Annotated in this window: 36 protein-coding genes and 4 pseudogenes (1 of these 40 cut by a window edge); 22 read left to right on the forward strand and 18 right to left on the reverse strand. The window is 45.2% G+C overall.

Annotation, left to right across the window (positions count from 1 at the left end; translation table 11 throughout):
• Positions 1–293 carry the 3' portion of a magnesium transporter gene (gene mgtE, locus D791_RS07620; protein ID WP_036509814.1) on the forward strand. 1051 nt of this gene lie to the left of the window's left edge, so the window shows 293 of its 1344 coding nt (coding positions 1052–1344); the start codon falls outside the window, past its left edge; the stop codon is at positions 291–293.
• Positions 294–529: 236 nt separating this feature from the next.
• Here mgtE and D791_RS07625 read toward each other — a convergent pair whose 3' ends face one another.
• Complete coding sequence (locus tag D791_RS07625; protein WP_036509816.1) at positions 530–1396, reverse strand: prephenate dehydratase; 867 nt, start codon at positions 1394–1396, stop codon at positions 530–532.
• Positions 1397–1534: 138 nt separating this feature from the next.
• Here D791_RS07625 and rapA point away from each other — a divergent pair, with 138 nt between their 5' ends.
• The gene (rapA, locus tag D791_RS07630) at positions 1535–4075 is read left to right on the forward strand and encodes an RNA polymerase-associated protein RapA (RefSeq protein WP_272944818.1); all 2541 of its coding nucleotides are present in this window, start codon (positions 1535–1537) and stop codon (positions 4073–4075) included.
• Positions 4076–4116: 41 nt separating this feature from the next.
• Entirely contained in the window at positions 4117–4395 is a 279-nt protein-coding gene (locus D791_RS21385) for a hypothetical protein (protein ID WP_272944819.1), read from the forward strand.
• A gap of 18 nt (positions 4396–4413) precedes the next feature.
• Here D791_RS21385 and D791_RS07635 read toward each other — a convergent pair whose 3' ends face one another.
• Entirely contained in the window at positions 4414–5580 is a 1167-nt protein-coding gene (locus D791_RS07635; RefSeq protein WP_036509818.1) for an MFS transporter, read from the reverse strand.
• A 78-nt stretch (positions 5581–5658) separates the two neighbouring features.
• Here D791_RS07635 and D791_RS07640 point away from each other — a divergent pair, with 78 nt between their 5' ends.
• From D791_RS07640 to ybaK, 5 genes and pseudogenes are all read left to right on the forward strand, one after another.
• Positions 5659–7587 (forward strand): DNA topoisomerase III, encoded by a 1929-nt coding sequence (locus tag D791_RS07640; protein WP_036509820.1) that lies wholly within the window; start codon positions 5659–5661, stop codon positions 7585–7587.
• A 111-nt stretch (positions 7588–7698) separates the two neighbouring features.
• Positions 7699–8586: a DMT family transporter gene (locus D791_RS07645; RefSeq protein WP_036509822.1), complete on the forward strand. Its 888-nt coding sequence runs from the start codon at positions 7699–7701 to the stop codon at positions 8584–8586.
• 97 nt (positions 8587–8683) lie between these two features.
• Positions 8684–9247 carry a DJ-1/PfpI family protein gene (locus D791_RS07650; protein WP_036509824.1) on the forward strand — a complete coding sequence of 188 codons (564 nt, stop codon included), beginning with the start codon at positions 8684–8686 and terminating at the stop codon, positions 9245–9247.
• 21 nt (positions 9248–9268) lie between these two features.
• Complete coding sequence (locus D791_RS07655) at positions 9269–9622, forward strand: ribbon-helix-helix domain-containing protein (protein WP_036509826.1); 354 nt, start codon at positions 9269–9271, stop codon at positions 9620–9622.
• Between the two features lie 100 nt (positions 9623–9722).
• A pseudogene (ybaK, locus tag D791_RS07660) lies at positions 9723–10192 on the forward strand (Cys-tRNA(Pro) deacylase).
• Here ybaK and D791_RS07665 read toward each other — a convergent pair.
• Positions 10189–10509, reverse strand: a complete 321-nt coding sequence (locus D791_RS07665; RefSeq protein WP_036509828.1) for a DUF3301 domain-containing protein — start codon at positions 10507–10509, stop codon at positions 10189–10191. The pseudogene ybaK and the gene D791_RS07665 sit on opposite strands and share 4 nt — an antisense overlap.
• 136 nt (positions 10510–10645) lie before the next feature.
• Between D791_RS07665 and D791_RS07670 the strand changes: the two genes are divergently transcribed.
• The 5 genes and pseudogenes from D791_RS07670 (at position 10646) to D791_RS07690 (ending at position 16523) form a co-directional block, all read left to right on the forward strand.
• Positions 10646–12124 carry a protein adenylyltransferase SelO gene (locus tag D791_RS07670; RefSeq protein ID WP_036509830.1) on the forward strand — a complete coding sequence of 493 codons (1479 nt, stop codon included), beginning with the start codon at positions 10646–10648 and terminating at the stop codon, positions 12122–12124.
• A 126-nt stretch (positions 12125–12250) separates the two neighbouring features.
• On the forward strand, positions 12251–13003 hold the full coding sequence (locus D791_RS07675) for a DUF599 domain-containing protein (RefSeq protein WP_036509832.1): 753 nt from the start codon (positions 12251–12253) through the stop codon (positions 13001–13003).
• A gap of 155 nt (positions 13004–13158) precedes the next feature.
• Positions 13159–15086 (forward strand): annotated as a pseudogene (gene htpG / locus D791_RS07680) (molecular chaperone HtpG).
• Positions 15087–15242: 156 nt separating this feature from the next.
• On the forward strand, positions 15243–15551 hold the full coding sequence (locus D791_RS07685) for a c-type cytochrome (RefSeq protein ID WP_036509834.1): 309 nt from the start codon (positions 15243–15245) through the stop codon (positions 15549–15551).
• Positions 15552–15626: 75 nt separating this feature from the next.
• Positions 15627–16523 carry a GGDEF domain-containing protein gene (locus tag D791_RS07690; protein WP_051514329.1) on the forward strand — a complete coding sequence of 299 codons (897 nt, stop codon included), beginning with the start codon at positions 15627–15629 and terminating at the stop codon, positions 16521–16523.
• 62 nt (positions 16524–16585) lie between these two features.
• Here D791_RS07690 and hisC read toward each other — a convergent pair whose 3' ends face one another.
• Positions 16586–17644: a histidinol-phosphate transaminase gene (gene hisC / locus D791_RS07695; protein WP_036509836.1), complete on the reverse strand. Its 1059-nt coding sequence runs from the start codon at positions 17642–17644 to the stop codon at positions 16586–16588.
• 108 nt (positions 17645–17752) lie between these two features.
• On the reverse strand, positions 17753–18238 hold the full coding sequence (locus D791_RS07700) for a MarR family winged helix-turn-helix transcriptional regulator (RefSeq protein ID WP_036509901.1): 486 nt from the start codon (positions 18236–18238) through the stop codon (positions 17753–17755).
• Positions 18239–18502: 264 nt separating this feature from the next.
• Between D791_RS07700 and ectA the strand changes: the two genes are divergently transcribed.
• From ectA to D791_RS07720, 4 genes and pseudogenes are all read left to right on the forward strand, one after another.
• Positions 18503–19045, forward strand: a complete 543-nt coding sequence (ectA, locus tag D791_RS07705; protein WP_051514330.1) for a diaminobutyrate acetyltransferase — start codon at positions 18503–18505, stop codon at positions 19043–19045.
• A gap of 20 nt (positions 19046–19065) precedes the next feature.
• Positions 19066–20339, forward strand: a pseudogene (gene ectB, locus D791_RS07710) (diaminobutyrate--2-oxoglutarate transaminase).
• A gap of 21 nt (positions 20340–20360) precedes the next feature.
• Entirely contained in the window at positions 20361–20750 is a 390-nt protein-coding gene (locus D791_RS07715) for an ectoine synthase (protein WP_036509838.1), read from the forward strand.
• A gap of 14 nt (positions 20751–20764) precedes the next feature.
• The gene (locus D791_RS07720; RefSeq protein WP_036509840.1) at positions 20765–22195 is read left to right on the forward strand and encodes an aspartate kinase; all 1431 of its coding nucleotides are present in this window, start codon (positions 20765–20767) and stop codon (positions 22193–22195) included.
• A gap of 113 nt (positions 22196–22308) precedes the next feature.
• Here D791_RS07720 and D791_RS07725 read toward each other — a convergent pair whose 3' ends face one another.
• The 5 genes from D791_RS07725 to D791_RS07740 form a co-directional block, all read right to left on the reverse strand.
• Positions 22309–22464: a hypothetical protein gene (locus D791_RS07725; protein WP_237748555.1), complete on the reverse strand. Its 156-nt coding sequence runs from the start codon at positions 22462–22464 to the stop codon at positions 22309–22311.
• 267 nt (positions 22465–22731) lie between these two features.
• Positions 22732–24231, reverse strand: a complete 1500-nt coding sequence (locus D791_RS07730) for a calcium-binding protein (protein WP_036509843.1) — start codon at positions 24229–24231, stop codon at positions 22732–22734.
• A 111-nt stretch (positions 24232–24342) separates the two neighbouring features.
• Positions 24343–24966 carry a beta-barrel domain-containing protein gene (locus D791_RS20320; protein WP_202806831.1) on the reverse strand — a complete coding sequence of 208 codons (624 nt, stop codon included), beginning with the start codon at positions 24964–24966 and terminating at the stop codon, positions 24343–24345.
• Positions 24963–25688, reverse strand: coding sequence for a putative HlyD family type I secretion protein (locus D791_RS20325; protein ID WP_202806832.1), 726 nt, complete (start codon positions 25686–25688; stop codon positions 24963–24965). Before D791_RS20325 ends, D791_RS20320 begins: the two co-directional genes overlap by 4 nt.
• A 2-nt stretch (positions 25689–25690) precedes the next feature.
• The gene (locus D791_RS07740) at positions 25691–27427 is read right to left on the reverse strand and encodes a type I secretion system permease/ATPase (protein WP_036509846.1); all 1737 of its coding nucleotides are present in this window, start codon (positions 27425–27427) and stop codon (positions 25691–25693) included.
• A 288-nt stretch (positions 27428–27715) separates the two neighbouring features.
• Between D791_RS07740 and D791_RS20810 the strand changes: the two genes are divergently transcribed.
• Both D791_RS20810 and D791_RS07745 read left to right on the forward strand, forming a co-directional pair.
• Entirely contained in the window at positions 27716–28219 is a 504-nt protein-coding gene (locus tag D791_RS20810; RefSeq protein ID WP_237748556.1) for a CoA-binding protein, read from the forward strand.
• A gap of 11 nt (positions 28220–28230) precedes the next feature.
• Positions 28231–30450, forward strand: a complete 2220-nt coding sequence (locus D791_RS07745) for a bifunctional acetate--CoA ligase family protein/GNAT family N-acetyltransferase (protein ID WP_237748557.1) — start codon at positions 28231–28233, stop codon at positions 30448–30450.
• Between the two features lie 19 nt (positions 30451–30469).
• Here D791_RS07745 and D791_RS19590 read toward each other — a convergent pair.
• Positions 30470–30756 (reverse strand): annotated as a pseudogene (locus tag D791_RS19590) (ArsR/SmtB family transcription factor).
• Between the two features lie 266 nt (positions 30757–31022).
• On the opposite strand from D791_RS19590, the gene D791_RS07750 reads away from it, so the two are divergent.
• Both D791_RS07750 and D791_RS07755 read left to right on the forward strand, forming a co-directional pair.
• Entirely contained in the window at positions 31023–31715 is a 693-nt protein-coding gene (locus D791_RS07750; RefSeq protein WP_036509907.1) for a transglutaminase-like cysteine peptidase, read from the forward strand.
• 36 nt (positions 31716–31751) lie between these two features.
• The gene (locus D791_RS07755; protein WP_036509849.1) at positions 31752–33680 is read left to right on the forward strand and encodes a bifunctional diguanylate cyclase/phosphodiesterase; all 1929 of its coding nucleotides are present in this window, start codon (positions 31752–31754) and stop codon (positions 33678–33680) included.
• A gap of 32 nt (positions 33681–33712) precedes the next feature.
• Here the strand turns inward: D791_RS07755 and D791_RS07760 are convergent, their stop codons facing one another.
• The 7 genes from D791_RS07760 to D791_RS07790 form a co-directional block, all read right to left on the reverse strand.
• Positions 33713–34189 carry a YiaD family glycine zipper/OmpA-like lipoprotein gene (locus D791_RS07760; RefSeq protein ID WP_051514331.1) on the reverse strand — a complete coding sequence of 159 codons (477 nt, stop codon included), beginning with the start codon at positions 34187–34189 and terminating at the stop codon, positions 33713–33715.
• Between the two features lie 26 nt (positions 34190–34215).
• A complete protein-coding gene (locus D791_RS07765; RefSeq protein WP_157682266.1) occupies positions 34216–35532 on the reverse strand; it encodes a TolC family outer membrane protein in 1317 nt (438 codons plus the stop codon).
• 139 nt (positions 35533–35671) lie between these two features.
• On the reverse strand, positions 35672–36016 hold the full coding sequence (locus tag D791_RS07770; RefSeq protein WP_036509852.1) for a hypothetical protein: 345 nt from the start codon (positions 36014–36016) through the stop codon (positions 35672–35674).
• Positions 36017–36053: 37 nt separating this feature from the next.
• On the reverse strand, positions 36054–36659 hold the full coding sequence (locus tag D791_RS07775; protein WP_051514333.1) for a response regulator transcription factor: 606 nt from the start codon (positions 36657–36659) through the stop codon (positions 36054–36056).
• Complete coding sequence (locus D791_RS07780) at positions 36656–38083, reverse strand: HlyD family type I secretion periplasmic adaptor subunit (RefSeq protein WP_036509855.1); 1428 nt, start codon at positions 38081–38083, stop codon at positions 36656–36658. Before D791_RS07780 ends, D791_RS07775 begins: the two co-directional genes overlap by 4 nt.
• The gene (locus D791_RS07785; RefSeq protein WP_036509858.1) at positions 38083–40227 is read right to left on the reverse strand and encodes a type I secretion system permease/ATPase; all 2145 of its coding nucleotides are present in this window, start codon (positions 40225–40227) and stop codon (positions 38083–38085) included. Before D791_RS07785 ends, D791_RS07780 begins: the two co-directional genes overlap by 1 nt.
• Before the next feature lie 83 nt (positions 40228–40310).
• Complete coding sequence (locus D791_RS07790; protein WP_051514334.1) at positions 40311–41717, reverse strand: TolC family outer membrane protein; 1407 nt, start codon at positions 41715–41717, stop codon at positions 40311–40313.
• A 458-nt stretch (positions 41718–42175) separates the two neighbouring features.
• Between D791_RS07790 and D791_RS07795 the strand changes: the two genes are divergently transcribed.
• Positions 42176–42986 (forward strand): retention module-containing protein (locus D791_RS07795; protein ID WP_036509861.1); only part of this gene is annotated, 811 nt, incomplete at its 3' end.

Here is a 42986-nt window from a genome sequence, read left to right on the forward strand (position 1 = left end):
TCAAGCTTTTTAGTCGTGAACTGGCAATTGCACTGGCGCTTGGTTGCACAATGGCGCTCGCTGTTTCGATGATAGGTGCCTTTAGAGGAGGGCCGGATATTGCTCTCATTGTTGCGTTGAGTATGGTGGCTGTGGTGATGATGGGTAGTTTGCTAGGCTTAAGTTTACCTTTTGTGCTCAAAAAGGTGGGATTGGACCCTGCGACAGCAAGTGCTCCTTTAGTGGCAACAATTGCCGATGCTGCTGGTATTCTAGTCTATTTCGCTATAGCGACCGCCATTCTGGGGTTGTAAAAAAAAGCCCCTCAATAAGAGGGGCAAGCAAAGTGCATACAACTCAGGAAGAGTTGAGAGATGGGATGCGAAAGCTGCCTCTAGAGGAGAGTCAGCTTTCTATGCCCTGTAGAACAGGACACCTTAAAGATAGTTTAAATTTGTGCGGTGCACAATAGGGTAAACCCTAATTTTTTAATATTGATTGTGTATAAGTACCCATTTTTTTGTCTCTATTCCTGCTAAAAAAATCAAAACTAAATCTCGATGCTTAGAGATGATGTTCTGAAAGGGTGGGCGGGGTAGGTTCCCATCACTCTGACTTCACTGGCAAAAAAGTTTAGCTCTTGCAAAGCATGTTGCATTGAAGGTTGATGTGGATGGCCTTCAACATCCAAATGAAAGCTGGACACTTGCATTGTGTCTGATGACATGTAGCTTTCGAGTTTGACCATGTTAAGTCCATTCGTCGCAAATCCCCCTAAGGCTTTGTAAAGCGCTGCAGGTATGTTGCGAACTCTAAACATCAAGGTGGTTAAATAGCGCTTATCTGCTTCAAAAGCAGGCATGCGGCTTTCTTTTGCCAAGATCATGAAGCGAGTGGTGTTGCCATTTACGTCTTGAAAGTTGTCTTTGATGATTTCAAGGTTGTAGAGCTCGGCAGCTAAACTCGACGCAATCGCGGCGTGCGTTGGGTTTCGTGAAAGGGAAAGTTCCTCAGCCGCACCAGCGGTATCCAGAGCAGCTGTCTGCTCAAGCTTAAGGGACTTGATATTGCCATCACACTGAGCGAGTGCCTGTGGGTGTGATGAAACGGTGCGAAGGTCCTGAAGCTTAGTGCCTGGCAGAGCGAGCAAGCAGTGGTTAACTGGCTCAAAATGCTCATCAATAATATGAAGTCGGGTTTTAGGCATTAAGCGGTAGATCTCTTCAACTCTTCCTGCTGTGGAGTTTTCCAGCGGAATCATGGCCAAACGTGCTTCGCCACGTTCCACCATAAACATGGCTTCGGCAAAACTTGCACAGGCATGTGCTCTTAATTCTGGATGAACTCTGCAGCAGGCTAAATGTGAATACGCGCCCTTATGCCCTTGGTAGGCAATAATGTCATTGGATTGATTCATAATCGTTCGTCGTCATGCCGATTTAAAAACGCAATTATTGCACAGACATAACGGTTAAGCACGATCAGGCTTTGAACTCAGCTTCAATCACGCCTATCATTGCACTCATTATTCAAAGTGTTGTAGAGGATTTGCAGATTGGCTCATACAGAGTTTGTTCCAGGGCAGCGTTGGATCAGTAATACAGAAGCTGAGCTGGGGTTAGGTATCGTGGTTGAATGTGCCAACCGACGTGTGGAAATTAGTTTTCCGGCAGCTGGAGATAGCCGGACATATGCGACGGATAACGCTCCTTTGAGTCGAGTCTGTTACGAGCCCGACGAGCAAATACGAAATGATGATGGGGTTCTCATTACCATACGTGAACGCATTGAACATAATGGCTGCTTTATTTACTTAGGTGTAGATGAGTCGAGCACAGAAATGATTGTGCCAGAGATACACTTAGACAGTGCAGTACACTTCAGTAAACCGCAAGAACGGTTATTTGCCGGTCAGATTGATCGCCATAGTTTGTTCAAATTGCGTGTTGATACTCTAGAACATCAGTATCGGCTACAAAAGTCATCAGCGTATGGGCTCATGGGGGCTCGTGTTCAGTTGTTGCCACACCAAATGTACATTGCATCGGAGCTTAGCTCGCGTGCGGTGCCAAGGGCGTTGTTGGCTGACGAAGTTGGACTTGGAAAAACGATTGAAGCTGGATTGATTTTGCATCAGCACTGGATATCAGGGCGTGCTAAACGCGTATTGGTGTTATTGCCTGATTCGCTGTTGCACCAGTGGTTGGTTGAAATGCTAAGACGCTTCAACTTGGTGTTTACGTTATTGGATGAAGAGCGTTGTTTGGCGATAAGCGAGTCTGGACACGAGAACCCCTTTGATTCTGCACAGCTTATTTTGGCGCCTGTTTCGTTACTTTCCAGGAGTGAGCTGCGGCTTGAGCAAGCCTCGTCAGTGCACTGGGATATTCTTGTCGTAGATGAGGCTCACCATCTGGGTTGGAGCCGAGAAGTCGTCAGTCATGCTTATCAATGCGTTGAGCAAGTTGCCAGTGTTGCCGATGGCTTACTGCTTTTAACTGCTACGCCTGAGCAGTTAGGGCCAGAGGGTCATTTTGCCCGTTTGAGGTTGTTGGATCCTGCTCGTTACCCTGATTTAGAGCTGTTCTTAGATGAAGAGTCGGACTATCGACATCTAAACGTTTTGATTGAAGCCTTGATGAGCGAGGGGGCTCCGCTACTAAAACGGGATGCACATTTGCAAGCTGTTTTAGCTGAACGCTTGGGTGCAGATACACTTGAACACTGGAAAGGGCTTTCCGAAATTGAGCAGTCTGCTAACCTCCATAAAATGATTGCGGATTTAGTGGATCGTCAAGGAACGGGGCGGGTACTGTTCCGTAATACTCGAAAAAATATCGATGGCTTCCCTGAGCGAGTGCTTCATACCTATCCGCTCATTGCCCCGACCCTGTTTTCATCCGAAGGTGAAGAAGAGCCTGCCTTAGAGCCACTTTTACATCCGGAAAAGCGCTTAGGGGAGACATGGATTAGCAGTGATCCTCGTGTTGCTTGGTTGCTCGAATGGCTCAAAACCAATAAAAAGGAAAAGGCGCTCGTCATCTGTGCGCATGCAGAAACAGCCATCATGCTTGAAGATTTTCTCAATCTGAGAGGGGGTGTTCGCTCGACTGTTTTCCATGAAGGAATGAGCCTCGTTAATCGGGACCGCAGTGCTGCCTACTTTGCTGAGCAAGAGCTCGGAGCCCAAGTGTTGATCAGCTCTGAAATTGGTAGCGAAGGACGTAACTTCCAATTTTGCCATCACCTGGTTTTGTTTGACTTGCCCTTAAGTCCAGATCTACTAGAACAACGGATTGGACGCTTGGATCGCATAGGGCAGCATCACAGTGTGCAAATACACTTGCCGTATTATCAACACAGCGCAACTGAAGTGTTAATGCGTTGGTATCATGAAGGGCTGGAAGCATTTACACGGGTTTGTTCAACAGGAGATGCGCTCTATCATCGCTTTGCTCAGCCACTTAGAGATGCAATGCGTCACCCGGGCGAGCGTCATGCTTTGCAAAAACTGCTTGAGGAAACCCAGCAAGAGCGACAAGAACTGGAAAGTGAGTTGTCCTTTGGACGAGATCGCTTGCTTGAAATGTCTAGCTTCAATGCAGCAAAAGCCGACTCCGTCATTAGCCAAATTCATGAGTTGGAAAATGGTAAGGCGTTGCAAGACTATGCCGAAAAGTTGTTTGATCGGTTTGGAATTGCAATTCAGCCTCATGGCGAAAGGGGGTTGGTCGTTCATCCTGGAGAGCAGATGTTGTACCAGCTGTCTGAGCTTCCGGAAGATGGAATGACCTTAACTTTTAGTCGTAAAGAGGCATTGTCACGAGAGGACGTTGAGTTTTTAAGTTGGGAACACCCATTGCTTCTAGAGCTAATGGAGTTACTCACCCGCAATGATCTTGGTAATAATGCATTGGGCGTACTGAAACTACCGGCTTTACCTGCAGGAACGCTGTTGGTTGAAGCGGTGTTTACGCTCAATCTCGCCGTGCCGAGATCACTACAGCTTGCACGTTATTTGCCCTCAGGTTATTTAAGAGTCTTAACCGGACCGGAAGGTCAGGACTTGTCCGCTGTATTGGCGCATAAGCCTTAAACCAACTGGTACAGCCTGTACCCTTGGCGACCAGCCGTAACATGGCTCGAGTGGCCCGCGAAAATATCGTCTCGCAACTAAAGCATGGGCAAGCGATTGCAGATAAGCAGTTGCCAAGTTTAATTGAGTCGGCTTTGCACAGCTTATTGGGTGATCGAACGAACGAGTTTGAGCGCCTTAAAGCACTGGCGGCGGTTAACCCGGCGATCCATCCTCAAGAGTTAACTCAGTATGCAGATGAGACGGAGATGATGAGGCTTGCCCTTGAACGAGCAAGCCTGCGTTTAGATGCCGTACGTGTGATCATAGTGTCAGAATGAGCGAACACTGATTGACCTCTAGGATGTGGCTCGTCGGTTGCTTGACCAGACGAGCCACATGGCGACTACAATAGCCGGTAGCATGAGTAAATTCAGCAACTCCCATCCCAATACACTTTGCCAATAACCAGCGAGCAGGCTGCCTAAAGCCGCAAAGCCGAAGACGAGCAAGTCATTCATTCCTTGTACCTTTGCTTTTTCGGCTGGAGCATAGGTGTGTGTTAGCAGTGTTGTGGCACCAATAAATGTAAAGTTCCAGCCTACACCGAGTGCAACTAATGCTGTCCAAAAATGCCAATAGCTTGTGCCTAATTGATTTAAAAGAACGCAACTGATAAGCAGTAAGCAACCCGCTTGTATAACCTTGGTCGCTGAAAAATACGAAATTAATCGACCCGTGATGAACGACGGGGCAAACATGCCGAGCACATGCCACTGAATAACACTGGCGGTACTGCTGAAGCTAAAACCACAGGCTTGCATCGCTAAAGGCGTTGCCGTCATGACCAGTACCATAACGCCGTAACCAATCATGCCAGCGCAGACCGCTGATAACAGACGGGGTTGCTGAAAGAGTTCACGGTATGAGCGAGTCGCTCCCTTTTGTTCTGCAAGGTTTGGTTTTTGTAGGGGTAAGAAAGCAATGAGAAGCGTGGTTAAGCTGTAGAGAGCAATTAACACCGCAAAGGCACCCAAATAGGGGATATCGGATACCCAATCTTCAGCCCATATTGCTAAATTGGGCCCTAAAATGGCGGCAAGTACACCGCCAACCATGACAAGACTGATGGCTCGAGGATGTAAATTTGGGGAGCAGCCTTCAATTGCAGCAAAGCGATATTGCTGACCAACACCGATGGCCATTCCTAATAAGAAAGTACTCAGGCAAAATAGTGTAAAATTTTGATTTAACAGCGCGAAGTAGGCCAAACATGCACCGCTCACACCGATGAGATTACCGAGCATAAACCCCGTTTTTCGCCCTAGCCATCTCATTAAAAGAGCGGCGGGCAGGGTAACGCCCATCAGTCCAAGAAATTGTAAAGCGACAGGAAGGGTGATTAAGCTCAGTGATGGCGCGATGTGCTGCCCGATCAGTGCTGTAACGGAAACCAATAAAATGTTACCTGAGACCAGTAAGGCTTGTCCTAAAGCAAGCCCCCAGACAGTGATAGGAAGAGACATGAGGCGTGTCCATAGTTCGCAAATGAGAGTCAGCGAATATAACACTTTAGCCGTGCAAATGCAGAACAGGATGTTCAAGTGAGATTATTTATTGCAGAAAAGCCATCCTTAGGGCGAGCCATTGCCAACGCATTGCCTGGCCCGCAACAAAAAGGGGAAGGGTTTATTAAGTGCGGTACAGACACCCTTGTCAGTTGGTGTATCGGTCATTTGTTAGAGCAAGTGGAGCCGGATGCCTATGACCCGGTTTTTAAAGCGTGGCGATTTGAGCATTTACCGATAGTTCCTCGTGAATGGCAGTTACAGCCAAAAGCGAACACGCGAAAACAACTGACGGTACTTAAAAAGCTGGTCAAAGAGGCGGATGAGTTAATCCACGCGGGAGATCCAGATCGCGAGGGGCAGTTATTGGTCGATGAAGTCATTGCATGGTTAAAGGTTGCCCCTCAAAAACGCGCAAAGGTTCAACGTTGTTTGATCAGTGACCTCAATCCTGATGCTGTTCGTCGAGCACTCGCTCAACTTAAACCCAATCAAGGGTTTGTACCTCTGTCGACATCTGCATTAGCACGTTCGCGAGCTGATTGGCTTTATGGCATTAATTTGACACGTGCCTGTACGCTTCAGGGACAAAAGTCAGGCTATCAAGGGGTGTTGTCAGTAGGGCGCGTGCAAACCCCTATTCTGGGACTGGTTGTACGGCGAGATGATGCAATAGCCGCGTTTGTCAGTAAACCCTTTTACGAGGTATTGGCTAATCTGCAAACGGAAGCAGGTGAGCACTTTCAGGCTAAGTGGCAGCCAAGTGAAGCCTGTGCCGCGTATCAGGATGAGGAGGGACGAGTTGTCTCAAAAGCCTTGGCTGAAAATGTAGTGCGTCGAATTACTGGGCAACCTGCTCATATCACCCAGTTAACTCGTAAAACAAAACAGCAGCCCCCGCCTTTACCTTACAGCTTGTCTTCATTGCAGATTGATGCCGGTAAGCGTTATGGCATGAGTGCTCAGCAGGTGTTGGATGTCTGTCAAAGCCTTTACGAGAAGCACACCTTAATCACCTACCCACGATCAGACAGTCGTTATTTGCTTGAGGAGCATTATGAACGAGCACCCCGTGTCATGCAGGCTATTCGTAATACGTGTTCTTCTTTGGTTGAGGCGGTGGAGGGTGCGGATCCTAATTTGCGCAGCAAAGCATGGAATGATAAAAAAGTTGATGCGCATCACGCGATTATACCCACGGAAAAACAGGCCAATGGTACCCGTTTGTCAACCGATGAGCAGCGTCTCTATGAATTGATTGCTCGTCAGTATTTGCTCCAGTTTTATCCAAATTGGCGTTATCTAGATACAGAAGTGATGCTCGATATTGTCGGTGGCTCTTTCATCGCGCGTGCGCGTGAAACCGTGGAAAATGGTTGGAAGGTATTGTTTCCATCTCGTTCAAGTGATGATGAGGGGGGGAGTGAAGGTTTACAGTCTGCTTTGCCACCTCTTCAGCAAGGTCAAGTGCTGCAGTGCCTCAGTGGAGAGTTACAGGAAAAAATGACTCAACCGCCTAAGCATTTCACCGACGCAACCTTGCTTGCCGCCATCACGGGGATTGCGCGGTATGTCAAGGATCCCGATATCCGAAAAATTTTGCGAGAAACCGATGGACTTGGCACCGAAGCGACCCGTGCAGGGATAATTGAGTTATTGTTCAAACGACATTTTCTAATGCGCCAAGGCAAACAAATACTGGCGACGCTTGCAGGTAAAGCCCTCATTCATAGCTTACCTGAGTCGACCACATTGCCAGATATGACCGCCGAATGGGAGGCGCGCTTGAATGCAATCAGTCAGCGAGAAGACAGCTATCAGGCATTTATGCAAAGCCTAGAAGCTACGCTCGGCGATTTGATTGGCCAAGTTGGGCAAACAACAGTGAAGGTTCCTGTAAGCACGGAAACTCGCCAGAAACGCAAAGGTGTGCGTCGCTCTAGAAAAAATACCACTAAAAAATAGGTTGGTTATATGGGGCATCCATCTGAAAGTAAAAGAAAACTCGGCTTTAAATAGCTCATCTTCTTTGAGCTTAACCTATAATGCGGTTTCAATCACGACTCTGGAGACATGATGTCCATACCTGTTGCCTATCTTGCAGTGGTGCTCATTTGGTCCACCACACCTCTGACGATTGCATGGAGTAGTGAAACCATAGATCCGGTGCTCGCCGGCTGGTTACGCATGGGCATCGCCGCCGTACTCGGTTTGGGGTTGTTAGGAATACTTCGTATTCGTCTGCCATTGAATTTTCAAGCGCAATTAACCTATGCCTATGCATCACTCGGCGTGTTTGGGGCTATGTGCTGTACCTATATTGCCTCGCGATATGTACCCTCGGGCTTAATCTCGATTATTTTTGGTCTGGCCCCCATTTTATCCGCAATCTTTGGTATGGGGTTGTTGAACGAGCCCGCTTTGAAGACGTATCGTTGGATTGCCAGTGTTTTGGCATTTTTGGGGCTTGGGATCATTTTTACTGACGATGTCGCATTGGGGCGTGAGAGTCTGCCCGGTGTGTTTCTATTGTTACTGGCTGTTTTCCTGTTTAGCCTCAGTGGGGTGTTAGTAAAGCGTGCCAGTGCTCAGGTTCACCCTTTAGCCCATACGGTAGGGGCTCTGCTGTGGTCTTTACCAGGCTTTGGTATTACCTGGTGGTTAATGGGAGCGGCGCCTTTGGTCATCGACCCATCGAGCCGAGCCTTTTGGTCTGTTTTATACTTGGCTATTTTTGGCTCCTTGGTGGGTTTTGTCAGCTATTTTCATGTGTTGCGTCATTTACCTGCGAGTACAGTCGCTCTTGTAACATTGATTACGCCCATCTTTGCCTTGATGCTAGGACACCTGTTGAATGCAGAACCCTTGACGCCTCGGTTATGGCAAGGGTGCTTGTTAGTGGTGGGTGGTTTAGCTCTGTTCTTTTGGGGGCATCGAATTCCTCTACGCCGTCGACTCAAATGAGTGAGTTGGTCGGGTACGTAGTAACACTGTAATACCTCTAAGGTCACCGTTTATGAGAGTCTTGTTGCGGGGTTATAACAAGTAAAGGAGACCCAAAATGAGCAAGAAAATATTGATGATTACCGGAGACTTCACCGAAGATTATGAAACGATGGTGCCGTTTCAAGCCTTGCAAGCCTTTGGCCACGAGGTTCATGCTGTCTGTCCTGACAAGCAAGCAGGTGACAGTGTTGCTACGGCGATTCATGATTTTGAAGGCGATCAGACCTATAGCGAGAAACCTGGCCACCGATTTACATTAAATGCCAGCTTCGACGCTATTGAAGCAAGTGGCTATGATGCCTTGGTCATTCCGGGTGGTCGTGCTCCCGAGTACCTTCGTTTGAATCCAAAGGTGTTGGCAATGGTGCAGCATTTCTCGGAAACAAATAAACCCATTGCGGCCATTTGTCATGGTGCACAATTGCTTTCAGCTGCTAAAGTGTTAGAAGGGAAGCGTTGCTCAGCCTACCCAGCTTGTCGGCCAGAAGTCGAGGCCAGTGGAGCTGAGTACGCTGATATTGCGGTAGATGCGGCCATAACGGACGGTAATTTGGTGACGGCCCCAGCTTGGCCAGCGCATCCGGACTGGTTAGCGCAGCTCCAAAAACTGCTGGTGTAAATCTGATTGAAGGAGAGGGGGATGTGCCGATTATTCATCAATGCCGACCCAGATTTGTGGAAAAGTGACACGCATTCATTGCGTATCGATGGAATGGTCACCAGCGTGCGGATGGAAAAGTATTTCTGGAAATTATTGGAAGAAATAGCTCAGCGCGATGGTATGCAAAACCCTCAACTGATTACCCGGCTTTACCATGAGTCGATAGATGCTGGGCATGATTTGGGTAACTTTACCTCGTTTTTGCGAGTCTGTGCTTTGCGTTATCAGGCGCTGCAACTTCAAGGAGAGATTCCAATCAATCCGAGAGTTCCAACTGCATCGCTTGATGCGGATCAAATTTTACAACGCGAGCAGCAGTCTAGGCCTCATTAATGCCTCTGTAGTCCTTGCACCCGTTAGGCTCAATTGCTAACGTGTGATTTTATCGTCAGATTTGATGGGTTGAGCCCGATAACGCACGTATGTGGACTATATGACGCCTTGTATTAACCTATTAAAAAAAGCAAATGTCTCTTTTAAGGTTCATGAATATCAACACGATCCAAGTGTTGACTCGTATGGCCTTGAAGCCGCCGAAAAACTTGGAGTGTCAGCCGAGCGTGTTTTTAAAACCCTTGTGGTCAGCTTAGATGGAAAAGAGCTTGCGGTAGCGCTTGTTCCTGTTGCTGAGCGTTTAAATTTAAAGCGGTTGGCGAAAGCCAGTGGCGCCAAAAAAGTTGAAATGGCCAATAAGGCCCAAGTGGAGCGTGTAACCGGATATGTGCTGGGAGGTGTCAGTCCTCTGGGTCAAAAAAAGCGGCTTAAAACCTTTATTGACCAATCAGCTGAAACCGTAGCGACGATGTTTGTGAGTGCTGGACGCGAGGGTTAGAAGTTGAGCTAAATCCATCCGATTTTAAGGCTTTAACACAAGGGCAATGGGCCAGTCTGGTTCTTGTCTAGTCGATTCTGTGGGCGTCTACGTCCAGTCGATAAACACTGGATCCCAGCATAAAGGCTTTGCCTTTGTAGCGCTCATCTCCTGTGCTTGTGAACTCAAACAGATAGGTTCGTTGCAAGTGTAGACGGCCAGTTTCATTTCGAGCAGGTCTTATTTTAATCAGGGCGATACTTTGATCAAGTAACTGTAAATGATGCCTGTCACAGTAGTGCATCACCGCTTTTAGTGCTTGCTCTTTTGCCTTTAGATTGTTCCACCACGCCAGCGCAATGACGCCAATGCCAAGAAAAACCAGAAGATCAATTAAATCCAATGTCATGGTCGAATGTACCTATTATCAAAGGCCGTTGATGTTTGAGGCGAAGTATTTGTTAAAAACCTTACATTTGCAACGCTGTTAATACTTGATAAAAATGGTAAGGTATAAGCGATGGTCGAACGATGGAGGCTAAGTGATGGCACACAACAGAACCCTTAAAGAGCTCAATTTCGATAATACCTATCGGCAGTTACCGGATACTTGGTATCAGTTGAGAGAGCCTGAGCCCCTTAAAAATGTGCACTTGATTAGCTTTAATCCGAGGGTGGCTACTTTGCTGGATTTAGACCCTTGTCAAATACACCCAGAAGACCTTGTGAAGTATTTTTCGGGAATGACACCTTTACCGGGTGCCGAGCCCTTGGCCATGAAATACACAGGGCATCAGTTTGGCCATTACAATCCAGATTTAGGTGATGGTCGAGGGGTGTTACTGGGTGAGGTGGTCAACGCAAAAGGGCAGCGTTGGGATTTGCATCTCAAAGGTTCGGGCCGAACAGCTTTTTCGCGTTTTGGTGATGGGCGGGCGGTTCTGCGCTCCAGTATTCGAGAATACCTGGTCAGTGAAGCGATGACAGGTCTTGGTATTCCGTCAACACAAGCCCTTTGTTTGCTTGGCAGTGAGGAGTATACGCGGCGTATTGGTATGGAGTCCTGCGCTCTAGTGGTTAGGGTGACGCCTTGTCATATACGCTTTGGGCATTTTGAATATTTCTATTACAGTAATCGCCATGAGGATCTCAAGCGCTTAGCCGATTATTGTCTGGATCGCTTTTATCCTGATTTATTAAGTTATGAAAATCCGTATTTAGAGATGTTCAAAGAGATTTCGAATCGTACCGCGCGTTTGGTCGCGTGGTGGCAGAGCTATGGCTTTGTTCATGGTGTTTTGAATACGGACAATATGTCGATTATTGGCGAAACATTTGATTATGGCCCTTTCACCTTTCTTGATTATTATGAGCCCGATCACATTGCCAACAAAAATGATGATGCAGGGCGTTATGCGTTTTTCCGCCAGCCCTCCGTTGTCTTATGGAATATGGCATGCCTCGCTCAGGCACTGTTACCCTTGGTTGAGCGTGAAGCATTGGAAGCCGAATTGGCGGTTTTTTCTGAGCGACAAGCATGCTTTGAGTTGGAGCGAAAGTGCGCACGTTTAGGACTTTTGAAGCCTAAGCCTGATGATACAGATTTAATTGCTGAGCTTTGGAACTTATTTAAAAAAGACCGAGTGGACATTCATCGATTCTTTAGTGACTTGGTTGATATTCCTCTTTCTGAATTGTTGAATGTAACCTCAATAGTCAGCTATTTTCCGACTCAAGCATCGGCTTTCTTACAATGGCTGGACAAATATTATCAGCGCGCCAAGTTAGAAGCGGCGAGTCCTGCGATTCGGCGTGCACAAATGCGTGCAGTAAATCCTTACTATATTCTACGAAACTACATGGCAGAGGAGGCTATTCGCGAGGCTGAGCAAGGTGATTATCGCAAAGTGAATGCGTTAATGCCGCTGTTGCGTTGTCCGACTGATTTGCGACCGGAGATGACATCTTTTACGCAAGCTCCTCCCGATTGGGCAGCGGCAATTTGTTTAACCTGTTCATCTTAATATATTAAGTCAATAATATACTTTGATATCAGTGACCTAATTGCTTTCCGATCCATTAAAAGCAATGGATTTAATGCATGTTTACTGTATATTTAAAGGGTCTTTACCCTTGCCGAGATGAGATTTATGGACGTTTTACTCGAGTTTGTAACCCATAACTGGGTTAACCTTATGGCGTTGGCCTGGTTTCTCTTTTGCTTTAACGGCTATATGTATTACGCGAGAGCAAAAAGCTATACCACACCCTGTCTTGCGAGCATCATGCATATCTATCGGACTGAGTGGATGATTCGCATGCTCACGCGAGATAATCGCATTGCAGATACCACGGCCATTGCTAACCTGGAGCGAAGTGTATCGTTTTTTGCCAGTACAACCATTTTAGTTATGGCTGGCATATTGACCGTGATGAGCTCAACGGAAGAGGCGATTAATCTAATTGAAGAAATTCCATTTGCTATGTCGGCGACTAAACAGGAGTGGGAGTTAAAACTATTGGTAATGCTGATGTTGTTTGTTTATGCCTTTTTCAAATTCACATGGAGTTTGAGACAGTATGGCTTTGCGTCAGTGATGATCGGCGGTGCCCCTCTGCCTTCCGAGACGATCAGTGAGCGCCAGCGTGATGCCCATGCTGCACGTATTGCAAAAATGACATCGATGGCTGCCAATAGTTTTAATATAGGTCTCAGATCCTATTATTTCAGTATTCCAGTCATGGTGTGGCTCATTAACCCTTGGTTTTTTATACTCCTTAGCTGCATTGTGGTGTTCGTTCTGTACCGACGTGAATTTACCTCTTCCACAATGAAAACGCTCACGATGAGTTCAGAGTTAAATCGTCCCATTGTGAACACAAGCGAAAATGGTACACGCTGAAGACTTGAAATTCAGGTTTGCGCCCTCATCATTCATGAGAATCAGAGGATCAGCTTCTTACACAAGCGGTTGACCAAGATACTTTGGAGATAACGCACGGGTCACGAAGGTGTCCAGGCGTGTGTTTTTTATCCTTAACATGAACAGAGGTAGCGATGAGTACAGAAACCAGCAAAGAGACACTTGGCTTTCAAACAGAAGTTAAGCAATTACTGCACCTTATGGTGCACTCCTTGTATTCGAATAAGGAAATTTTTCTTCGTGAGTTGATTTCTAACGCCTCTGATGCCGCTGAAAAGTTGCGCTTCGAAGCGGTCTCTAAGGGTGATATTTACGAAGGCGATTCTGATCTCAAAATCCATATCACCTTTGATAAAGACGCTAAAACAGTGACGATTGAAGACAATGGTATTGGGATGACTCGTCAAGAGGTAATCGATCATCTGGGTACCATCGCGAAGTCTGGAACGGCGAGCTTTTTATCCAATATGACGGGCGACCAATCTAAAGATTCCCAGTTGATTGGGCAGTTTGGTGTAGGGTTTTACTCTGCCTTTATAGTAGCGGATAAAGTGGATGTTTTCACACGCCGTGCGGGCGAGGCCATTACGAATGCCGTTCATTGGTCGTCCACAGGTGAAGGCGAGTTCACGATAGCGACCACTGAAAAAGCGGGCCGTGGTACTCGTATTGTATTGCATCTGAAAGAGGGCGAAGAAGAGTTCGCCGATGGCTGGCGTTTGCGCTCACTTGTTCGTAAATACTCAGACCATATCAGTTTCCCAGTGCTGATGCAGAAGGATGCGCCTATGCAGGATGCGGATGACGAGGAAGGCGAAAAAACTGAGGTTGCAGCGGCGCCTGAGTTTGAAGCGTCAACCGTGCAACCGCGCTGTGGACACGCAGCAAGTCTGACGTTAAAGATGAGGACTACACTGAGTTTTATAAACATATTTCCCACGACTTCACCGATCCGCTGACTTGGTCTCATAACAAGGTTGAGGGGAATCTTGAATACACAAGCTTGCTCTATTTGCCAGAAAAAGCGCCGTATGATTTGTGGAATAGAGAAGCGCCAAAAGGTTTGAAGCTCTATGTTCAGCGCGTTTTTATTATGGATCAGGCCGATCAGTTCTTGCCCTTGTACCTGCGCTTCATTAAAGGGGTTGTTGACACCAATAATCTATCCTTGAACGTTTCTCGCGAGATTTTACAAAAAGACGCGAATGTCGATAAGTTGCGTTCGGCCTTGACCAAGCGTGTACTTGACATGCTGTCTAAACTTGCGAAAGACGATGCTGAGAAATACAGTACTTTCTGGAAAGAGTTTGGTCAGGTTCTTAAAGAAGGCCCTGCGGAAGACTATGCTAATCGTGAGAAAATTCTAAAGCTGATGCGTTTTGCGTCAACGTATACAGGAAACTCAGAGCAGTCTGTAGGTCTTGAGGACTACATTGCCCGCATGAAAGAAGGGCAAGAAAAGATCTATTACGTGGTGGCTGATAACTACAACACGGCCAAAAACAGCCCGCACCTTGAAATCTTCCGTAAAAAAGAGATCGAAGTGCTATTGCTCACAGATCGTATCGATGAGTGGATGATGGGGCAGCTCTTTGATTTCGAGGGTAAGTCTTTCCAAGATGTGACGAAAGGAGAGTTGAATCTTGGTCAGGTTGAAACCGAAGAAGAGAAGAAGCAACAGGAAGAAACGGCTAAGCAGTTGGACGGACTCATTGAACGCATCAAGCCTGTACTGACTGAGCAAGTCTCAGATGTGCGAGTGACACACCGTTTAACGGACTCGCCTGCATGCCTTGTCCTTGGCGACTATGATATGGGTCTGCAGATGCGTAAGATTATGGAAGCGGCCGGTCAAAAGGTTCCAGACACCAAGCCTATTTTTGAGCTGAATCCTGAGCATCCATTGATCGTGAAGCTGGATCAGGAGCCTGATGAGGAACGTTTCTCTGAGTTGGCTAAAATCCTGTTTGATCAGGCTCAAATTGCTGCAGGAGGCCAGTTAGATGATCCTTCAGCGTATATTGCTCGATTGAATAAGCTTTTGCTGGAGTTAAGCGCTTAATCTCTGTTTTTACTAAAAAGCCTGATGCGGTTTTACGGCTGCATCAGGCTTTTTTCGTTCTAAATGATCCAAAGCAAAAACCGAAACTTAATCTATCGATTTGTTGGCTCTTCTCGGGTATCCTCGGGTTAAAGAGCTGTCGATGAGGTTATAAAAATGAAAAAAGTGCTTTCATCAGTAGGTGTTATAAGTGTGTGTCTAAGCGCGTCAATGGCATGGTCTCAGGATGATTTACAGGGTATTTTAGATCGTCATTGCCTAGCCTGTCACAATGCAGGGTTAGCGGGTGCGCCCAAAATGGATGATGTTGCTGCTTGGGCTCCGCGTCTAGAAAAAGACTTGGATGTCCTAACTCAAACTGTCATTTCCGGAAAAGGGGCCATGCCCCCTAAAGGCACGTGCTTTAGTTGTTCTGATGACACGCTAAAAGCTGCCGTTGAGTTGATGATTCAGCCATTTAAATAATTATAGCGTAATGAATGTGCCCTGCGTCTTATTTTCCTAACAGGAGGTAGGGTTTTCAAATGTTTGAGGTGAAGTATGTCTGATGGGCAAGCGTTTCCTGAATCCTGTTTTGCATCTGTTCTAGCCGTGACGGCCGATTGTGTTTTTATTATCAAAGATCAATGTATTCAGTATGTAAGTGTTGGCGATGAAGTGTGGCTCCAGCCTGATTCAATACGTGGTGTATCAATTGAAAATCTGTTGTCAGAAACGATTTTAACAACCTTGCGTGAGCAGGTGTCCTCTGCACAGGCGTCTGGAGACGTCAGTAAAGCACGTTATATTTTTCGTCCTGAGCATTTACCCGAGCTAAAAAATTTGGGGCTATCAGAGACGATATGGTTTGAAACGCGTTTAAACTGTGTTGATGCAAGCACCTATGTTTGGTCTTTGCGCAATATTAATGAGCGTAAAAAACTAGAACGTAAAATCAGCCATCAAGCCCAGCGTGATTCATTGACGGGGGCGTATAACCGAAGAGCCTTGATACCGGTTATGGAGCAAAATATAGCGCAAGCGCAGCGTTATGATGGAATATGCAGTATGTTGTTGATTGATATCGATGATTTTAGTCGTGTCAATGATGATTTTGGCTGGGATGCAGGTGATCAGCTATTGCGCCAAATTGTGACCTCGCTTTATCAAATGAAGCGCACCGCTGACTTCTTAGTGAGATTTGGTGATGATCAAATTGGCCTGTTTTTACCCGAAACAAATCACGAACAGGCCGTTCTTGCTGGCGAGCGGGCACGTCGTTTAGTGAGTGAGTTGGACATTCCGTCAGCGTCGGGGAATGTTTCGTGTACGGTCAGTGTTGGGGTGTCGAGCTTATCCGGTCCCGAAGATACGGCTGCTGAAATGATGAAGAGAATCATTGAGAATCTTGCGATTGCCAGGCATTGTGGTGGAAATCGAGTTGAAGGCGACTCTTGATGATTCCATCTTGAGCGTAAAGTGCACCAAGCGCGTTGTATGGCGGGCTTGGTGCATGTCGTTTAATGAATATGCGTTTTAAGAGCGGTGATGAGTTCTGACATTTCAGCATCTGTACCAATAGTGATGCGTAAAAATTGATCAATTCCCGCGCGCGTAAAGTGACGAACCAGTATGTTCTTGTCCCGCAAATATTGCATCAGTTCTTTTGCATCATAGTTGGGATGCGACGCGAAGATAAAGTTTGCCGCTGAAGGTAAAACATTAAAACCTAGATTGTTCAGTTCATTGGATACCTGCTCACGTGTGGATTGAATGCGTCGGCAGGTGGTTTGAAAGTAGGTTTCATCTTTAAGCGATTCAGTGGCTGATGCGATGGCGAGCATGTCCAGCGGGTAGGAGTTAAAGCTGTTCTTGACTCGCTCTAAGCCTGCAATGAGGTCTGGATGGCCAAAAGCGCAACCCACTCTCATGCCTGCTAGAGATCTAGACTTTGAAAAAGTATGTGAAACCAGCAGGTTTGGATATTGATTGATTAACGCAATAGCGCTGTTCGCACCAAAATCAACATAAGCCTCATCAACCAATACGAGCGTTTCTGTATTGCGTTTTAGGAGGGTTTCAATTTCATCTAAAGTAATCGCGATGCCAGTGGGCGCATTGGGGTTCGCAAAAATAATGCCAGTGTTTTCTGAGGTGTAGTCGTCAAGATTGATCTCAAAGTTTGCATTGAGTGGAATCTTGTCTGCGTCTATGTTGAATAGATCACAGTAGACTTCGTAAAAACTATAGGTGGTTTCCGGCATGAGCAAGGGGGTTCCATGACGGAAAAAAGCCATGAATGCTAAGGCTAAGACCTCATCCGAGCCGTTTCCAACAAATACTTGAGATTTATCGATGTTATGATATTCCGCTAACCCTTGCTTTAAAATGGACGCATCAGGGTCTGGGTATAAACGTAATCGTGAGGTGTCGAATTCGCGAATGACGTCAGTGACCCCTGGTGCGGGTGGATAGGGGTTTTCATTGGTGTTGAGTTTAATTAAGTTCAACACCTTTGGCTGCTCACCGGGGGTGTAGGGAACGAGTGAACGAATCGCCGGACTCCAAAACTTACTCATAGTGCAGTGCGTTCCATTAAAAAAAGAAGATACGGCAATTCTAACAAAATAGAGCAGTCAAGCGCACTCGTTTAGATGTGTGCGGGTCTGCTCATTGAGAAGATAGGGTTAATTTGACTCTTCACTACGGTCTAATATGCCGATATCGAGCATTGGCGCCGCATCGATATGATGGGCGTCCAGCATTTCTACAACACGCTGGAAGGATGCAAGAACCATTGATTGTTCCCATGCCTGTAAGTGATCAAATTGCTGTATGAATACGTCTTGTAGCGTCGTTGGCGCGGATTTAAGCAGTTCGATGCCTTCCTCAGTCGTCACAACGTGCACTTTACGCTTGTCACTTTGACTGCGTTCGCGCTTTACCAATAGCTTCCGTTCTAAACGATCCAAAATGCTGGTCACGGTTGCTTGTGTTAAGTTCATCTCCTTCGCTAATGAGCCTACCGTGATAGGCCCATTCGATTCCAATGTTTGCATCAACAAGAGTTGCGGTAGGGTAAGGCCCGTCATGCGGCTAAGGTGCTTGTCATACATATCCGTTGCTCTGACTATCTGGCGTAGCATGACTAAGAGTTCTTGACTTTTTTGCATAAGGCTCGCGAGGTTGTGTTGGGGGCTAGGTAACAAAATCTGAGGGTGATTTTTAACCTTATTCGCTTTGCATTGCAAACTTATCATCGTCAAACCTTTCAATAGTATTCAGCGCAATTCTATGGAATTTAGTGCGTGTTTCTCTGTGTGTTAGGGTGCTTTTCTTGCCATCTTCTGTATGGAATGCCCATATTTAGGGTTGAAATAGCCTCTGTATTATGTTTTATAATAAAAAGCATAGGAATGCAAATATATAGAAAGGCTATGAATAATACTGAATTAAACTTTTGTACACCCGAGCCAGCGGATGGTCCAGCTTTGTATGAGTTGGTTAAACGCTGCCCACCTTTAGATACAAACTCCGTTTATTGCAATCTATTGCAGTGCTCGGATTTTGCGCAAACCTCAATTGCAGTGAAGTCGGCAGATGGGCATTTACTCGGATTTATATCAGGTTATGTGCCGCCTGCACGTCTAAAAACACTGTTTATTTGGCAGGTTGCCGTGGCACCTGAGTGTCGTGGTCAGCAGCTTGCAAAGCGTATGCTGCATGCGCTGGTCAGACGCGTGTCTGCCAATAAAGGCATTGCGTATTTAGAAACGACTATTACGCCCGGTAATCAAGCATCTGAGGCGTTGTTTAAAGGGTTCTTCAATGAATTGTCTGCGCCCGTGGAAACATCGATTTTGTTTTCAAAAGAGCAGCATTTTTCTGGGCAGCATGAAGATGAGGTTTTGTATCGAGCGGGTCCTTTCATTGTTCAGCAATGCGGCGCGATGCAAAGCAATACGACACAAATACACTAACAAGTAAAAGGGAATCAAGTATGAATATTTTTGAGCAATTAGAATCCACAGTACGTACCTATTCGCGTTCATTTCCAGTCGTGTTTAATCGAGCAAAAGGTGCGTCGCTTTATACTGAAGCAGGAGCTGAGTATGTGGACTTTTTAGCCGGGGCTGGGACGTTGAATTATGGTCACAATCACCCTGTGCTACAAAAGGCGTTGGTTGACTATATCCTGTCAGATGGTATTACGCATGGGCTTGATATGTATTCCAGTGCAAAAGAGGATTTTTTAAATACCTTTCACGATATTATTTTAGCACCAAGAAGAATGGGGGATTTTCGTGTCCAGTTTACAGGTCCCACAGGCACGAACTCAGTAGAGGCCGCGCTGAAGCTCGCACGTAAAGTGACAGGTCGAAGCGAAATTATTTCGTTCACAAATGGTTTTCATGGCGTATCTGGTGGAGCGTTAGCCTGCACGGGTAATGAACACCACAGAGGCGGAATGGGTGCTTCTTTATCCGACGTAACTCGCATGCCGTTCGACGGTTATTTAGGTGAAGGGGTTGATACCACTGAGTACTTAGATAAGGTTCTTTCTGATCCTAGTAGTGGTGTTGATCATCCTGCGGCGGTGATAGTAGAAACTATCCAAGGTGAGGGTGGTTTAAATGCGGCGTCCTTTGATTGGTTAAGAAATTTAGAGCGCGTTTGCCGTAAGCATAAAATGTTACTAATAGTGGATGATATTCAGTCAGGCTGCGGTCGTTCTGGGCGCTTTTTTAGCTTTGAAGATGTAGCATTAAGCCTGATATTGTGACCTTATCAAAGTCGCTCAGCGGTTACGGTCTACCTTTTGCATTGACTATTTTCCGTAGCGAGCTAGATCAATGGTCTCCGGGTGAGCATAACGGAACCTTTCGCGGTAACAATCACGCATTTGTAACGGCGACAGCCGCATTCAAGACGTTTTGGAAAGATGATGTGTTTGCATCTGAGGTGAGACGTAAAGCTGAAATGCTCAGAAAAGGTTTATCCGATATTATTCGTAAACATGGTTTCAAAACCATGACGCTCAAGGGGCGTGGTTTAATGAGTGGTATCGAATGTGAAAACGGCGAGCTTGCGCATCGAGTCACCCGTTTGGCCTTTGAAAAAGGATTGGTAATAGAGACCAGTGGTGCGCATGGGCAGGTTGTTAAGTGTTTGGTGCCTTTGGTGATCACGGATCAGCAGATTGAGTTTGGATTGGGTGTGTTGAATGAGTGTTTTGCGAAAGCGCTTTCAGAACAGCAAAGAAAAGCATCTTAATTTGAAGCTGAGGAGAAGTATATGATTGTCAGGCATTTGAAGGACTGTGAAGCCTCTGAAAGACGTGTTGTTTCAGAAAATTGGGAAAGCACAAGGATGTTGTTAAAAGATGATCAAATGGGGTTTTCATTTCATATCACGACAATATATGCCAATACCGAAACGCATATTTGGTACCAGAACCATTTAGAGTCTGTCTATTGCATGAGCGGAACGGGTGAAATTGAAACCTTAGCGGATGGAAAAGTGTACCCAATTGAACCGGGGATGCTATACATACTGGACCAGCATGATGAGCATCTATTGCGTGCAACGACTGAAATGAAAATGGCATGTGTTTTTAATCCACCCTTGAGTGGTAAAGAAGTGCATGATGAAAACGGTGTTTACCCCGTTGATGACTCGAAGTAATGACAGGAGTTGACATGCACACGGTTGAAAAAATTGGCGGCACGTCTATGAGTCGCTTTGATGAATTGTTAAAGACTATTTTAATTGGTGAGCGTCAAGAAGCTGAATTATATCAACGCATCTTTGTTGTATCCGCTTATGCTGGGATAACCAATCGTTTACTGGAACATAAAAAAACAGGTGAGCCTGGTGTTTATGCCAGTTTTGCCGAAGCCGAAAATGAGACGGCTTGGATACAAGCACTAGAGTTGGTTCGCTCGCAAATGCTAGAGATCAATGCCAGTCTGTTTGAACCAGGCGTGTGTAAGCAGTCAGATGCATTTATTAGCACACGAATTGATGAAGCCATAGCATGGATGAAGAGTTTGCAATCGTTATGCGCATGTGGCCACTTTCAGCTCGACGAGCACTTGCTGAAAGTGAGAGAAATGTTAGCGTCTTTAGGTGAAAGTCATAGTGCGTTTAATACTGTATTAGCCTTACAAAATGAAGGTGTTAATGCCAAGCTGATTGACTTGTCCGGTTGGCACCAGAGTCAGCCTAAGTCCTTTGACGAGACAATTATTGAGCATTTTGCAAAGGTTGATTTGGTAACGGAATTGCCGATCGTAACAGGTTATACCCACTGCAAAGAGGGTGTAATGAAGGTGTTTGATCGTGGTTATAGTGAAATGACCTTTAGTAAAATCGCAACATTGACCCAAGCGGCTGAAGCAATTATTCATAAAGAGTATCACTTAAGCAGCGCAGACCCTGCTGTGGTTGGTGTTGATAAAATAGTGACCATAGGGCGCACAAATTATGATGTTGCGGATCAGTTGTCTAACCTGGGGATGGAGGCTATACACCCAAAAGCAGCAAAAGGGTTACGCCAAAAAGGCATTAAGTTGCGCATAAAAAATGCGTTTGAGCCTCATCATACAGGGACGTTGATTACCCAGGATTATAAGAGCGCCGAGCCCTGTGTTGAAATCATAGCCGGGCGTCGCAATGTCTTCGCTATCGAAATCTTTGATCAAGATATGCTAGGGGATAGTCAATATGACATTGAACTATCGGCACTGTTGCATCAGTTGAAACTGTATGTTGTTAATCGAGATTCGGATGCGAATAGTATTACGTATTATGTCGCAGGCTCACGGAAAATGGTGAACAGAGCTGTTCGTTTAGTTGCTGATGCGTATTCAGGTGCCGATGTGACGTTGCATAAAGTAGCGATTGTATCGGCTATAGGTTCGGATCTTAAAGTGTCAGGGATCTTAGCGAAAACCGTGTCGGCATTGGCCAAGCATAATATTAGCATTCAAGCTTTACACCAATCGATACGGCAAGTTGAGATGCAGTGTATAGTGGATGAAGGTGATTACGAAGGGGCCGTTAAAGCTTTACATCACGCGCTTATAGAGCAAGAAGATCATGGCGATGTCATTTGTGCTGCAGCTTAAGGATCAAAGACCACACAAACCAACCGGATGTATATAATCCGGTTGGTTTGAAGAAGTGATCAGACGTTACACACGATCATCAGCCACATCAAAGACATCGCTTATTTGTTTCATTAAACGACGTTCTTCCATGAGTCTTCAATTTGACGACGACGCTTTCCATTGTATTTTAAACGGCTGCGGCCTGTATCTTCATCTTCTGAAAATTGTTCGTTCCAGTCCTCTATCTCATCGATAGGGACCTGATCGACACGGATTTTTGTGCCCATCGGCTCTGCTCTCACAGACAAGTGTTAATAAATAGCAATTTAATTGCTGATATCCAAGTTTAAGGTTTAAAACGTGATATAGGCTTATATCCCGCTTTGTTTCCCCTTAAACGGGAATATAGTGCTGAAACGGCAGCTAGCAAAATTGAAATATTTTATAAGGTTTATTGTTGGAGTATGTGAAAAACTATTTATGTTGATCCAAAAGATAAAGACAGCAAAAAGCAGGCACTCGGCCTGCTTTTTGTAGATCTTGCTGCAGAAGAATTAGAGGGTGATTACATCGCCTGTGCACCCGCAAGACAGAGCTTTCAGATCCTTAGTGAAGCTTAGGTCGAAGTCAGAGATTAGATTGTCAGTTGCATCATCTATGAAATTGATCTCTTGGAAGTTTTTGGTTTTCATTGTGGCATTGCTGGTCAAATCTGTAATGTATTGGTAGCCCCATTTAGATTTGATTGAGAAGTTGTCTGCATCGCCGACAATGTTCAATACATCATAGCCCAGTCCACCGTTGGCATAGCTGCCATTCTCGAAGGACCCTAAGGTTAGGGTATCATTGCCAAGGCCAAGATCCACATTTCCGTTATTGTTGCCTATGTATACCTGATCTTTCCCTGCACCCGTGCTTACACAGCCATCATTCGTTCCAATCACGACTTTGTCGTTGCCAGCCCAGCTCTTAAAGACCTTATTGAGTGTTCCAATGCTGGCCTCATTGTTACCAAAGCCCATGTCGACGTAATTAGCAGAGCCAGCAACATAGACTTTATCATTACCAAGGCCTGCAAAAATTTTATTGGCATTGCCTTCAATCCAAACAAGATCGTCTTTTGCACCGGTGCGAATGATTCCAGTGGAGTCACCTCCAACATAAAGATCATTTGATCCCAGTGCAAACCATGCGCTTTTCAGGTTGCCTTCAACCATCACTTGGTTGTCACCTTTCCAAGATGTGACCTTGCCTGCATCGCCGCCGACGTAGAGCTGATCATTGCCACTGCCTAGCGAAGTGAATTTGGCATTCTGATCAACGACAACGGTGTCATTGCCTGAACCAGCGAAAATGAGTTTCGAGCTTCCACCGACTTCGATGCAATCGTCGCCACTGCCCAAAAACGCTATACCCGAATTACCTTGAATGTTGACAGTATCATTACCTGATCCGGCTGAAACAAATCCAGAGTTGCCATCAACGCAAAGGGTGTCATCGCCGCTTCCAAGAAAGGCTTTGCCAGAATCACCACCGATTTTTACACTGTCATCGCCAGGGCCGGCAAACACAATTTTGGAGTTGCCGCCGATGTCTAATTCGTCATCGCCAAAACCAAGTGACACAAGGCCTGAGTTGCCATCAACCTTTACTTTGTCGTCGCCACATCCGGCAAAAATGATTCCAGCACTACCAGCAACATTTAATTCATCATCACCTTTTCCAAGAAACGCTTTGCCAAGGTTGCCATCCACATTGATTGTGTCGTCTCCGGAGCCTGCAAACACTTTTTTCAGGTCTCCGCCAATATTTAATTCATCATCGCCTTTGCCTAGGTAAACATGGCCTGCATTACCTTGGACGTTGACGGTATCATTCCCAGAACCCGCGCTGATAAAGTCAGCATTTCCAGACACATTAAGAGTGTCGTCACCTGCTTTCAGCTTTGCGATGTTGACATCTCCGTCAACGGTAATCTGATCGTTATCTTTAGTACCAATCACTTTTTGACCGTTGCCAGTCAGTAAGTTAACGATGCCTTTTAAGAGAGACATGTCTTTGCTCCTTGTTAATGTGTTTAGATTGGTGAAACGTTGCTTCGATTATAGACTATAAATGTATTGTACTAATATTGTACCTTTAGATTTTAAACAGCTGGAGTTGTGTTAATCCTCAATAAATGATCTCGCGAGAGTGTTGGTGATGGGTTGAGTCAGATATTGAAGAAGGGTTCTTTGTCCTGTATTGATCAACACTTCTGCGGGCATGCCTGGTACTAGGGACAGCTGATGGTCTTCTAGCATTTTGTGTCCGGCTTCTGTCAATTCTAAACGACTTAAAAAGTAGGAGGCGCCCGTTTGTTCGTTTATAAGTCTATCTGCAGAAATGTGAGCGACTTGTGCTTGAATAACCGGTGTAGTGGCAGCTTTAAAGCTACTAAAGCGAATGTCTGCCAGTTTGCCCGTAAAAACGCGATCTATGTCAACAGGCGATATCTGGGCTTCAATAATTAAGTCCACGGTATCTGGAACAATATCCATTATCTGAGTTCCCGGTTGCACAACGCTTCCGATAGTGTTGACTTTCATGCCTATGACGCGACCTGATTCGGGTGAAAAAACATGAGTTCTTTCCACTCGGTCTAGCGTGGCCTCATAGCGTTTTCGAAGGTCAAAGATGCGAGTTTGGATATCTGAAATCTGATTAACTATCTGGGTATGGTATTCTTTTTCAACCAAAAGGATTTGTAGCTGAGTTTCGCCTTGTTGAACTCGGATACCAGCTATCATGCTCGGTTTTCGGCAACCTCTCCCTGAAGCTCCGAAATATTGCGTTCGACTATTTTCAAACGGTGGCGATCAACAAAGCCATTGGCCAGTAAGCGATTTAAGTCTTGAAGTTCAGATTGATAAGAGGAAATTAAAGACTGTTTGCTGCGAGAAATTGCTTCTAAGCCACGTATTTGCTCTTCAAGCTGATTGATGCGTTGTTTTAAAACGTCGATTTCACCTTGATGCGAGTTTTGACGTGCTGCAAACAATTGCTGCTCATTGGCTAATGTTTCGCTTACTCTTGTATCGTTTCTATCAAAATCATCTGGAAAGACAATCGAGTCGAGCTTATCGCGCTCGGCTCGAAGTCTTGCTTCACTGGCTCGGCTGGCAAGCAGTTGACCGCCGATAATGTCTAGTTCTGCGCGAAACTGCGTATCATCTAAAGTGAGTAGGAGCGCCCCTTCATCAACCCAATCCCCTTCTCGTACATGAAGAGAGTTAACACGTCCTCCTTCGTAGTGTTGAACGGTCTTTCGATAATTCTCAACGGTTACTATCCCAGGCGCATGTGCCGCACCTTCAAGGGGCGCTAAGCTTGCCCAGGTTCCAAAAATACCGAAGGTCAGCAGTAAAAGAATATACCCTAAGCGTTTGGGATGCGCGTCAGACAGTGCGCGTGCTGTCTCGGTATCTTCCGCGGATAAAATGGGCAAAGGCGAGAGGGAAGGTAGTTTCATGTCTATTCCGCCTCTTTAGCATCTGAGGTGCTTGGGTTGTTTTGTTGGCTAATTTGCCCTGCGTTGGCTTTGTTGAGCTCAGCAATAACTCTATCTCTAGGTCCATAGAGCGTTAGAGTGCCTTGATTTAATACCATGAGTTTGTCGACAAGACTGAGAACATTTGTTCGATGGGTGATGATAAAGACGGTTGCACGAATGCGTTTTAAGTACTTCAGGGTTTGTGCAAGCGCGGCTTCTCCTTGGTGATCTAAATTTGAGTTAGGTTCATCAAGTACTACAAATTTTGGTTTCCCATACAGTGCGCGCGCAAGCCCAATTCGTTGACGTTGACCGCCTGAGAGCGTACCTCCTTGTGTGCTAATGTACGTATCATACCCGTCCGGCAGTCGAAGAATCATGTCATGGACACCGGCTAATCGAGCGGCTGTGACGACTTCTTTAGGATCTGCTTTGCCAAAGCGAGCAATGTTATCGCTAATGGTTCCTTCGAAAAGCTCTATGTCTTGTGGGAGGTATCCAATGTGAGGACCAAGCTCCTCACGGTCCCATGTGAAAATGTCCGCACCATCCAGTCTGATTTTTCCACTTAACGCTGGCCAAATGCCCAATAGGGCTCTTGCGAAGGTGGATTTTCCGGCTGCGCTTGGACCTATGACACCAATCATATCGCCAGGCGCAACATAAAAAGACAAGCCTTTTAAGATGGGAACTCGAGACCCTGGAGCGCAGATGACTGCGTTTTCAGCTGTAATTTCGCCAATCGGTTCAGGCAGTGACATTTGCTCGTGTGGGCCTATGTCGGTTTCAAGCGTGTTGTGCAAGCGCGCATACTGCTCCCTGACCGTAATAAAGTGTTTCCAAACGCCGATCATTTGATCTATCGGTGCTAAAGCGCGTCCTAACAGAATCGAGCCTGCGATCATCATTCCGGGCGATATCGCCTGCTGCAAGGCGAGGTAAGCGCCGAGTCCTAGGACGAGCGATTGAATGATGATCCGAAAGGTTTTAGAGACGGAAGAGAGGATAGCGGCACGTTCGTTTGCGAGAATTTGAAACGCTTGTGCTGATTTGTTCTTAACGGACCATCGATTGCGAATGTGGGACAGCATCCCCATGGATTCAATAACTTCGGCATTATGTAAGTTTTTACTAACCGAGTTAGCGGCTTGAGTGAGTTCTTTATTTGCAGCTGCTTGAGCGGATTGTGTGACTTTTTCGTTGAGCAGAGCCAAGCCCGTTAAGATGATCACGCTGCCGAGTGCCATGCTACCTATCCACGGATGAAAGAGGTACAGGATAAAGATGTATACAGGAACCCAAGGTGAGTCAAAGAATGCAAACAGGCCATTGCTAGATAAGAATTGACGTATTCCGTTGAGATCCTTAAGGGGTTGGGAGGAGACCAATGTTCCGCCTGAATAGAGTGCTTGGCGGTAGCTGACATCAAACATTTTTGGTGATAGTTGGTGGTTTAAGCGGTTGCTAACTTTTTGCATGATGCTGGAACGAACCCATTCCAGTATGCCCATTGTTGTTAATAAAACCACCATAATCAGTGTCAGCATCAGAAGTGTTGATTCACTGCCGCTTGCAATAACACGGTCATACACTTGCAACATGTATAAAGCAGGAACAAGCATCAAAAGATTGATACAGAGGCTAAAAATTCCGACATGGATAAAACTGGAGCGACAGCATTTAATTGCTAAATCAAGTTCCGTTTGTTTTTCGCGCATGAAGCTCTCCGTATGTTCGTTAGCGTATCGATCAATAGGTTGTTCTGTAGCCTAAGTTTAAAACTTAATGAAGTATTATGCATCAATACTCTTAACTAAGAAAAATGAACACTTAAACATTGAGATCTTGCGCCATTTAGCAGTTGTACTTTAACACTAAGCGACTACCCTTGTTTCAATTGATGTGCATCAGCTATATGGGGATATTTGTACTTTTGCTGCAGTTGCTAAGCGCGTAAGATAGCATAAATGAAGATCCTAAGACTAACATTGAGTAAGGTAAACGACATGTCAACCAAATACCTCAAGCGTTTCTTCAAGCCTCGTTCTATCGCAGTGTTTGGTGCCACGGCCGAGTCAAATAACCTTGGAAATATAGTCTTAGGAAACTTGATTGACAGCGGTTTTGCTGGGCCGCTAATGGCCATAGGGGAGGATGGGGATTCTTGTATTGCAGGCGTTAAGTGCTACGACTCTCTAGCATCTTTCCCTGAGGTGCCAGATCTTGCAATTATTTGTGCGCCCGCTCAGCAAGTTGCCTCCTGGGTGCGTAAATTGGGAGCCTATCAAGTTAAGGCGGCTATGATACTCACCTCTGGGTTAGCTTATCTTCCTTCAGCTACGCACAAGAGCGTCAAAGATGAAGTTAAAGATGCTGCGCGCTCTTTTGGTATTCGAATTCTGGGGCCGGATTGTATTGGTTTGTTGGTGCCGGGTTCAAAAATGAACGCAAGTTCATCTCATATCAATATTAAAAAAGGGCGAGTTGCGTATATAGGCAATCGGGGTTGATTGGTGCCGCTATGATTGATTGGGCCAATGGGCAGGAGGTTGGTTTTTCTCACTTTCTGACGCTCGGTGACGGTATAGATGTTGATGTGCCTTCAATCATCGATTATCTAGCAGGCGAGCCTACAACTCACGCCATTTTACTTCAGATGGATCGCGTCATTGGAACATCTCGTAACTTTATTTCGGCATTACGTGCGGCTTCTCGAAACAAGCTGGTATTGGTGTTGAAGTCCGGTGTTATCAACGATGGTCGGATTAAAGTTGACGTGGCGGATGGCTTAAGTAATGCTGATTTGGCATTTGATGCTGCGCTTAAGCGCGCAGGTGTTGTTCGAGTTGAAACGTCAGACCATCTTTTTAATGCGCTTGAAACATTAACCCGTATGAAGCCCATGCGCGGTGAGCGGATTGCTATCGTTGCCAATGGCATGGGGCCTAATGCTCTAGCCAATGATCGTTTGATTCGCAAACAAGGTCAACTGTCTCAGCTTAGTCCCGAGACGGTCAAGCTTCTTGCTGATAAGTTGCCCGGCCATTGGAATGGTATGAACCCTATTGACCTCAATGTCGATGCAACGCCAGCACAGTATGCTGATGCCATTAGTATTTTAAGCAAGGATCCTGAGGTGGATGTTATTTTGACCATCCATGCGCCGACACGATTTGCGCCAAGTGTTGCTACGGCAACTGAGGTGATTAAAGCCGTTCGTAAAACCCCTCGTAATGTTTTAACCTGCTGGATGGGAAGAGAAACCGCGATAGCCGCACGTAATACGTGCAATAGTGCAGGTATTACAACGTTTTTGACGCCGGAGGAAGCGATTGACGCGTTTATGTACATGGTTGAATACCACCGTAATCAAGCCGTCATGCGACAAACGCCAGCACCTTATCAATTAGACAATGCCCCAAATCGCAAGCGAGCCTATGATTTGATTCAGCAAGCCAAAGAGAGTGATCGAGATTATCTAACACATGCTGAAGCCTGCCATTTATTGGATTTGTATGATATTCCCACCGCTAACACACACTATGCAACAGATATCTCGGCCATTGTTGATATTGCCAGTCAATTAGGCGGATCAATTGCGATCAAGGCTTTGCATGAGGGCAATATTTATCCATTTAGTTATGAAAAACATGAGCGGATGCGTTGGCAGGACTTAGCGCTCGATTTGTATTCTATTCCTGAGGTTCGACATTCAGCTACAAAACTAGCCTACCGTGTGAGTGAGCGGTATCGATCTGAGCAGACCTTTGGGTTTGCGATTCAGCAAATGAAACGTGGCTTTCAATCTTTGCAAATAAATTTAGGTATTACGCGGGATGCTGTGTTTGGTCCGTTAATTGTGTTTGGGGTAGGTGGTTATGTTGTGGATAGTATGGCGGATAGAAAAGTCATGCTACCTCCGTTGAATAGCGCTTTAGCCTATCAGTTGGTTAAAGAATCGCGTGCTTATAAAGTGATTGAGGAGAATAGTGACTGGTTAGAGCGCGATATCAAAAATTTATGTGATGTTTTGATAAAATTGAGTCAATTAGCAATAGATCTTCCAGAGATTAAAGCATTGGAGATCAATCCTTTGCTTTTGAATAAGAGAGGTATTTTGGTAATTGATGTATGTGTTTCTCTGGCGGACCCTATGCTGCCAGCAGTTTCGCCCTATCCAGAGCACTTAACCGAGTTCATACAGTTAAAGAAATCAGGTCGGCCTGCAGTATTGCGCGCTATTCGTGGAGAAGATGAGCCTGCGCATCTTGAGTTTTATAAACAGCTATCGCCTGAATCAATACGGCTGCGTTATTTCTATAGCCGAGGTGTACCCACGCATCAAGAGTTAGCGAATTGGACTCAGATTGACTATGATCGTGAAATGGCATTGATTGTTTCTGCGCCAAAACTAGAAGGGGAGGGAGTGGAAACTTTGGGTGTTGTCCGGGCAGTAACCGATGCAGACAATATTAAAGCAGAGTTTTCAGTAGTGGTTCGAGATGATTTGCAGGGTGAGGGACTTGGTGTTGTGTTAATGGAAAAAGTGATAGAGTATTGCAGAGCTAAGGGAACGCTCATGTTGGCTGGGTCAACGTTACCAGCGAATAAAGGGATGCAAGGGTTAGCTCGAAAGCTGGGATTTAAGAATAGCTACAACCCAGAAGAAGATGTGGTTGATATGAAAATGATGCTAAATGAGCCTTCAGAGGATTGGCAGCGCTTAAGGCTACAACAGTAGCCTCAGGTCTTTTACGAGTTTAGGCTTCTGGTGGACAAAAAATCTCGTGGAGGGTGCCGATTAATCGTATGGCTTTATCACCATGCAATGAGTAATAAATTGTCTGCGACTCGCGACGTGTTTTGACTAAGCCGTCTCTGCGAAGTACCGCAAGGTGCTGTGATAGAGCGGATTGGCTAAGATCTAGACAGGCATTTAATTCACTGACCGATAGCTCTTTTCCATCCAGATAGCATAAAATAAGTAGCGGCTGTCATTGCCAAGTGCCTTAAGAAGGCGTGCTGCTTCAGCAGCATTTTGCTTCATGAGCGCTAAGTTGTCAGATCCAGATGCATTGACCTGAGGCTCAGTGGTGTTGACGTTAGAGGCCAATAGAGTGCTCCTGTGACTAAAGTATTATTACGGACGCTGTATTCTATAGAATCAGTCAGTGAAATTGAAAGCTTAGTTTATACTAACTTGGTATGTACTTATTCCTGTAACGTAATTTTTTTTACGCGATCTAGGTGAATTCTTTGAAGATGACAAACTTGGATGTTAAGCGTTATGTCTAAATACAAAGACGAATGGTTATGTTAAAGACCTGGGCAAAAGTGTCCAGCTTTTTGGTACTGTCAGTGCTGCTGGTCTATTGGCAGCTGTCCGCTATTGCCTTCAGTCGTGTCGCCATTGATTTTACACGCTTTCATCAGTTAATGGAAAGTCGGTATGGTGCCTCAAGAGTGGGTGTCTCGCGGGAGTGGGAGCGCATGCTGAACGAGATAGCATCCCTATCCGATCAAGATAAAATTCAGCGTGTGAATCAGTTTTTTCATCGTCACCTTCGCTATCAAACCGATATTCGTCTATGGGGCGTTGAGGATTATTGGGCGAGTCCTCTTGAAACCTTAGGGAAAGGGATGGGAGACTGCGAAGACTACGCCATCGCTAAGTACATTAGTCTACGAAAAGCAGGGATTAGCGATAATAATTTGCGATTAATATATGTTCGAGCACGAACAGGTGGCCCTCGAAGCACTGTGACCGAAGCTCACATGGTTCTTGGTTACTACCCGCATCCCACTGCCGAGCCTTTGATTCTGGATAGTTTGATCTCGACAGTGGAACCCGCCTCAAGGCGTCCCGACTTAACTCCTGTATTCAGCTTTAATAGCGAGGGTTTGTGGGCAGGTAATTCTGCAACACCCGCGGCCAGTTCGACGGCGCGCTTATCAAGATGGAGAAGTGTTCTGGATCGAATTCAACAAGAAGGGGTTAGTTTTTAATGATGTTTTTAACCATCGTGAGGGAGGACACTTTTAATGTCCCTTATTAAGCAGTTATGGATAGCCGTTGTTGTTCTAATGATATTGGCATTCATTAGCAGTTTTTCAATCAGTACCTATACGGCAAAAGCGTATTTTGAAGAGCAGTTAACACTTAAAAATATTGATAATGCCAATTCTCTAGCGCTCACGCTATCCCAGTTAGAGAAGGATCCAGTGACGCTTGAGTTGTTGATAGCGGCTCAATTTGATACTGGCCATTATAACCGTATTGAGTTGATTGATCCTGAAGGCAATAGCTTGCAACGTAAGTTCTATGAGGGAGAAGTGGGTTCACAAATACCCGGTTGGTTTTTGGGCTTGGCACCTTTAAGTATTGAGCCTGGTGTCGCTCAGGTGCAGGATGGTTGGCATCAGTTTGGTACCTTGTATGTCGAGAGTCACACTCGCTATGCCTATGAGGCTTTATGGGCTACAACACGAAACTTATTGTTCTGGTTATCCGCCGTGGCGTTAACCTGCGGGCTGTTAGGAACATTCATTCTAAAAGTGATTACGCGTCCATTGGACGATGTCGTAACCCAAGCTGAAGCCATCGGCGGGCGGCGCTTTATTATGTCGGATGTCCCTAAAACACTTGAGTTTGGTCGAGTGGTAAGGGCTATGAATATTTTATCTAGTCGCATTCGCCAGATGTTAGAAAGTGAAGCTCAGCGATTGGAGGCACTTCGTTACAAATATCAGCACGACCCATTAACGGGGGTTGCCAATCGCGAGTATTTTATTAATTTATTGGATGCTCATTTAGGTGGCGTTGATTCTGATAGTCATCATGCGATGTTTCTCGTGCGTGTTCATCACTTGGCCGATATTAACCAAGCGTTGGGACATAAACATACAGATGAATTATTAAAGCAAGTTGCGTCAGCCCTGCGCGAGTTGACTGAGCAGTATACTGAGCAATACAGTGATGGTTATATCGGGCGTTTAAATGGAAGTGACTTTGCGTTGTTGTTAAGTCAGGCCAGTGATTTGCGCTTAATCTCCGCAGCGTTGGAAACAAAATTATTAGACTTGTCAAATCAGTATGAGACCATACGGATAATGCTTCCTCATGCCGCCTGTTATTTTACCTCGCAGGATAAGCGTGCCACCCTGTTTGTTCATCTTGATAGCATGTTAGCGATTGCAGAGCAGCGTGAGAAAACCTGTGGAGAAGTGTCCGATGTGCGTCAGATAGATGCCTGTTTTCATTCGGCTGATGAGTGGAGACAAGCTTTGTATCAAGCGGTTGGGCATCAGGGTGTTAGAGCTGTGTATTATCCCGTTATGAGCAGTGAGAATAACCTACTTCAAAGTGAGGCTATGATGCGACTTGAGTTGGGTGGCGTTGTAAGAAATGCTGGGTATTTTATACCTTGGGCACGTCGCTTAGGTATGATGCCCACATTAGATTTAGCTATGCTTAATCATGTCTTGTCCGATGAGGGAGTTGAGTTAAAGCACCACTCTATCGCAGTAAACATGTCAGTTGAGACCTTGTGTGATGTGGGTGCAAGACAAAAAGTGATCGAAGTTTTAAATGCCTATCCACAACAAGCTTCGCAGCTGTGGTTAGAGTTTCCTGAACGGTCGGCCATTTTGCACTTAAATGTCTTTAAAGAGTTCTGTGCCATGGCAAGGCAAACTGGGTGTAAGTTAGGTTTAGAGAGAGCAGGGGCTGATTTTGCTAAGATTAAGAGCTTGCAAGAGTTGGGACTAGATTACATCAAAATCGATAGTGCCTTTGTTAGAGATTTAGCGGATGGCGGTTCGAGCGAAGCTTTTTTGCGAGGTTTGTGTACGTTAGGCCATTCAATAGGCCTGCTCTTAATTGCTGATGGTGTTCAGAATCAGGAAGAGGCTAAGCGATTAAAAGAAATTGGGGTCGATGGAATCACGGGACCTGGAGTTGGCTCTCTTTAAATAAGAAAGCCCGCTCCAGTGCCTTGTTTTACTTAACGAATGGTAATCTCAACTCGACGGTTTTGAGCACGTCCAGCGGCCGTCGCATTATCTGCTACAGGACGATTGTAGCTGTAGCCTGCAGTGCTCAATCGGGGACGATTGACGCCTTGACTAACTAAGTAATCTGCTACACTGGACGCGCGTCTTTCCGATAGGCGCTGGTTGTATTGCAGGGAGCCTTGATTATCCGTATGTCCTTCAACGGTTACTCGTGACTCTGGGTATTCATTTAAAATCTTGGCAACTTCATTGAGCGTCGGAATAAAGGTTGGCTGTATAGTTGATTGATCAGTGTTAAACGTAATGTTACCAGGCATTATTAACTGTATAGCATCACCAATACGACGAACATCAACACCACTGCCTTGGAGGTTTTGACGTAATGAAGACTCTTGTTGATCCATAGCGCTTAAGCGTGGAGCGGGTGTTGGAACTTCAATAATTGGACAGGCAGAAGAGGTATCCAATTGAGTGGATTCGTCACCTAGTTCGGCTAATGAAGCAGTTCGTCCCTAACAACGTTGAGTGCGGGTAGCAATTGACCCATGCCTGTATAGGTTCTTGCCATCGCAATGCTTTTGTCATATAGCGCATTCGTATAGGCACGGCTTGCCTGATAGTATTCATTCTCAGAGTCAAGGACGTCTAATAATGTTCTTTGCCCAATATCAAACTGGTTTTTATAGGCATTACGAACGTTATTAGATGATAAGCGATGCTGATTCAACGCAGGGAGTTGCAAATCAAGTTTTTGAACATCGTTATATGCAATCTGAACGGTTTGACGCAAATCGACGCAGGCTTTATCACGTAGGTCTTTTGCAATATTGACCTCTTCGTAGGCTCTGCGCAATGAGGCCTGGTCACGACCACCATTTAGTAAATTGTAACGAAACTCGATAGCAACACGTCCATCTGCTTGATTGTTGCTGTTTCCAACATCGTCAAATGTTTGCATACCATAACGTGCATTTAGGTTAACACGTGGGCGGAAGTTTGCATTTTCAGTCCCTACAGCAGCTTCGGCGGCTGAGATGTTCCGAATCGCAGCATGAAAGTCTGGGTTGCCTTGGTAAGCCAAATTTAATGCTTCAACAACAGATGCAGGGATTTGGCTTGAAGTCATGCCAATAGGAGACATATCGCTAGGCGGTAACTCACCAACAATTCTTAAGAATCGTGCACTGACATCATGTAAGTTAGACATTTCTGTTAACAGGTTTGATTCTGCTAGGGATAAGCGTCCACTGATTTGCTCAAGATCTGCGCGTCTTGCTACGCCTGCGCGAGCACTTTCTTCAATTTGATTAAAGACAGAAATATGCTCTGCCAAATTTTCTTCGGCAAGCTTCACGAGCTCACGGTAGCGCATGACATCTTCGTACGCAACGAGCGCGTTAAGAGCTGTCGACTCAATGGTGCCCATTAGCTCAAAATACCGAACGAGTTGAGCACTACTGAGGCGTTTTACTTCGCTTGAGGTTCTAAAACCATCGTAGAGCATCTGTGTCATTGACAGTTCTGCAGCCCCGCCATCAAAACTGCTGTTTGGGCCGTAATCACGCCACTCATAGCCATAGCTGGCTAAAAAATCCAAGGTGGGACGAAAGCCTGAGCGTGCTATGTCAACATCATATTCGGAGGCTAAAAACGTATGCCAGCTTGCTTGCACTTCAGGGTTGCCTTCAATCGCTCTTTTGGCGATGTCAGCAATAGTGGTTGCGTGTGCTTGGGTTAGAAGACCTGTCGATAATAAGCATAGACCTGCAACTACGCGAGGAAGAAGCTTTTTTTTGTGCTGAGTTATCATATCCATATTTCCATGCATCTGAGCTCTAGAAGGCGTTTCTTTTAGAGACATTTTAGGTTGCCTGCAATTTTACTCAACAATCTTGCTAAGATTACTTAATCATTGCAGCCGTTAATAATCAGTCTAGTCGGGTATCGTGTTAGTTTAAATGAATCGTCTCCTCTTCTGAGTCTTCGGAGAGAAGATCTAATCTATTTGTTTTTTTTCTGAGTGTTTGGCGTCGTAACAGCTTTAACTGAGCCGCTTGAGGAAGCTCTGTGAATTGAATGATTTGCTTTTCAGTGAGTAGATCTATCAAGTCATCAACAACACGGATCAGTTCCGTATCGTTAAACGCAAGTGAACCCGTCTTTGAGTCTTGTGCTGAAAAAGGTAGAAAGCTGATGAGCTCACTAGCGTCATCTTCAATCCACTCATAAAAGTCAGCACTTTTCTCAACGCTTACGGCTATGATTCTTGCTTCGTGATTGCGTTTAACGTACATGCGAACATCCTTTATTCTCGTTAATTAAAGAAGGTCTCTAAGACCCGACTCTAGCGATTAGCATCAAATGCATCCGATCTTTAACCTGAAGTTTTTCATAAATAGAGGTTAAATGGGCTTTGACAGTTCGCTCAGTAATGTTTAATAACTTCGCAACTTCTTTATTAGAGGCTCCTTGCGCAACGGCCTCCGTCACTTGGCGCTCTCTTTGCGTTAAAGCGTCTAAGGGGGACTTCTGACGATTTGTTGGTTCTGATAGTATATTTGATAGTGAACCAATAATACGCGTGAGTAGGGGGGCGGGTAACCACATAGCGCCATTGGTTACCGTTTCCGCAACTTGTTTTAATGTATTAACGTTAGCCAGTGCTTCGACATAGGCTCGTGCACCTGCTTCTAAAGCTTGACGGAGTTCTGGAAGTGTCATGCGCTTAGATAATGCAATCACGGGTATTCCCAGCTGTGTATATCCAGAAATGAGAGATTGCCAATTCTTGATGCCAACCACGATCCAGACAACGTCAGACTGATGAAACTGTGGTTCAAATTGTGTTGTTGAAATAATCTCAGCATCTGGAAATGCCATAGACCAGCGAGAAATTTTTAGATTATCGTCCGTAATAAATGTATTTTTTATATTCATCGTTCTGTCATCGCCTGAGAAGTCGCACGTAACACGGGTTTTAGTAAGTATTCAAGAACAGTTTTTTTGCCTGTCATAATATCGACCTGTGTTGTCATGCCTGGAATGATTAGCAGGTCATCTGCGAAGCCGGAGTTGTGTGTTTGCAATCTTACAAGATAATAAGTGTTATCTTTTTCGTCTGTTATAGTATCGGCACTTATGTGCTGAACTTCAGCTGTTAGGCCGCCAAAAATAGCGAAATCATAGGCCGTGAACTTGATCATGGCTTGCTGCCCTGGTCGAATGAATGCGATATCTTTTGGCTGAATCCTTGCTTCAATAATCAGGGCATCATCTAAGGGGATGATCTCTACAATGTCTCTACCGGGTGTGATAACCCCTCCGACGGTATTCACAAACAAACGTTGTACGGTACCTCGAACGGGTGAGCGAATGTCAGTTTGAGTCACTTTATCAGCGAGTCCTGTTTCTGCCTCAGAGAGTGCTTCAAGTCTGGCTCGGCTTTCTGAGAGTTGGGCACGCCATTTATTGGATGTATTGAGTTGAGCTTCTCGTATTTTATTGCGGGCTTCTTCTATAGCTGCGGAGGCACGGCTGATCGCGGCTTCTGCACGATTAACTTCACCTCTAGCATTCGAGACCTCTCTTTCTAAGCGTATGATGTCTATATCTGACACTGCACCTGATCTGAGCAAGGGGCGAGTGACCTCAAGTTCACGGGAGCTTAATGAAAGGGAGCGGGCGTACTGATCACGTGCCGCACGAGCTTCGCGAAGATCTTGTTGGCGTTGGGCAAGCTGTTGTTCAAAAATACCACTCTGCTCACGGAGCTCCTCTAGGTTTGAAAAGTAAAGACGTCTTTCGAGTGCAACAATTTCAGGAGCTTCGCGCTCTAGTTCCTCAGAGAAAGTCGGTTCAACGCCATCTGTTAGGGCGCGCAAACGAGCAACCTCAGCGCTTAGGGCTAAAAATTGAGCACGGCTTTCTCTAAAGCTGGAAATGAAGCGAGTTGGGTCAATTTTAATCAGTGTTTGGCCTAGTTCAACAATCTCACCCTCGCGCACGAGAATTCCCTCTACAATGCCGCCATCTAACGATTGTATGATTTGCAGTTGTTGAGAGGGAATCACCTTTCCATCTCCACGTGCAACTTCATCTAGGGGGGCAAATGCAGACCAAATGATTAAGAGTAGTAGAGTGCAGGCCATGACATACAAAAGACGTCGACCGCGGACCGGTTCTTGTTGAATATGAGCCCATTCAGCATCAGCGGACCAGTCAGAGTTGTCCGATTGATTTAAAATGCGTCCGAAGAGCTTTTCAATAACGGATATGCCTTTATCACCAACACTTGTTGTAAGAGTGCCCAGCTTTTCAAAACCCTTTTGCTCTGTTGTTTTATACGTTTTAGTATCGGCCATTATGATGCACTCCCGACGCGCCCTTGTCGTAAGGCTTCCATTACATCGTTCTTGGGGCCATCCGCCATAATCATGCCGCCATCAATCACTATAATTCTATCAGCTAGTGCAAGCAGTGATGTTCTATGTGTGATGATGATCATAGTTTTATTTTGACCAAACGTCTGAAGATTTTGTTTTATATACTCTTCGCTTGAGTGGTCTAAGGAGCCTGTGGGCTCATCTAATAGCAGAAGGGGTGGGTTGTTGATAACAGCGCGTGCGATGGCAACAGCTTGGCGCTGGCCACCTGAAAGGAGTTGTCCTTTTTCACCCACAGGCATATCAAACCCGGCAGGGTGAGCATTAATAAAGGGGGCTAAGCCACTAATGTTGGCAGATTGAATAATCTCTTCATCTGTAGCATTTGATGATGAGGTGATTATATTGTCTTTTAATGAGCCAAAGAATAACGCAATATCCTGCGGGACGTATCCGATATCTCGTCTAAGTTCTGCAGGGTCTATTTGTCTAATATCAACTCCGTCAACTAATACGGCTCCGGATTCAGGTTCGTAGAGTCCAAGTATTAATTTTTCTAAGGTACTTTTGCCAGAGCCATTTCTACCTAAAATAGCGACATGCTCACCAGCCTTGATTTTAAAACTAACACGAGATAACGCGAGTCTTTCGTCATCAGGATAGCGAAAACTAACATTCTTAAATTCAATATCGCCTTTTAATCTCGGGCGACTCACCCAGTTTTTCCCTGCAGGCCGCTCTACGGGACGCTCCATTAAATCGTTAAGAGATTGCATAGCTGTTGCGGCGTTGTGATACTGTGATAAAAGACCAGCAGCTTGGCTGATAGGGGCCATTGCTCGAGAAGACAAAAGATAAGCTGCGATAAGGCCGCCTTGAGTAAGTTGGCCGTCAATGATCATATAGACGCCAATAATAATGATGCAAACAGCAACGCTGTGTTGCACCCATTGAGCGCCGCTGGTGATGGAGGAGGCGATCAAGCGCATCTGAGATGTATTGCGTGATAAAAATTGTGTTGTTTTTTCCCATATTGATTGAATTTTGCTTTCACCGCCAAAGCATTTTAAGGTTTCAATATTTGAAATGCTTTCAACCAATGTGGCATTTCGCATTGCACCAGCGCGCATGGAGTCTTCGGAGAGCTTATGCATTTTGCTTTGTGCTGAGAGTGCATATAGGAGAATTAAGGTTGCACCAAAAAGAATGGGTAAAACCAGCGGCCATCCAATAATCGCTATTATAATGGCAAAAAAAGCGACGAAGGGAAGGTCAACGAGTGAAACGACTGTCATGGAGCCGATAAAGCTTCGGATCGATTCAAACGACTGTACATTTGAGGCAAAGGAGCCTGATGATGCAGGGCGATTTACAAGTTTCATGCCCAGTACACGCTCCATAATAGAGGATGATAGTTTGATATCGGCTCGGCTTGCAGCTAAGTCAATAAACCAGCTTCGCATGAGCTTTAAAACTAGATCTGAGCAAAGAACGAGGAATACACCGGCGCTCAACACCCATAATGTATCTGTTGCATGATTGGGTACGACTCTATCGTACACATTCATGATAAATAGCGGCATGGCAATAGCGAAGAGATTAATCATTATTGCAGATAGTATAACGTCACGATAAATCCGGCGATTGTCTTTAATAACACTCCAGAACCAATGACGTTCTTTTAGTTGTTTAATCTCCGGGGCACGCTTATCAAATTGAAGTTCGGGTTTGACATAAATGACATTGCCTGTATAGCCTGATTCCAGTTTTGATATGGGAACGGTTAATGCTTTTGATGAGTTGATCTGTGGGAATATAACTTTAGCTGTTTTTGATTCTTGGTTAATTTCCAATAGTACGCAGGCATTATCCTTTTTGAGAATTAAAATAGCAGGCAGCATTTCAGGTAAGATCGAATGCAGAGCTGTGTTTGAGAAACGAGAGGATAAATCGGCTCGTTTGGCTGATCTAGGGAATACAGAAGGAGTTAGAATGCCCTTTTCAAGGGGTAGGCCAGCAATAGCAGACTCGCGTGAAAGGGCTCTGTCATGATGCTTACAAATAATTAATAAGCAATCTACTAGAATTCCGCCACGATTTTCTGAAGCTGCTGTTGTCGACATAAGGGCCCTTAGTTGTGAATAACATGACTATCGCTTTGGGTAGTATCGATAGTCATGTAAATGACAAATCGTTCTTATTAATCTTAACGCTGGGTTGTAAGTTGCTTGATGTCAAGGGCTTCACAAGCAAAATTATTAGGATCTATATCATCAGCCCTAAGTTCTTCAAGAGTTGGTATGCCCTCACGTACAATGTTTAATGCCGTCAGAAGTTGTCCAGTCAGTGTTAGGGATTCGGCTGCCACGATATTTCTATCCGCGAGTGCATTGACATAGGCACGGCTGGCTTGAAAGAACTCATTCTCTGAGTCAAGCACGTCCAGTAGAGATCGCTGTCCAATATCAAATTGATTTTTGTAAGCTGTACGCACGTTGTCAGAAGAAATTCGATGTTGATTTAAAAATGGAATTTGTTCATCAAGCTTACGTATATTGTTTAACGAAGTTTGAACAGCTTCACGTAAAATAACACAGGAGTTGTCTTTCTGAGACTCCGTTGCTAAGCGTTCATGACCCGCTTTATTGATGTTGGCAATATCGCGCCCACCTTTGTAAATATTAAAGCGAAAATCAAGCGCTGCACGGCTTTCCGACTCTTGGTTGTTCAACCCTTGCGAGTCAAAAGTTCTGGTTGTGTGTCTGGCGTTGAAGCTAAGCTCTGGAAGTAAATATCCTTTTTGGAGTTTTTCATTGGCTTTTGCTGCTTCTAGATTACGAATAGCAGCTTGGAATCCAGGGTTGGCTTGATAGGCTAAGTTGATGGCTTCTCGAGTACTGGTTGGAATTAAACTGTCATTAAGTTGTAAAGTGTTGAGGTTGTCCTCGGGAAGTTTGCCAACAATACGTAAATATCGAGCACTAACATCGTGAAGGTTAGATAGCTCAATGAGCAAGTTTGTTTCTGCGAGCGACAGTCGGCCACTGATCTGTTCTAAATCAGCACGTCGCGCAACGCCAGCTCTAGCGCTTTCTTCAATTTGATTGTAGACAGAAATATGCTCAGCAAGGTTTTCCTCTGCCAATCTGGTGAGTTCTCGAAAGCGAAGCACATCTTCATAGGCTTTTAATGCAGCAAGGGTCGTGTTCTCAATACTGTCAAGCAATTCGAAGTAGCGAACAAGTTGAAAATTACTAAAGCGCTTAACGTCGTTAGACGTGCGTAATCCGTCATACAGCATCTGTGTTAGTGTTATCTGAGCTGAAGCGCCATCGTAGCTGCGTTTGGATTTGTAGTCATTCCATTCGAAGCCGTAGGATGCAAGAAAATCTATGGTTGGGCGGTAACCGCCTCGTGCTCCATCAATATCATATCCAGAAGCAATGAAGTTGTGCCAGTTGGCTTGGATTTCTGGATTGCTTTCAATTGCGTGTTTAACAACATCGGGAAAATGGGTGGATGCTGTTTCAGCTTGACTAAGTGTGCTCGTGGAGTATAAGCATAAACTAGCAATTAGAGCGCATAGAGTGTTACTTTTTCGACTGTTGATCATATTCCCGAAGTCCTTGTTAAGTAGAATAGCCGATCTAGAAAGTTCTGTTTTTTCTTTTTTTTCTGTATTTGGATTTGTTTTATTTTTAAGTAATTAGAATCAAGTACGTTATCATAAAACAGTGTGGAAGAGTGCACAATAGTTGCTATGGATCATTTAATTGTAGCTTTTTTTTGATTTGCGGTTTATTACAGTCGCTGCGCTTAAAAATAAATCATTTGTTTTAATTTATCCGTATTTTGTTCTGTTCTGGGCTTAACTATTCGTGTTGGGAAAGTGTTTTCTTTCTTATCTATTTTTTTGTGTTTCAATAATGTTATGAAGAAAGATGCAGATTGTACATCGGTACAATACCTATTTGTCAGTTAATGATTAGTATGTACATCATATAAATCCTATAGATAAGTGATTGTTATTATCTCTTGTCAAATGCAGTTTTAACCTAAGGTGCTGATTTTATGGAAAACTATGTAGCTATTGTAACCAGTTTGACTGGTGACGTGTGGGCAAGATCGATAGATGGTAGCTTGCGTTTGCTTCAAGTTGGTGATGTATTGCTACCTGGTGAAACATTAGTCACAGCAACGGGATCTGAAGCTGTTCTTGACTTTGGTGGTGAGCAGGTTTCGGTGGGTTCAGAGCAGTCGCTGTTAATGTCAGCGTCTCAGCGCAGTACCGCACCTGATGTTTCTGATGAAAGTGTCGTTGTCGACCCTACGTTGGATGCTATTCTGGCAGCTCTTGATGGTGAAGGTGATTTGCTTGATGAGTTAGAGGCTCCTGCCGCTGGTACAGATGGTGCACCAGATGGAGGCGGTGCTTCTTTTGTTCAGTTAACACGAATTGTTGAAGCTGTTGATCCGCTTTCTTTCCAGTTCGGTATTTCAGGAACTGAGAGTTTTGATGGGTTGATTTTTGATGGTTCAACTGTAAATGATCCAGGTACCTTGACAACGGTTGTCAATAATCCGAACACTGGATCTATTGTTGTGACTGGTGATACAACGAATGTGCCACCCGGAAATACTGTCATAATTGTCATTACAGACAAAAACAATAATACGGTAACAACATCAGCCGTAGTTGAGGAAAATGGTAGTTATACTTCAGAAGAAGTTGATGTCACGGACCTCACGGACGGTCCAATTACCATAGATACCTCTACGACTGATACCGATGGTAATCCTGTAACGGATCAGTCAACAGTAGAGTTAGATATTGTTGAGTCTGAAATCATTGTTGAGACTGAAGTCGACAATACGGGGCCAA

Source organism: Nitrincola nitratireducens (assembly GCF_000585235.1).
GTDB lineage: Bacteria > Pseudomonadota > Gammaproteobacteria > Pseudomonadales > Balneatricaceae > Nitrincola > Nitrincola alkalisediminis.

Coding starts and splice junctions, on each gene's coding strand:
- D791_RS07625 (WP_036509816.1), bottom strand. CDS start 1,396: ATGAATCAATCCAATGACATTATTGCCTACCAAGGGCATAAGGGCGCG.
- D791_RS21385 (WP_272944819.1), top strand. CDS start 4,117: ATGGCTCGAGTGGCCCGCGAAAATATCGTCTCGCAACTAAAGCATGGG.
- D791_RS07635 (WP_036509818.1), bottom strand. CDS start 5,580: ATGTCTCTTCCTATCACTGTCTGGGGGCTTGCTTTAGGACAAGCCTTA.
- D791_RS07645 (WP_036509822.1), top strand. CDS start 7,699: ATGTCCATACCTGTTGCCTATCTTGCAGTGGTGCTCATTTGGTCCACC.
- D791_RS07650 (WP_036509824.1), top strand. CDS start 8,684: ATGAGCAAGAAAATATTGATGATTACCGGAGACTTCACCGAAGATTAT.
- D791_RS07655 (WP_036509826.1), top strand. CDS start 9,269: ATGTGCCGATTATTCATCAATGCCGACCCAGATTTGTGGAAAAGTGAC.
- D791_RS07665 (WP_036509828.1), bottom strand. CDS start 10,509: ATGACATTGGATTTAATTGATCTTCTGGTTTTTCTTGGCATTGGCGTC.
- D791_RS07670 (WP_036509830.1), top strand. CDS start 10,646: ATGGCACACAACAGAACCCTTAAAGAGCTCAATTTCGATAATACCTAT.
- D791_RS07675 (WP_036509832.1), top strand. CDS start 12,251: ATGGACGTTTTACTCGAGTTTGTAACCCATAACTGGGTTAACCTTATG.
- D791_RS07685 (WP_036509834.1), top strand. CDS start 15,243: ATGAAAAAAGTGCTTTCATCAGTAGGTGTTATAAGTGTGTGTCTAAGC.
- D791_RS07690 (WP_051514329.1), top strand. CDS start 15,627: ATGTCTGATGGGCAAGCGTTTCCTGAATCCTGTTTTGCATCTGTTCTA.
- hisC (WP_036509836.1), bottom strand. CDS start 17,644: ATGAGTAAGTTTTGGAGTCCGGCGATTCGTTCACTCGTTCCCTACACC.
- D791_RS07700 (WP_036509901.1), bottom strand. CDS start 18,238: ATGCAAAAAAGTCAAGAACTCTTAGTCATGCTACGCCAGATAGTCAGA.
- ectA (WP_051514330.1), top strand. CDS start 18,503: ATGAATAATACTGAATTAAACTTTTGTACACCCGAGCCAGCGGATGGT.
- D791_RS07715 (WP_036509838.1), top strand. CDS start 20,361: ATGATTGTCAGGCATTTGAAGGACTGTGAAGCCTCTGAAAGACGTGTT.
- D791_RS07720 (WP_036509840.1), top strand. CDS start 20,765: ATGCACACGGTTGAAAAAATTGGCGGCACGTCTATGAGTCGCTTTGAT.
- D791_RS07725 (WP_237748555.1), bottom strand. CDS start 22,464: ATGGGCACAAAAATCCGTGTCGATCAGGTCCCTATCGATGAGATAGAG.
- D791_RS07730 (WP_036509843.1), bottom strand. CDS start 24,231: ATGTCTCTCTTAAAAGGCATCGTTAACTTACTGACTGGCAACGGTCAA.
- D791_RS20320 (WP_202806831.1), bottom strand. CDS start 24,966: ATGATAGCTGGTATCCGAGTTCAACAAGGCGAAACTCAGCTACAAATC.
- D791_RS20325 (WP_202806832.1), bottom strand. CDS start 25,688: ATGAAACTACCTTCCCTCTCGCCTTTGCCCATTTTATCCGCGGAAGAT.
- D791_RS07740 (WP_036509846.1), bottom strand. CDS start 27,427: ATGCGCGAAAAACAAACGGAACTTGATTTAGCAATTAAATGCTGTCGC.
- D791_RS20810 (WP_237748556.1), top strand. CDS start 27,716: ATGTCAACCAAATACCTCAAGCGTTTCTTCAAGCCTCGTTCTATCGCA.
- D791_RS07745 (WP_237748557.1), top strand. CDS start 28,231: ATGATTGATTGGGCCAATGGGCAGGAGGTTGGTTTTTCTCACTTTCTG.
- D791_RS07750 (WP_036509907.1), top strand. CDS start 31,023: ATGTTAAAGACCTGGGCAAAAGTGTCCAGCTTTTTGGTACTGTCAGTG.
- D791_RS07755 (WP_036509849.1), top strand. CDS start 31,752: ATGTCCCTTATTAAGCAGTTATGGATAGCCGTTGTTGTTCTAATGATA.
- D791_RS07765 (WP_157682266.1), bottom strand. CDS start 35,532: ATGATAACTCAGCACAAAAAAAAGCTTCTTCCTCGCGTAGTTGCAGGT.
- D791_RS07770 (WP_036509852.1), bottom strand. CDS start 36,016: ATGTACGTTAAACGCAATCACGAAGCAAGAATCATAGCCGTAAGCGTT.
- D791_RS07775 (WP_051514333.1), bottom strand. CDS start 36,659: ATGAATATAAAAAATACATTTATTACGGACGATAATCTAAAAATTTCT.
- D791_RS07780 (WP_036509855.1), bottom strand. CDS start 38,083: ATGGCCGATACTAAAACGTATAAAACAACAGAGCAAAAGGGTTTTGAA.
- D791_RS07785 (WP_036509858.1), bottom strand. CDS start 40,227: ATGTCGACAACAGCAGCTTCAGAAAATCGTGGCGGAATTCTAGTAGAT.
- D791_RS07790 (WP_051514334.1), bottom strand. CDS start 41,717: ATGATCAACAGTCGAAAAAGTAACACTCTATGCGCTCTAATTGCTAGT.